Origin of the sequence: Curtobacterium sp. Arg-1 (genome assembly GCF_025643395.1) — a bacterium.
GTDB classification, from domain to species: Bacteria; Actinomycetota; Actinomycetes; order Actinomycetales; family Microbacteriaceae; genus Curtobacterium; species Curtobacterium poinsettiae.
On the sequence record NZ_CP095731.1, the window covers coordinates 2,451,790 to 2,509,460 of the forward strand.

The 57,671-nt window shown below is 71.3% G+C and carries 51 protein-coding genes and 2 pseudogenes (2 of these 53 only partly in view); 21 read left to right on the forward strand and 32 right to left on the reverse strand.

Annotated features, from left to right (window positions below):
• Both rfbA and MXD64_RS11570 read right to left on the reverse strand, forming a co-directional pair.
• Positions 1-26: the start of a glucose-1-phosphate thymidylyltransferase RfbA gene (gene rfbA, locus MXD64_RS11565; protein ID WP_017888783.1), read on the reverse strand. 838 nt of this gene lie to the left of the window's left edge; the window shows 26 of its 864 coding nt (coding positions 1-26); its start codon is at positions 24-26; the stop codon falls past the left edge of the window.
• Between the two features lie 10 nt (positions 27-36).
• Positions 37-645, reverse strand: a complete 609-nt coding sequence (locus MXD64_RS11570; RefSeq protein ID WP_017888782.1) for a dTDP-4-dehydrorhamnose 3,5-epimerase family protein — start codon at positions 643-645, stop codon at positions 37-39.
• An 85-nt stretch (positions 646-730) separates the two neighbouring features.
• Between MXD64_RS11570 and MXD64_RS17760 the strand changes: the two are divergent.
• From MXD64_RS17760 to MXD64_RS11595, 6 genes and pseudogenes are all read left to right on the forward strand, one after another.
• A pseudogene (locus tag MXD64_RS17760) lies at positions 731-1,153 on the forward strand (glycosyltransferase family 2 protein); the annotation flags it as partial.
• Between the two features lie 88 nt (positions 1,154-1,241).
• Positions 1,242-1,673 (forward strand): hypothetical protein, encoded by a 432-nt coding sequence (locus MXD64_RS17765; RefSeq protein WP_317629867.1) that lies wholly within the window; start codon positions 1,242-1,244, stop codon positions 1,671-1,673.
• Positions 1,663-4,581: a hypothetical protein gene (locus MXD64_RS11580; protein ID WP_263136475.1), complete on the forward strand. Its 2,919-nt coding sequence runs from the start codon at positions 1,663-1,665 to the stop codon at positions 4,579-4,581. The genes MXD64_RS17765 and MXD64_RS11580 overlap by 11 nt, the downstream gene beginning before the upstream one ends.
• 90 nt (positions 4,582-4,671) lie before the next feature.
• Positions 4,672-5,658, forward strand: coding sequence for a dTDP-glucose 4,6-dehydratase (gene rfbB / locus MXD64_RS11585; protein WP_140449309.1), 987 nt, complete (start codon positions 4,672-4,674; stop codon positions 5,656-5,658).
• Between the two features lie 11 nt (positions 5,659-5,669).
• The gene (gene rfbD / locus MXD64_RS11590) at positions 5,670-6,521 is read left to right on the forward strand and encodes a dTDP-4-dehydrorhamnose reductase (RefSeq protein ID WP_017888778.1); all 852 of its coding nucleotides are present in this window, start codon (positions 5,670-5,672) and stop codon (positions 6,519-6,521) included.
• Between the two features lie 204 nt (positions 6,522-6,725).
• Complete coding sequence (locus MXD64_RS11595) at positions 6,726-7,868, forward strand: glycosyltransferase family 4 protein (RefSeq protein WP_056071081.1); 1,143 nt, start codon at positions 6,726-6,728, stop codon at positions 7,866-7,868.
• Positions 7,869-7,881: 13 nt separating this feature from the next.
• On the opposite strand, the gene MXD64_RS11600 is transcribed toward MXD64_RS11595, so the two are convergent.
• From MXD64_RS11600 to MXD64_RS11625, 6 genes are all read right to left on the reverse strand, one after another.
• Positions 7,882-8,649, reverse strand: coding sequence for a family 16 glycosylhydrolase (locus tag MXD64_RS11600; protein WP_017888776.1), 768 nt, complete (start codon positions 8,647-8,649; stop codon positions 7,882-7,884).
• A gap of 239 nt (positions 8,650-8,888) precedes the next feature.
• The gene (locus MXD64_RS11605; RefSeq protein WP_042538813.1) at positions 8,889-9,161 is read right to left on the reverse strand and encodes a hypothetical protein; all 273 of its coding nucleotides are present in this window, start codon (positions 9,159-9,161) and stop codon (positions 8,889-8,891) included.
• A 61-nt stretch (positions 9,162-9,222) separates the two neighbouring features.
• Complete coding sequence (gene purE, locus MXD64_RS11610; RefSeq protein WP_139179877.1) at positions 9,223-9,690, reverse strand: 5-(carboxyamino)imidazole ribonucleotide mutase; 468 nt, start codon at positions 9,688-9,690, stop codon at positions 9,223-9,225.
• Between the two features lie 54 nt (positions 9,691-9,744).
• Entirely contained in the window at positions 9,745-10,845 is a 1,101-nt protein-coding gene (locus tag MXD64_RS11615; protein ID WP_071252196.1) for a hypothetical protein, read from the reverse strand.
• A 64-nt stretch (positions 10,846-10,909) separates the two neighbouring features.
• The gene (locus tag MXD64_RS11620; RefSeq protein WP_071252198.1) at positions 10,910-12,565 is read right to left on the reverse strand and encodes a glycoside hydrolase family 6 protein; all 1,656 of its coding nucleotides are present in this window, start codon (positions 12,563-12,565) and stop codon (positions 10,910-10,912) included.
• A gap of 206 nt (positions 12,566-12,771) precedes the next feature.
• Positions 12,772-13,908, reverse strand: coding sequence for a 5-(carboxyamino)imidazole ribonucleotide synthase (locus MXD64_RS11625; RefSeq protein ID WP_017888772.1), 1,137 nt, complete (start codon positions 13,906-13,908; stop codon positions 12,772-12,774).
• A 113-nt stretch (positions 13,909-14,021) separates the two neighbouring features.
• On the opposite strand from MXD64_RS11625, the gene MXD64_RS11630 reads away from it, so the two are divergent.
• Together MXD64_RS11630 and MXD64_RS11635 are read left to right on the forward strand one after the other, a co-directional pair.
• A complete protein-coding gene (locus MXD64_RS11630; RefSeq protein WP_017888771.1) occupies positions 14,022-14,510 on the forward strand; it encodes a GtrA family protein in 489 nt (162 codons plus the stop codon).
• 15 nt (positions 14,511-14,525) lie between these two features.
• Positions 14,526-16,082, forward strand: a complete 1,557-nt coding sequence (locus MXD64_RS11635; protein ID WP_263136478.1) for a glycosyltransferase family 39 protein — start codon at positions 14,526-14,528, stop codon at positions 16,080-16,082.
• 278 nt (positions 16,083-16,360) lie between these two features.
• On the opposite strand, the gene MXD64_RS11640 is transcribed toward MXD64_RS11635, so the two are convergent.
• The gene (locus MXD64_RS11640) at positions 16,361-17,392 is read right to left on the reverse strand and encodes a lysylphosphatidylglycerol synthase domain-containing protein (protein WP_017888770.1); all 1,032 of its coding nucleotides are present in this window, start codon (positions 17,390-17,392) and stop codon (positions 16,361-16,363) included.
• Between the two features lie 101 nt (positions 17,393-17,493).
• A complete protein-coding gene (locus MXD64_RS11645; RefSeq protein WP_139179874.1) occupies positions 17,494-19,365 on the reverse strand; it encodes a hypothetical protein in 1,872 nt (623 codons plus the stop codon).
• Between the two features lie 106 nt (positions 19,366-19,471).
• Here MXD64_RS11645 and MXD64_RS11650 point away from each other — a divergent pair, with 106 nt between their 5' ends.
• On the forward strand, positions 19,472-20,755 hold the full coding sequence (locus MXD64_RS11650) for an acyltransferase family protein (RefSeq protein WP_017888768.1): 1,284 nt from the start codon (positions 19,472-19,474) through the stop codon (positions 20,753-20,755).
• A gap of 125 nt (positions 20,756-20,880) precedes the next feature.
• Complete coding sequence (locus MXD64_RS11655) at positions 20,881-21,879, forward strand: GH25 family lysozyme (RefSeq protein WP_263136479.1); 999 nt, start codon at positions 20,881-20,883, stop codon at positions 21,877-21,879.
• Positions 21,880-21,986: 107 nt separating this feature from the next.
• Here MXD64_RS11655 and MXD64_RS11660 read toward each other — a convergent pair whose 3' ends face one another.
• Positions 21,987-23,210 carry a polysaccharide pyruvyl transferase family protein gene (locus tag MXD64_RS11660; protein WP_159556674.1) on the reverse strand — a complete coding sequence of 408 codons (1,224 nt, stop codon included), beginning with the start codon at positions 23,208-23,210 and terminating at the stop codon, positions 21,987-21,989.
• 48 nt (positions 23,211-23,258) lie between these two features.
• Here MXD64_RS11660 and MXD64_RS11665 point away from each other — a divergent pair, with 48 nt between their 5' ends.
• Positions 23,259-24,461 (forward strand): glycosyltransferase, encoded by a 1,203-nt coding sequence (locus MXD64_RS11665; protein ID WP_262117756.1) that lies wholly within the window; start codon positions 23,259-23,261, stop codon positions 24,459-24,461.
• Between the two features lie 71 nt (positions 24,462-24,532).
• On the opposite strand, the gene MXD64_RS11670 is transcribed toward MXD64_RS11665, so the two are convergent.
• The 3 genes from MXD64_RS11670 to MXD64_RS11680 all read right to left on the reverse strand — a co-directional run bounded on the left by MXD64_RS11670 (position 24,533) and on the right by MXD64_RS11680 (position 27,264).
• The gene (locus tag MXD64_RS11670; protein WP_263136480.1) at positions 24,533-25,840 is read right to left on the reverse strand and encodes a UDP-glucose dehydrogenase family protein; all 1,308 of its coding nucleotides are present in this window, start codon (positions 25,838-25,840) and stop codon (positions 24,533-24,535) included.
• Between the two features lie 70 nt (positions 25,841-25,910).
• Positions 25,911-26,459, reverse strand: a complete 549-nt coding sequence (locus MXD64_RS11675; protein ID WP_017888763.1) for a PH domain-containing protein — start codon at positions 26,457-26,459, stop codon at positions 25,911-25,913.
• 4 nt (positions 26,460-26,463) lie between these two features.
• Positions 26,464-27,264 (reverse strand): biotin--[acetyl-CoA-carboxylase] ligase, encoded by an 801-nt coding sequence (locus MXD64_RS11680; protein ID WP_056070837.1) that lies wholly within the window; start codon positions 27,262-27,264, stop codon positions 26,464-26,466.
• Positions 27,265-27,338: 74 nt separating this feature from the next.
• On the opposite strand from MXD64_RS11680, the pseudogene MXD64_RS11685 reads away from it, so the two are divergent.
• Positions 27,339-28,933: pseudogene (locus MXD64_RS11685) on the forward strand (acyl-CoA carboxylase subunit beta).
• The gene (locus MXD64_RS11690) at positions 28,933-29,187 is read left to right on the forward strand and encodes an acyl-CoA carboxylase subunit epsilon (RefSeq protein WP_263136481.1); all 255 of its coding nucleotides are present in this window, start codon (positions 28,933-28,935) and stop codon (positions 29,185-29,187) included. The pseudogene MXD64_RS11685 and the gene MXD64_RS11690 overlap by 1 nt, the downstream one beginning before the upstream one ends.
• Before the next feature lie 599 nt (positions 29,188-29,786).
• On the opposite strand, the gene MXD64_RS11695 is transcribed toward MXD64_RS11690, so the two are convergent.
• From MXD64_RS11695 to MXD64_RS11710, 4 genes are all read right to left on the reverse strand, one after another.
• Complete coding sequence (locus tag MXD64_RS11695; protein WP_031260562.1) at positions 29,787-30,836, reverse strand: hypothetical protein; 1,050 nt, start codon at positions 30,834-30,836, stop codon at positions 29,787-29,789.
• A complete protein-coding gene (locus MXD64_RS11700; protein WP_017888758.1) occupies positions 30,833-32,086 on the reverse strand; it encodes a sensor histidine kinase in 1,254 nt (417 codons plus the stop codon). Before MXD64_RS11700 ends, MXD64_RS11695 begins: the two co-directional genes overlap by 4 nt.
• 5 nt (positions 32,087-32,091) lie before the next feature.
• On the reverse strand, positions 32,092-32,811 hold the full coding sequence (locus tag MXD64_RS11705; protein ID WP_017888757.1) for a response regulator transcription factor: 720 nt from the start codon (positions 32,809-32,811) through the stop codon (positions 32,092-32,094).
• 176 nt (positions 32,812-32,987) lie between these two features.
• Positions 32,988-34,247 (reverse strand): class I SAM-dependent RNA methyltransferase, encoded by a 1,260-nt coding sequence (locus MXD64_RS11710; RefSeq protein ID WP_263136482.1) that lies wholly within the window; start codon positions 34,245-34,247, stop codon positions 32,988-32,990.
• Positions 34,248-34,261: 14 nt separating this feature from the next.
• On the opposite strand from MXD64_RS11710, the gene MXD64_RS11715 reads away from it, so the two are divergent.
• Both MXD64_RS11715 and MXD64_RS11720 read left to right on the forward strand, forming a co-directional pair.
• Entirely contained in the window at positions 34,262-35,056 is a 795-nt protein-coding gene (locus MXD64_RS11715) for a Maf family protein (protein WP_263136483.1), read from the forward strand.
• 79 nt (positions 35,057-35,135) lie between these two features.
• Complete coding sequence (locus MXD64_RS11720) at positions 35,136-36,923, forward strand: acetyl/propionyl/methylcrotonyl-CoA carboxylase subunit alpha (protein WP_259552798.1); 1,788 nt, start codon at positions 35,136-35,138, stop codon at positions 36,921-36,923.
• Between the two features lie 79 nt (positions 36,924-37,002).
• Here the strand turns inward: MXD64_RS11720 and MXD64_RS11725 are convergent, their stop codons facing one another.
• The 13 genes from MXD64_RS11725 to MXD64_RS11785 all read right to left on the reverse strand — a co-directional run bounded on the left by MXD64_RS11725 (position 37,003) and on the right by MXD64_RS11785 (position 51,406).
• Positions 37,003-37,956 carry a hypothetical protein gene (locus MXD64_RS11725; RefSeq protein WP_140449300.1) on the reverse strand — a complete coding sequence of 318 codons (954 nt, stop codon included), beginning with the start codon at positions 37,954-37,956 and terminating at the stop codon, positions 37,003-37,005.
• A gap of 192 nt (positions 37,957-38,148) precedes the next feature.
• Positions 38,149-39,825 (reverse strand): phospho-sugar mutase, encoded by a 1,677-nt coding sequence (locus MXD64_RS11730; protein ID WP_262117763.1) that lies wholly within the window; start codon positions 39,823-39,825, stop codon positions 38,149-38,151.
• On the reverse strand, positions 39,822-40,664 hold the full coding sequence (locus MXD64_RS11735) for a purine-nucleoside phosphorylase (RefSeq protein ID WP_056070821.1): 843 nt from the start codon (positions 40,662-40,664) through the stop codon (positions 39,822-39,824). Before MXD64_RS11735 ends, MXD64_RS11730 begins: the two co-directional genes overlap by 4 nt.
• 29 nt (positions 40,665-40,693) lie before the next feature.
• Positions 40,694-40,972 carry a PTS sugar transporter subunit IIB gene (locus MXD64_RS11740; RefSeq protein WP_017888750.1) on the reverse strand — a complete coding sequence of 93 codons (279 nt, stop codon included), beginning with the start codon at positions 40,970-40,972 and terminating at the stop codon, positions 40,694-40,696.
• Positions 40,969-41,415 (reverse strand): PTS sugar transporter subunit IIA, encoded by a 447-nt coding sequence (locus tag MXD64_RS11745; RefSeq protein WP_140448904.1) that lies wholly within the window; start codon positions 41,413-41,415, stop codon positions 40,969-40,971. The genes MXD64_RS11740 and MXD64_RS11745 overlap by 4 nt, the downstream gene beginning before the upstream one ends.
• Positions 41,416-41,418: 3 nt before the next feature.
• Positions 41,419-42,531, reverse strand: a complete 1,113-nt coding sequence (locus tag MXD64_RS11750; RefSeq protein WP_263136485.1) for an adenosine deaminase — start codon at positions 42,529-42,531, stop codon at positions 41,419-41,421.
• A 120-nt stretch (positions 42,532-42,651) separates the two neighbouring features.
• Complete coding sequence (locus MXD64_RS11755) at positions 42,652-43,950, reverse strand: thymidine phosphorylase (RefSeq protein ID WP_042538834.1); 1,299 nt, start codon at positions 43,948-43,950, stop codon at positions 42,652-42,654.
• Position 43,951: 1 nt separating this feature from the next.
• Complete coding sequence (locus tag MXD64_RS11760; RefSeq protein WP_017888746.1) at positions 43,952-44,434, reverse strand: cytidine deaminase; 483 nt, start codon at positions 44,432-44,434, stop codon at positions 43,952-43,954.
• Positions 44,435-44,543: 109 nt separating this feature from the next.
• Positions 44,544-45,833: an ABC transporter permease gene (locus MXD64_RS11765; protein ID WP_017888745.1), complete on the reverse strand. Its 1,290-nt coding sequence runs from the start codon at positions 45,831-45,833 to the stop codon at positions 44,544-44,546.
• On the reverse strand, positions 45,830-47,197 hold the full coding sequence (locus MXD64_RS11770) for an ABC transporter permease (protein WP_083389422.1): 1,368 nt from the start codon (positions 47,195-47,197) through the stop codon (positions 45,830-45,832). The genes MXD64_RS11765 and MXD64_RS11770 overlap by 4 nt, the downstream gene beginning before the upstream one ends.
• A gap of 114 nt (positions 47,198-47,311) precedes the next feature.
• The gene (locus tag MXD64_RS11775) at positions 47,312-48,832 is read right to left on the reverse strand and encodes an ABC transporter ATP-binding protein (protein WP_017888743.1); all 1,521 of its coding nucleotides are present in this window, start codon (positions 48,830-48,832) and stop codon (positions 47,312-47,314) included.
• Positions 48,833-49,027: 195 nt separating this feature from the next.
• The gene (locus MXD64_RS11780; RefSeq protein ID WP_017888742.1) at positions 49,028-50,092 is read right to left on the reverse strand and encodes a BMP family lipoprotein; all 1,065 of its coding nucleotides are present in this window, start codon (positions 50,090-50,092) and stop codon (positions 49,028-49,030) included.
• A gap of 198 nt (positions 50,093-50,290) precedes the next feature.
• Positions 50,291-51,406 (reverse strand): mannose-1-phosphate guanylyltransferase, encoded by a 1,116-nt coding sequence (locus tag MXD64_RS11785; protein WP_017888741.1) that lies wholly within the window; start codon positions 51,404-51,406, stop codon positions 50,291-50,293.
• A 187-nt stretch (positions 51,407-51,593) separates the two neighbouring features.
• Between MXD64_RS11785 and MXD64_RS11790 the strand changes: the two genes are divergently transcribed.
• From MXD64_RS11790 to MXD64_RS11815, 6 genes are all read left to right on the forward strand, one after another.
• Positions 51,594-52,829 carry a glycosyltransferase family 4 protein gene (locus MXD64_RS11790; protein ID WP_263136486.1) on the forward strand — a complete coding sequence of 412 codons (1,236 nt, stop codon included), beginning with the start codon at positions 51,594-51,596 and terminating at the stop codon, positions 52,827-52,829.
• Positions 52,830-52,907: 78 nt separating this feature from the next.
• Complete coding sequence (gene sdhC, locus MXD64_RS11795; RefSeq protein WP_263136487.1) at positions 52,908-53,357, forward strand: succinate dehydrogenase, cytochrome b556 subunit; 450 nt, start codon at positions 52,908-52,910, stop codon at positions 53,355-53,357.
• Positions 53,358-53,368: 11 nt separating this feature from the next.
• Positions 53,369-53,815, forward strand: a complete 447-nt coding sequence (gene sdhD / locus MXD64_RS11800; protein WP_056070803.1) for a succinate dehydrogenase, hydrophobic membrane anchor protein — start codon at positions 53,369-53,371, stop codon at positions 53,813-53,815.
• A gap of 49 nt (positions 53,816-53,864) precedes the next feature.
• Complete coding sequence (sdhA, locus tag MXD64_RS11805) at positions 53,865-55,664, forward strand: succinate dehydrogenase flavoprotein subunit (protein WP_263136488.1); 1,800 nt, start codon at positions 53,865-53,867, stop codon at positions 55,662-55,664.
• Complete coding sequence (locus tag MXD64_RS11810; protein WP_263136489.1) at positions 55,661-56,434, forward strand: succinate dehydrogenase iron-sulfur subunit; 774 nt, start codon at positions 55,661-55,663, stop codon at positions 56,432-56,434. Before sdhA ends, MXD64_RS11810 begins: the two co-directional genes overlap by 4 nt.
• Before the next feature lie 50 nt (positions 56,435-56,484).
• Complete coding sequence (locus tag MXD64_RS11815) at positions 56,485-57,126, forward strand: TNT domain-containing protein (RefSeq protein ID WP_031260557.1); 642 nt, start codon at positions 56,485-56,487, stop codon at positions 57,124-57,126.
• Between the two features lie 64 nt (positions 57,127-57,190).
• Here the strand turns inward: MXD64_RS11815 and MXD64_RS11820 are convergent, their stop codons facing one another.
• Positions 57,191-57,671: the 3' portion of a DUF805 domain-containing protein gene (locus tag MXD64_RS11820; protein WP_056070800.1), read on the reverse strand. It continues 212 nt past the right edge of the window; the window shows 481 of its 693 coding nt (coding positions 213-693); the start codon falls outside the window, past its right edge — the gene reads right to left on this strand; its stop codon occupies positions 57,191-57,193.

Genomic DNA, 57,671 nt, shown 5'->3' on the forward strand with positions numbered 1-57,671 from the left:
CCGCCGGCGAGGATGATGCCCTTCATCGCTTTCCCCTTACTTCTTCGTCCGGAGCGATTCGGTGTACGCGACGCACTCCTCGTACGTCGGCAGCAGCCCCTGGGCCGCGGCTTCTTCGAGGGTGGGGGCGCTGGTGTCCTTCTCGGACAGCACCAGCTCGCCGAGACCCTCGGGCAGGTCGAGCCCGACCGTCGGGTCGAGGATGGTGATCCCCTTCTCGCGCTCGGGGTCGTAGTGCGCGCTGACCAGGTAGTTCACCGTCGACTGGTCCTCGAGCGCGACGATCGCGTGGCCGAGCCCCTCGGACAGGTAGACGGCCTTGCGGTCGACGTCGTCGATGCGGACCGAGTCCCACTGGCCGAACGTCGGGGACCCGACGCGGATGTCGACGATGTAGTCGATGAACGCCCCGCGCACGGCGGTGACGTACTTCGCCTGGCTCGGTGCGACGAGGGCGTAGTGGATGCCGCGGGCGACACCGGCCGCGGAGATCGACATGTTCACCTGGCGGAGGTCGAGCGGGTGACCGACGGTCTCCTCGAGGACGTCGGCGCGGTACGCCTCGAGGAATGCTCCTCGTGCGTCGCCGTGCTGGACGGGCGTGAACTCCCACGCGCCAGGGATCTTCAGTTCGCGGATCTGCACCGTGGAAGCCTAGCAAGCCGTGAGTTCGCATAGGCTGTCATGGTTCTGCGCATTGCCGACTCCCGAAACGAGACCAAGCGAGCCCGTGAAGCTATTCGTCCAGATCCCCTGCCTCAACGAGGAGAACACCCTCGCCAGCGTCATCGACTCCATCCCACGGGAGATCGACGGCATCGACGAGATCGAGATCCTGGTGATCAACGACGGCAGCACCGACCGCACCGTCGAGGTCGCCAAGGAGCACGGCGTCAAGCACTTCGTGCACCACACCACGAACATGGGCCTCGCCCGCTCGTTCCGTGACGGCGTCGACTACGCGCTGCTCCACGGTGCCGACATCGTCGTGAACACCGACGGGGACAACCAGTACCCGCAGGCACAGATCGCCGAACTCGTGCAGCCGATCCTGCGGAAGGAAGCCGAGATCGTCATCGGCGACCGGCAGACGCGCACCATCGAGCACTTCTCCGGCTTCAAGAAGGCCATGCAGCGCTTCGGCTCGTGGGTCGCGAGCCGTGCGGCCGGGCTCGACCTGCCCGACGCGGCGAGCGGGTTCCGCGCGTACTCGAAGCTACTCGCTCATCCGCCTGAACATCGTGACGCGCTTCAGCTACTGCATGGAGACCATCGTGCAGGCCGGGTACAAGCGCCTGGCGATCGCGTCGGTGCCGATCACGACGAACCCGAAGACCCGCGAGTCGCGGCTCTTCAACAACATCTTCCAGCACATGTTCGAGTCCGGCTCGGCGATCGCCCGCGTCTACCTGATGTACCGGCCGATGGCGCTGTTCCTCTGGGTCGCGGCGGTGCTCGGAGCACTCGGACTCTGGCCGCTCATCCGGTACCTGGTGCTCCTGGCGATGCACACCGGCGGCAACCACCTGCAGTCGATCATCCTCGGTGTCGTCCTGCTCATCACCGCGCTCCTGTCGATCGTCATCGGCGTCGTGGCCGACCTCACCCGCCTGAACCGCACGCTGGCCGAGGAGCAGCTCGACCTGCAGAAACTGCAGCGGTATGGCGACTGACCCGGCGTCGGCGATGCTGAAGGGCCGAACGCGGTTCGCGCTCTGGCTCCGTCGCCCTTCGTCCTGGGTCGAGATCGTCGCCTGGGCCGCGCTCGTGGCGTTCATCGCCTGCACCATCGGGCCCGCGCTGATCGGTCAGGGCACGTTCCTGAACACCGGCATGCTCAGCCGGTACACCCCGTGGGGTGAGTCGCTCGAGACCCTGCGGAACTCGACGAACATCCTGAGCAGTGACACCCTCGACAGCGTCACACCCCAGACGACGCTCCTGGTCAAGCTCGCGCACGAAGGCGTGTTCGGGTCATGGAACCCGTACGTCGCCGGGGGCGTCGAACTCGGCGGCGTGCCGAACTCCGGGGCGTGGTCCCCGCTGTCGCTCCCCTGGTGGATCCTGCCGTTCTCGGCCGCGGCCGGCGCGGTGAAACTCCTCGAGATCGTCGCGATCACGGCCGGCATGTCCCTGCTGCTGCGTCGGTGGGGCGTCCCGCGGGCCGCGTGGCCGATCGCCTCGCTCGTCTTCGCGTCGTCCGGCTTCATGGTCGCGTGGTCGAACTGGCCGCAGACCCGGGTGGCCGCCTTCCTGCCGCTGCTGTTCTGGGCCATCGACCGGGCCGCCGTCGAGCTCCGTGCACGCGACCTGTTCAGCGTCGGCCTCGTCGTCACCGCGATGCTGCTCGGGGGCTTCCCGGCGATCGTCGGCTACGGGCTCTTCGTCGGTGGCCTCTTCTTCCTGGCCCGCACGATCGTGGCCCACCGCGCACTCCGCCAGGTGCTCGTCAGTGCGGGGATCGCCCTCGGCGGGATCGTCCTCGGTGTCCTGCTCGCCGCCTGGCAACTCGTGCCGTTCGCGATCAGCGCCGCGAACGTCGTCGACTTCGGCGGTCGCGGTCAGCGCGGCGGTGCCGGCATCGGGTCCGCGCCCCTGGTGAGTTCCTGGATCCCGGACATCACGTCGCTGGCGAGCACCGGCCGCGCGTGGGGCCTCCGCAACCCGGTCGAGGAGTACTCGTACATCGGCATCGCCGCGGTGGTGCTCATCGCCGCCGCCGTCCTGATCCGCCCGGGTCGACGCGACGCAGCGTCCGCCGGCGGAGCAGCGCCCGCCACCGCACCGGCGCGCGACGCCGACGCCGCGCTGGTCTGGCGTCGGCAGCGCGGTGTCGTGCCGATCGTCGCGTCGCTGCTGGCGTTCAGCGTCGTGCTGGTGTTCCTCGGCGGCCCGCTCCTGGCCGCGGTCCGGGAACTCCCGGTGTTCGACTCGAGTCCGATCGGTCGAGCGCGTGTCCTCGTGGGCTTCTTCGCCGCGGTGCTCGCCGGCATCGGGTTCGGACGCGTCGTCGAGCCCGAGACGCTGCGCGACGAACTCGCACGGTTCCGCCGTGCCACGCCGCTCCGGCGCGCGGGCCGGATCGCGACGGTCGTCCTCGTCGTGCTGTTCACCGCGTCGGTCGGGCTGCAGACGGCGCTGGCGCTCGACACGGTGCCGGCCGACGTGCTGCACCGGACCAAGCTCCTCGTCCTCGTCACCGGGGTCGTCGGTGCCGGGACGGCCGTCCTCGTCCTCGTCCCGTGGCTCCTGCGGATCCGTGCGCTCCGCGTCGCCGCCGCGATGGGCATCGTCGCCGCGGTCTGCGTGCCCGCCGTCGCCGCGACGGTCCGCTGGTGGCCCATCGCGCCGAACTCGACGTTCTACCCGTCGTCGCCGGCGATCGACTACCTGCAGGAGCACGTGTCCGCCCAGGACCGCTTCGCCACCGCCGGCACCGCGACGTTGCCCGGGTCGGCCTCGTACTACGGCATCCGCTCGACCACCGGGCACGCGTTCCAGACGCGGGAGTGGAAGCAGCTCATGCGGACCGTCGACCCGACGACGTACCCGACGGCCACGTACCTGACGTTCGCGCCCGACGAGATGACCCACTTGGTCGACTCCGCCGTCCTCGACCGCGTCGCCACGAAGTACGTCGTCGCCGACCCCTCCGCCCCGATCGCCGGGACCCCCGAGGCCGGCGCCCGCCGTACGGGGTGGACGGACCTGACGACGAGGCGACCGTCCGTCGACGGGCCGAGCAACTCCGGTCCCGTGAACGGCGTGACCCTCACCGGCCCGCCGCAGCTCACGACGTCGGCTCGGGGCATGACCCTCACCGTCGCGATCGTCGCGGACGGCACCGGGAAGACCCTCGCCGAGACCGAGAGCTGGGTGCCCGCCCTCGGCGGCCCCCGCAACGTCGCCGTCGCGGGGTCGAGCATCCCGTCGCGTGTGCAGTGGCACGCCCAGATCACCGTCACCGGGCAGTCGCAGCCGGTCGCGATCGGCACGGGCACCGGCGGGAAGGCCGTCCTGGACACCGTCCGGCCCGTCGCCGGCCAGGGCGTGTCGGTCGTGCACACCGGCGACGCAACGATCTACCAGCGCAGCTCGGCGCTCGACCGGGTGCGGTGGGCGTCCGACCAGCGGGTGCTCGCATCGACGGACAACCGGCTCGCGGCACTCGCCGGGCACGCGCTCTCCGACGACACCGTCGTCCTCAGCACGTCCACCGACCACCGGGCCGACCGGACGGGTGACGCCGTGGTCCGGCTACGGCCGAGTGCCCCGAGCGAGACCGTCGCCGACGTCGATGCGACCGGTGGCGGCTGGCTCGTGGTCGCGGACTCGCTCCGGCGTCCGGGCTGGCACGCCACGGTGGACGGCGAGCCGACCGACCTCGTCGCCGCGGACAACGCCGGTGGCGCGGTCTGGGTCCCGCGGGGCTCGCACACCGTCCGGCTGTCCTACTCGGTGCCCGGGCTCACCGCCGGGTGGCTCGTCACGGGCGGGACCGTCGGGATCGCCGTGCTCACGACCGTGACCGTGCTCGTCGTCGGCCGTCGTCGACGTCGACGTGCCCGCACGGCCGACTGAGCCTCGGCCCCGTACAATCGGCTTTCGATCCGACGACCCCGCCGGTGCCGCCATCCGCGTCGCCGTCGACAACGCAAAGGAAGAGACCTCGTGAAGATCCTCGTCACCGGAGGAGCCGGCTTCATCGGCTCGAACTTCGTCCGCCGCACGCTGGAGGACGCGTACCCCGGCCTCGAGGGCGCCGAGGTCGTCGTCTACGACGCGCTGACCTACTCCGGCAACGAAGCGAACCTCGCCCCGGTCGCCGACTCCCCCCGCTACACCTTCGTCCACGGTGACATCCGCGACGCCGCGAAGCTCGACGAGGTCGTCCCGACCGTCGACGCGATCGTGCACTTCGCCGCCGAGTCCCACGTCGACCGCTCGGTCCGCGACTCCGGCATCTTCGTCGAGACCAACGTCGTCGGCACCCAGCGTCTGCTCGACGCGGCACTCCGCCACGGCACCGAGCGCTTCGTGCACGTCTCCACCGACGAGGTCTACGGCTCCATCAGCGAGGGTTCGTGGGACGAGGAACGCCCGCTCGAGCCGAACTCGCCGTACTCGGCGTCGAAGGCCGGCAGCGACCTGCTCGCCCGCAGCTACCACCGCACGCACGGGCTGAACCTCTCGATCACGCGCTGCTCGAACAACTACGGCCCGTACCACTTCCCCGAGAAGGTCATCCCGCTGTTCGTCACCAACCTGATCGACGACGTGCACGTCCCGCTGTACGGCGAGGGCAACAACATCCGCGACTGGCTGCACGTCGACGACCACACCCGCGGCATCGCGATGGTCCTGACCCGCGGCCGCGCCGGCGAGATCTACAACATCGGCGGCGGCACCGAGCTGACCAACAAGGAGCTCACGCAGCTGCTCCTCGACGCGACCGGCAAGGACTGGTCGTACGTCGACCGCGTCGCCGACCGACTCGGGCACGACCTGCGCTACTCGGTCGACATCTCGAAGATCCAGGCCGAGCTCGGCTACGAGCCGCAGGTCCCGTTCGAGCAGGGCCTGGCAGACGTCGTGCAGTGGTACCGCGAGAACCGCGCCTGGTGGGAGCCGCTCAAGCAGCGTGCGGCCCTGAGCTGAACCGGCACACCGTGACCAGGTACCTCATCACCGGAGCGGCCGGCATGCTCGGCCAGGACCTCCAGGCCGCGCTCGCGGGCCGCGACGTCACCGCGCTGTCGCGGGCCGACCTCGACATCACCGACCCGGCCGCGGTGGACGCCGCCGTGGCCGGGCACGACGTCGTGGTCAACTCGGCCGCGTACACCAAGGTCGACGACGCGGAAGACCACGAGGACGACGCCCACGCGGTGAACGCGACCGGGCCGAAGCTCCTCGCCGAGGCCGCCGTCCGCCACGGCGCGAAGCTCGTCACCGTGTCGACCGACTACGTGTTCGACGGCAACGGCACGGCGCCCTACGCCGAGGACGCCCCGACCGACCCGATCAACGCCTACGGCCGCACGAAGGCCGCCGGCGAGGCCTTGGTGCGCGCGATCGCCCCGGACACCTCGTACGTCGTCCGCACCGCGTGGATCTACGGCGCACACGGGCCGAACTTCGCCGCGACGATGCTCCGGCTCGCCGGCTCGCACGACACCGTCAGCGTCGTCACCGACCAGGTCGGCCAGCCGACGTGGACCGGCGACCTCGCCGCCCGGATCGTCGAACTCGTCGACGGGGACGCCCCGGCCGGCATCTACCACGGCACGAACGCGGGCCAGGGGTCCTGGTTCGACTTCACGCAGGCCATCTACCGCGAGCTCGGGCTCGACCCGGAGCGCGTCCTGCCCACGGACAGTGCGGCGTTCGTCCGTCCGGCACCGCGTCCGGCGTACAGCGTGCTCGGCCACGACGGCTGGTCGCGCGCCGGCCTCGCGCCGATGCGCGACTGGCGCGAGGCGCTGCACGCCGCCGTCGCGGCGGGTGCGCTGACCGCGTAGGCGCGGCTCTCGGCCAGGAGGCGCGGGTCGGTCCCGGGACGTCGGGAACCCGACCCGCGCCTCCAGACCGCCCACCGACCGCGCCCAGGGGGCGCCGGGACCACCCTGGTAGTGTCGGGCAGCCGAGCGCGGGGCCGGCTCTCGGCCCCTGACCAGGGGTCCACGGACCACCGGTCCACGAACCACGACGAGGAGCACAGCACCATGACCACCCTCCACGTCATCGTCGACCAGATCGTCGCTCCCGTGCCGGGCGGCATCGGGCGCTACGCCGAGGAACTGGCGCGGCACCTCGTCGAGCACGCGCCGAGCGGGTGCGAGGTCGCGGGCGTGGTCTCCGCCGTCGGGTCCGACGAGATGGCGCACCTGCGGAAGCTCCTGCCGGGGCTGTCCGACCTGCAGCGGCTCCCGCTGCCGCGGCGCGAGCTGTCGCTCGCCTGGCAGGGCGGGTTCGTCGGCGGCATCGCGAAGGGCATGGTGCACGCGCCGAGCGTGCTCGCACCACTGGTCAAGCACGACCGTTTCCAGGACCCGGGTCGGCAGACCGTGGTCACCGTGCACGACGTCGTGCCGTGGACCAACCCCGAGACCCTGACGCCGCGCGGCGTCCACTTCCACAAGGCGATGGTGAAGCGGGCGTGGAAGCACGCCGACGCCGTCGTGGTGCCGACCCACGCCGTCGCGGGGGCCCTGAACGAGATCCACCGCTTCGACGACCGGCTCCGCGTCATCGGCGGCGCCCCGAGCGGACGCCTCCGGCTGCCCGTCGACGCCGACCTGCGCGCGGAACGTCTCGGCCTGCCCGACCGCTACGTGCTCGCGGTCGGCACGCTCGAGCCCCGCAAGGCCCTGGCCTCCCTGATCGAGGCGATGGCCCACCCGGACGCTCCGGCCGACATCCCCCTCGTCATCTCGGGCCCGGACGGCTGGGGAGACGTCGACGTGTACGGCACCGCGGAGCGTGCGGGCCTGTCACGCGACCGGGTGAAGGTCCTCGGCCGCATCGACGACGCAGACCTCGCGGTGGTCTACGACCGCGCGACGGTGTTCGTGTTCCCGAGCCTCGCCGAGGGGTTCGGCCTGCCCGTGATCGAGGCGATGAGCTTCGGTACCCCGGTGATCCACTCCGACGACCCCGCCGTGGCCGAGGTCGCCTCGGACGCCGGGGTCACCGTCGCCCGGTCGCCGCGGGAGTCCTACCCGGCACGACTCGCCCAGGCGGTCTACCAGGTCGTGCACGACCCGAACCTGGCCAGCCGACTGGCGGTGGCGGGTCCGGACCGCGCACGCATGTACGACTGGTCGGACTCCGCGGCGGAGACCTGGCAGCTGCACGCCGACCTCTGACGGTCGGACCGCGTCAGCCCTTGTACGTGTAGGTGCTGACCCAGTCGATGTAGAGGTGCCCCGCGTCGCCCCAGTCGCCGACCTGGAACATGTACCGGTGCGCCGTCTTCGGCACATGGCTGGTGACCGTCTTGATCACCTTGCCGTCGAGGCGGTAGCGGACGGACTTCCCGGGGATCCACTCGATCGAGTACGTGTGCCACGACCGCCAGGAGACACCGGTGCCCACGCTCACCGCGTTCGCCTCCTGTCCCGCGATCATCGAGTGGTGGTGCAGCATCGGCTGCTGGTCGAAGTTGGCTTCGGGGTAGTCGATCTCCCCGTCGGCCCAGCGGTCGGACGACGGCCAGAGCATGAAGGCCGCGCCGTTGCCGGCACCACCGGTCGCCTTGGCACGGACGATGAACTTCCCGCCCTTGTGGCCCCAGGCGCCCGTCGGCGTGCCGAAGGTGCCGGCGGCGCCGTGCTTGCCGTCGAGCTTGACGTCCATGTACCCGTGGTGCGAGCTGATCTGCGACCCCGAGTAGTACATGCCGCCGGTGCCGTCCGGGTACGGCTGCCACGACCTCGCGTACTGCTTCGCGAAGGCCCCCTTGGCGCTGGCCGGGGTGCTGAACTGCTCGCGGAAGGTCTGCTTGAACTTCCCGACGTCGCCGAGCGGTGCCGAGCTGGCGGTCGCTGCGGTCCCCTGGCCGAGCGGGCCGGCGACGAGTGCTGCTCCGAGGAGCACGACGGCGAGTGCGGCTCTCCTGGTGGCGCGTTCCTGCATGGGCTCGGTCACTCCCTGACGTGACGGTTCGCACCCGTTCGGTGTGGGTGCCGGGCGACCGGATCTCGGCTGCCCGGCGTTCACGGTAGTTGCTGTCCACGATGTGCGTCCGGGGGTTGACACAGCTGCGTACCCCCAGTAAGCGGGCCTTGCACGATGACCGAACCGTCGGCTGGAAGTCCTGGTCAGAGCGCGTGGCGCGACCGGGAGCCCCGTCGACTCGAGCAGGGGTCGTCGTCTGCGCCGTCCGATCAGGGCCGGGCGCGACGACGACGCGTGACGAGCGCGACCACGACGGCTGCCAGCACCGCGACGACGACGACCACGGCCGCGACCTCGGCGACGTGCACCGAGGTGAGCATCGAGTCGTACTGCGACTTCGTCGAGACGAAGCCCCGTTCAGCAGGGCCGAACCAGCCGGACACCGGGTTCAACGGACCGGCGGCGTGCAGGGCGAACCCGCAGACCACCGCGGCGACCACGGCGATCACGGCGAGGACGAGGACGGGGACGGCGCGGCGCATCCCGCTACCGTAGCGCGGCCCAGGACCCGATCGCGGCCCAGCCCAGCCCTGCCCCGCCGCGTCAGAGTGCGTCGCGGAGGCGCGCGGCCTTCTCCTCGACCAGGCGCTCGAGCCCGTGGGCGTACTCCGTCAGCCGAGCGGCGACGGCCGGCTCCGAGGAACCGATGATGCGCGCCGCCAACAGACCGGCGTTGGCGGCTCCGTTGATCGCCATCGTCGCCACCGGGATGCCCGCCGGCATCTGCACGATCGAGAGCAGCGAGTCGAGGCCGTCCAGGCGCGCGAGCTGCACCGGGACGCCGATCACCGGCAGCGTGGTCATCGAGGCCACCATGCCGGGCAGGTGTGCTGCGCCGCCGGCCCCGGCGATGACGACCCGGATGCCGCGCTCGGCGGCGGCGCGGGCGAAGCGGGTCATCTTGTCCGGGGTGCGGTGCGCCGACACGACGTCCGCCTCGAACGGGATGCCGAGTTCGGAGAGGATCTCCGCCGCGGCCCGCATGGTCGGCCAGTCGGAGTCCGACCCCATGATGATCGAGACGAGCGGCTGTGCGGGTGCGGCGGTGTCGGTCACGCGACGAGCCTAGCCGAGCAGGACCCGCCGCCAGGTGTCGCCGTCGTGGCCGATCGTGCGGTCCTCGGCGACCCAGCGCGCAGCGCGCTCGTCCGGTCGGCCACGTTCGACAGCGGTCCGCACGGCGTCCCGCCACGCTCCGACGTCATCCGTGACGGCCACGGCGCCGTGCGCCCGTGCCACCGCGTACGACGGCCGGTCCGAGACCACGGCGGGCAGTCCGAGCGCGGTGTACTCCAGGAACTTCAGGTCGCTCTTCGCGCGGTTGAACTCCTCGTCGCGCAGGGGTGCGACACCCGCTCGCCAGCGCTCCCGGTGCGCCACGAGCCAGCGGGAGAAGGCCGGGTAGTGCCCGTCGGGGACGTCGACCCGGCGGAACCAGTCCGCGCCGCCCTCGTCCGTCACGCCGATGACCTCGAGCCGGATCGGGGTGCCGTCCGCAGTGGCGAGGTCGGCGAAGACGTCACGGAGCAGTTCGAGGTCGGCGGCGTGGGTGAGCGTGCCCATGTACAGCACCCGGTGCTCCCCCTCGGGGCGCTCGTCGTCATCGTCGTCCGTCGGGCCGGCGGTCCAGATCTCCGGGTCGAGGGCGTTCGGCACGACGACGACGTCCCGCGCGACCGGACGGACGACGTCGGCGAGTTCGGGCGTGCTCACGACGACGGTGTCGGCACCCCGCACCAGGGCGTCGATCGAGGCGAGCCGGTCGGGGTCGTACTCGGCACGGGCCAGTCGTTCGCGCCCGGAATCGGTGAAGAAGTCGTCGTCGACCTCGGCCACGACGCGGATCCCCCGGGCCGCGGCGGCCGCCAGGAAGGGCTGCACGTCGTCACGCGGCAGGATGTCACGCTGCACCAGGAGTGCGGCGTACGGCGTCGTGTCGGAGCCGTCGACGAACGCGGCCGGGTCCACCTGACGGGCCTCGGCGGTGCCGCTCGACGCCAGGTGCTCGGTGCGCCGGACCACACGGACGTGTGCCGAGGCCGGGTGCGCGCCCCCACCGCCGGCAACGACGTACCCGAGCACGGGCAGGGGCACCGGCTGCGGTGGGGCCCCGACGACCACACGGCGCAGGCGTCGGGCGGCCCGGCGGACGAGATCACGCGGCATGCGTCCATCCTCTCGCACCCGGAACCTCGCACCGGACGCCGAACGCCGCACGCCGCACGCCGCCTCAGCGCACCCGCACCGTCCGGCACGTTGACGCCGTGCGGTCCGCTCCGGTCCCGGTGTTGTGCGCGACCGCGCAGACCGTGTGCTTGCCGGCCGCCACCCGGACCGTGCCCGCGAAGCCGTGCGAACGGCCGGAGCCCCAGGTCGCGTCCACGTCGGCGCGCTTCCGGCCGGCGTCCAGTGACGTCACCCGTCTGCCGTCGACCGTGATCGCCACCCGGGTCGCCGCGGTCACCGCGTCGCCGTCGAACGCCCAGCCGCGCACGGCGATGCCGCGGGCCACGGCCGTGACGGACTCGAGCCCGGCGTAGGGGTCGTGCCGGTAGGCGCGGACGGTCGAGCAGCCGAGCGCGGTGTCCGATCCGGCGCCGATGTTCACCGCGGTGACGCAGACACGGCGAGCGCCGGCCGCGGTGGGCAGCACGACGTCGAAGCCGTGGGTCGCGCCGACACCGGCGCGGGCGTCGACGTCGGGACGGTCGAGCCCGGCGGTGGCGACGCCGGCCGCGGCCCCGTCCACGGTGGCACGGACCCGCACGGGCTGCGTGGGGTCGTCCTCGTCGTAGGCCCACCCGGACACGCGGACGCCGCCGCCGGTGCCGGCGACGGCCTCGAGCGCCCCACGGGGTGTCATGTCGGCAGCGGGTGCCCCCAGGCGTGCGTTCGCGACGAGGGCCTGCGCGTAGGCCGAGAACCACTTGCCGGCGGCCGGGGCACCGTTGCAGGTGCCGTCGCTCGCGCCGGGGGTCTTCACCCACAGCAGGGCGTCGAGCGCCGTGCCGTCGGACACCACCCGGGGCGAGGTACCGAGTCCGGCGCCGGGTCCGTTGCACCACGTGCCGCGCCAGCCCTGCCCGTTGCGCGAGGTGTCGATCACGTAGTGGGACCCCCCGGTCGCGGCGGACACCTTCTGCGCGTACGCCTGCTCCTGGGCGGTCGGGTAGTAGTTCGCGACGTTCGTGAAGAAGCCGCGGGCCTGCTGCACCCCCGCGCTGTTCAGTCGCGACGCCATCAGTGCGGGCTGCACCCAGTTCGAGTTGCCGGCGTCCAGGTACGCGGGGACCCCGGCAGCGGTCAGGCCGGCGACGGTGCGGGAGAGGATCCGGTAGCGCTGCTCGTCGAGCGCCGTGCTGCACTTGGCGTTGCTGAGCATCGCGAGCGAGTCCGGTTCGACGACGACGGCTGCACGGTGCCCGGTGAGCGCCGCGGTGACCTGGTCGACCCAGTCGTCGTAGGAACGCTCGTCGAACCCGCCGGCCGAGTACCCGCCGCAGTCACGGTCGGGGATCGCGTAGAGCACGAACACGGGGGTGGTGCCGGACTGCTCGGCCCCGGTCAGGGCGGTGCTGATGGTCTTGGTCAGCTGTGTCCCCTGCGTCCAGTCGCCGAGCCAGGTGGCGACGGGGTAGCGGGCGATGGTCCCGGCCGCCGCGGCACCGGCCGGGTCGGTGGCTGCGAGGGCGGTCTGGGCCTTCGCCGCCTCGCTCGTGGGCGACCGGTACGGCCCGGCGCCGTAGAGCGACGCGGACGTCGCCGAGCGGATGGCGGAAGCCGAGGTCGCTGCCGACGCGGTCGCGGTCGGCAGCAGGCCGGCGACGGCAGCGACGAGGGCGACTGCGGCGGCGCAGACGGCGGTACGGCGCGGACGGCGGCGCATGGAGACTCCCCTGGACGTGTGTTCCCTGACTGCTCCAGGAGAACACGCGTTCCCGTCCCCCACCAGCCTCCCGAGCGGGTGCCACCCGAGGGGGTGTCCGCAGACCGGCCGACAAGTGCGTCCCGCGCCGACACGACACGGGAGGCCCGTGGCGGCGTCACCACGGGCCTCCCGTGTCGTCATCCGGTCACGTCGAGGACGCGACCTCAGTCGTCGAAGTGGGCAGCGGCCGCGCGAGCGCGGTAGACGACGTCGTCGACGTCGTCGCCGAGCACCGTGACGTGCCCGATCTTCCGCCCGGCCCGGGGTGCCTTGCCGTAGAAGTGGTACTTGGCCTCGGGGAAGGCCTGGAGTGCGGCTGGGTACCGGGCGGCGAGGTCGCCGTCGGCGGGTCCGCCGAGCACGTTGACCATGACGGACGCCGGGGCGAACGAGCCGGTGGCACCGAGCGGCAGGTCGAGGACGGCACGCAGGTGCTGCTCGAACTGGCTCGTGGTGGCGCCGTCGATGGTCCAGTGCCCGGTGTTGTGCGGACGCATCGCGAGCTCGTTGATGAGGATGCGCTCGTCGTCGGTCTGGAACAGCTCGACGGCGAGCACACCGGTGACCCCGAGTTCCTCGGCGATGCGGACGGCGATCGACTCGGTCAGGTCGGCGATCCGGCCGGCGCTGTCCGGGGCCGGAGCGATGACCTCGGCGCAGACGCCGTCGCGCTGCACGGTCTCGACGAGCGGCCAGGCGACGACCTGCCCGGAGGGGCGGCGTGCCACGGACTGCGCGAGTTCGCGGGTGAAGGGGACGAGCTCCTCGACCAGGAGGGCCTGGTCGCCGCCGGCCTCGGCCACGGCGATGAACCAGTCGTCGACCTCGGCGGCGTCGGAGACGACCCGGACACCCTTGCCGTCGTACCCGCCCCGCGGGGTCTTGACGACGGCTCGGCCACCGTGGTCGGCCAGGAACCCGCGGAGCTCGTCGGGGTCGTGCACGGCCGCCCAGTCGGGCACCGGCAGGCCGAGGTCGCTCAGCCGGCGACGCATCGTGATCTTGTCCTGCGCGACGGCCAGCGCGTCGGGGCCGGGGTGGACCGCCACGCCCGCGTCGACCAGCGTGCGCAGAACGTCCTGGGGCACGTGTTCGTGGTCGAAGGTGACGACGTCGACCTGTCGGGCGAACTCGAGCACCGTGGCGGCGTCGTGGTAGTCGCCCTCGGCGGTGGCGGCGATGCTCGCCGACATGCCCGGCCCCTCGGCGAGCACCCGGATGTCGATCCCGAGTTCGACCGCGGCCGGCACCATCATCCGTGCCAGCTGTCCCCCACCGATGACCCCGACGCGCAACGCCATGCTGTGTGATCCTTCCGGCGCTCCCACCGCGCGGTGGGAACGCGTTGTCTACAATCGCTGTTCGGGTCGTGCTCTGGACGACCGGTCACAACTCTACGGATCCTGGAGGGCTCGTGCGGCGCCTCATCGCCCAGCTGGCACGCTTCGGCGTCGTCGGTGCCGTCGGCTTCGTCGTGGACACCACGGTGTTCAACGTGCTGCGCATCACCGTCCTGAACCCCGAGGACGTCCACTCGGGCCCGTTCTGGGCGAAGGTCATCTCCACCGTCGTGGCGATCTTCGTCAACTGGATGGGCAACCGGTACTGGACGTTCCGTGAGCAGCGTCGCGCCGTGGCCACCCGCGAGGGTGTCGAGTTCGTCGTCGTCTCGCTCGGCGGCATGGTCATCGCCCTCGCCTGCCTCGGGGTCTCGCACTACGCCATGGGGCTCACCTCGGTGCTCGCCGACAACGTCGCGAACATCGTCGGGCTCGTGCTCGGCACGGTCTTCCGGTTCTGGCTCTACAAGGTCTGGGTCTACCACCCCGAGCGCACCGCCACGCAGCCGGCCACCGCCGACGAGTCGGTGTCCGACGGGCCGCGGGTCCCCCACGACGCCTGACCTAGGATCGGTGGGGTGACGGCCGAGACGACCACCACCCCTGCTCCACCCCGCACCGCGCGCTGGGAACGTGTCGCGATCGCGGTGATCACGGCGACCTTCGGGCTGTGGCTCGTGGCGTGGGCGTTGATCGTCCCGGTGTTCGAAGCGCCCGACGAGACCGCGCACATCGACGCCTCGGTGCACCTCGCCCTCGGCGACGCGTGGGCGGCCCCCGGCGAGCTGTTCGTCACCAACGCCGTGCAGGCCGCCAAGGTCGAGCAGGCGACGAAGCCGTCCGACGAGTGGTCGACGGTGGGCGAGTTGCTGCAGAACGCCCCCGGCCCCTCGGGGACGGTCAACCAGATGACCCAGCACCCGCCGACCGCCTACCTGGCCGGAGCCGCCGTGCTCCGTGCCGTCGACTTCGGGGAACTCCGCTGGGACCACGCGTTCATCGCCCTCCGCCTGGCCGACGTGCTGGCCGTGACCGCGCTGCCGCTGCTCGCCTGGGCGTCGGTGCGCCGGGTGACCCGCAGCCCCCGCGCCGCGCTGATCGGCGCCCTCGCCGTGTTCGCGACGCCCGAGCTCGCGTCCATCGGCTCGTCGTTCTCCAACGACGCCCCCGTCCTGCTCGTCGCCGGGATCGTCGTCTGGCTCGCCACGCGTCTGCTCACCGGGGACACCCGCTGGCGCACCACGATCGCACTGGCTGCGGTCCTCGGGGCCCTGGTCTGGATCAAGGGCACGGGGTTGCCGGCGGTGCCGTTCGTCGCGGTGGTGGTGCTGTTCGCCGGCGCCGGGGTGCTGTCCCTGCGGCAACGGATCGTGCGCTCGGTCGTCGCGATGGCGGTCTCCGGCGGCATCGGCGCGTGGTGGTGGCTGCACAACCTGGTGTCGTACGGGCGGATCCAGCCGAACGGCTACACGGCCATGCGGCCCCCGAAGGACTTCCCGCCGGGTGAGAGCCCCACGCTCGGGCACTTCCTCGACGTCAGCTGGGGCACCCTCGCCCGCACGTTCTGGGGCAGCTTCGGCGGCCGGGCACAGGTCACGATCGGTGATCTGCTCACCGCCGTCCTCACCCTGGTCGCCCTCGTGGTGCTCGTCGGCTGGGCGTTCCGCCGCGGCCCGGACCTGCGGACGGCGCTCTGCCTCGCGGTGTTCCCGGCGCTCCTGATCGGCATCCAGAACCGCACGAGCGCGCACTCGTACCTGACCACCACCGAGGTCGCCGCCACCCAGGGCCGGTACTACTTCCCCGCGATCGTCTGCCTGATCGTGCTGAGCGCGCTCGCGTGGCGGCGGCTGGTACCGGCCGGCCGGGCACGCGCCTGGGTCGCCGTGGCACTGGCCGTCGTGCTGCCCGCCGTGGGCGTGTACGGCTTCGCGGTGGCGTCCGCCTGGTTCTGGAACGCGGCGGTGTTCCCGGTGACGGGGCGTGGGCTGCTGCGCTACTCCGAGATCGGCCCGGTGCCACCCGCGGTGCTCGTGGTCGTCGTGGCGCTGGTCGCGGTGGGCCTCGTCGCCTCGGTCGTGCAGGTCGCGCGCGCCGACCGTCGCGCCCTGTCGACGACGGTTCCCGTCCGCTGACACGCCCGGCCGCGGAGCGCCGGGCGGGCACGACGTGCCGCAGGCGCGGCCCCGAGGGGTCGCGAACCGTCGTCTGGAGCGTCTCCAGGCGACACTTCGTGACCACTCGGCGGACGGCGCACGGCGCGGGTTGGACGCCCCTGCGAGACGGACGGGAGGCCCGGTGCCAGCTGGCACGGGCCTCCCGTCCGTCGCCAGGCGCGCCACGGCCGCCCGGTGTGCAGAAGACGTCGGGTCCCGACACGGGACCCGACGTCTTCTGCACACTCGCTGCCGCGTCAGGCGGCGGGGACGCCACCCTCGACCGCGGAGGGGTCGTCCGTCGGCCGGTCGCGCCGGAACCACGTGGGGGCCGCGGCGCAGAGCAGGAAGAGTCCGTCGACCGCGAGGCTCCAGACACGGGTGACGACGACGACCACGAGGGCGATCGGCACCGGCATCACGAGGGCCAGCAGGAGGGCCTGGACGCCCTCGCGGACACCGAGCCCGCCGGGCGCGAAGACGGCCAGCATGCTGATCGCCGAGGCCATGCTGGCGGCACCGATCACGAAGGCCGCGTCGGTGATCTTCAGCGAGGGGTACACCCCGAGGGTGATGAAGTAGTACGCCGTGCCGGACAGCACCGCTCCGGCGACGTAGAGACCGGCCCCGCCGAGGACGGTGCCGAGGTTCGGGCGGACGTCGGCTTCGAGCGGCTTGCGGCGCAGGATCTTCAGCGCGATCCCGATCAGGAACACGAAGACCCGCGGGATCAGGCAGACGACACAGCCGACGAACGCCGCGATCATCAGGACGATGAGCCACGGGTCGAGGTTGTGGGTGCGCGGGTCGATGAGCAGCAGCACGAGCGCCAGGGCCAGGGTCGCGGCGATCTGTAGGGCTCCCTCGAGCAGGCCGCTCACACCGAGACGGGCCTTCGAGACGCCGTGCTTCGAGGCGAAGTAGACCTTGCCGATGATCCAGGTGGCAGCACCCGGGATGTAGCGGCCCATCCAGGACTTCGCGTACACGTAGGTCAGGGTGACGCCACTGCCCTTCAGCCCGGTCGCACCGAGTCGTCGCAGCAGGTAGAACCAGATGCCGACGCCCCAGTAGCGGAACCCGAGGCTGATCACCGTCGCGAGGGCCACCCACGACCACTGCCAGTCGAGTCCGGCGAGCTGCCCCCAGTCGACGCCGCGCACGTACAGCACGAGGAACACCGCGAGCAGGACGTAGAAGACGATCGGGATCGCCTTGCCGAGGAACCGTCGTCGCTTCGACGGACGCTTCCCCTCGGGCGCGGGGGTGTCGCTGGTGCTGACGGACAAACGGGTCTCCTGCTCAGGTCTCGGGCTCAGGTCATGGTAGACGGTGGGGCGGGCCGCTCCCTGCGGTGCCGCTGCGGCCCTCGCTCGCCCCGTCGCTCGCGCTACCGGGCGAGCTTGATGACCTGGACGCGGCAGGGGACCTCGGGGTCGGTCGACCGGTCGGTGCTGCACGAGATCGTCGCGTTGTACGTGCCGACGACCTTGCCGGCCGCCGAGTAGTCGCGCGCCGGGGCGGTGGCCGCGTCGAACTGCACGAAGTACTGCACGCCCTGGTCGAGGAACAGCTTGCGCATCGCGTCCGACTGGTAGGTGTACCCCTGACCTGAACGACCGTACACACGCGTGTCGGTCAGGAAGGCGAGCGACGCCAGCGACCGGTAGTTCGACCCGATGACGGTGGCGTCCTCGGGGAGCGCGCCGCTCGCCCGGATCTGGTCGGCGAGCCGGACGATCTCCGGCACCCGGGTCGGGCCGAGGACGCGCAGCGGCTCGGTCCGGTTGACCGACGGGTAGAACGGCGCCGGCGATCCGAGCCAGTTCTGCGTGTACGACGCCAGGGGCACCACGGCGATCGCCAGGCACGCGACGATCGTCCGCACCACACCACGACGGCGCACCAGTCGCCAGACCGCCGGCAGCATGAGCGCACCGATCATCGCGGTCAGGTAGAAGAGCGGCCAGTAGTAGCGCGCGTTGCCGCCGCCGCTCGACGACGACGTGATCATGCCGTAGCCGACGAAGTAGACCAGGGTCGTCGCGGCGACGATGCAGGTGAAGGCGTAGCGGCGGAAGCGCACGACACCGATGACGAGTGCGGCGGCGAAGAGCAGCGCGATCGGCGCCGCGAACGGGGCGAACGTGCTGATCTTCTGCAGGTAGTACGGCAGGGCGAGCATGCGCTCGTGCAGGTAGTAGCCGGCGCGGGCGGCGATGCCGGACTCCTTCGTGACCTTCGGCGCGGTGTCGTCGCTGGACGACGAGGTGGCCGGCGGCACCACGGCGGGGTCCGGGTTGTCCATCGGGCCCTGCTTGTAGACCGACGGGGTGAAGTCCTCGTTCGGCGAGAAGGCGTGGTCGTTGGGCGGGACCGGCAGGAACGGCCAGTCCGTGGCTCGACCGCCGTCGTCGAACTTCGAGCCGATGTTGACCGACAGCGACGACCCGAGCGTCACGGTGTCGTACTTGGCGGTCAGGGCACCGACCCAGGGGGCGATGACGACGACGAACACGACGATCGTCGCGACGGGCGCCGTCCACCAGTGCCGCACGGGCTCGTGGCGACGGCGGGCGGACCAGACGCGCAGCAGCAGCCAGAGGATCACGGCCCCGATGGCCACCGGCAGCAGGAACAGCTTGGTGAAGTAGCCGAGGGCTGCGACGGCACCGAGCACGGCTCCGGAGACGACCCGCGCCCGCGTCGATCCGTGCAGCGCCTGGTCGGCCCACCGGAGTGCCCAGAGGAACCCGACGACCCACGCGACGACGAGCAGGTCCGGGGTCTGCACCGGCACGGCGCTCATCAGCGCGGGGATCGCCGTGACCATGAAGACCAGGGCCGGGACGATGCGGTGGTTCTGCGACCAGACGAGCCACCCGCCGATGCCGAGCACCACGGCCGCGGCGAAGCAGTTGACGATCGCGAAGGCCGTCTGCAGGCCGAGGCCGAGCGCGACGAACGGCGCCATCATCCACGAGACCAGCGGCGACCAGTACGCGTTGATCGCATCGGGCAGCCAGCCGTTCGCGTACTCGCGCGCGATGCCCATGTAGGAGATGCCGTCGACGTTGGTGACGCCGAGACGGTTGTGGTAGGCCACCGCAGCGCAGAGGACGACGCCGACCACCGTGAGGACCGCGAGGAGCAGGGGTGCGACCAGGTGCCGGTACCGTCGGGAAGCCGTCCCCGAACGGCCTCGAACGGGCTCGTGGGCGGACTGCGGTGCTGCGGGCGTCGTCACGGTCACGTGCTTCATCATGACATCCGATCGCTTGTCGGACCGCACCGGGCCGGATCGCGAGGGACGCTCGGCGTGTGGGAGACTGCCGGGGACCCCGCTCCGACCACCACGAGGACGTTCGTTGGCCACCGAAACCCGCGCAGCCGAAACCGCAGCCGAACCGAGGGCCGCCGCTCCCCGAGCCGGGGGCCGTCTCGAGTTCCCGTACCTGGACGGTCTCCGCGGACTCGCCGCCCTCGCCGTGGTGTTCTACCACGCGTACCTCTTCACGGGGATGCGGGGCACCGGTCCGACCGAGCTGCCGTGGCTCCGTCCGTTCATCGGGTGGGGCTACCTCGGCGTCCCGCTGTTCATCGTGCTGTCCGGCTACGTGCTGATGCTCCCCGTCGTGACCCGGTTCGACCGCTACCGGTTGCCGGGCGGCTTCTGGAAGTTCATCTGGCGCCGCGCACGACGGATCATCCCGCCGTACTGGGCGTCGCTCGTCGTCTTCGCGCTCATCATCCTGTTCGTCCCCGTGATGGGGCAGCCGGGTGGCACGCAGTGGGACACGAAGTTGCCGATGGGTTGGGGAACCTTCCTCACGCACTTCTTCCTGGTGCACGACTTCTTCCCGCAGTACATCGGCAAGATCAACGGCCCGATGTGGACGGTCGCCGTCGAGTGGCAGATCTACTTCCTCATGCCGCTGCTGATCCTGCCGCTCTGGAAGGTCTTCGGCGGCTGGGCGACGGCGTCCTCGCTGGTCCTGATCGGCATGTGGATGGGCTCCGAGAGCCGCTACTCGTGGATGCACCCGTGGTTCGTCGGCCTCTTCGCGGTCGGCATGCTGGCCGCCGAACTCACCGTGAAGGCCCGTGACGAGCACCTGACCGGCAAGCTGAACGCCTCGAAGCTCGGCGGCCCGCGGTGGCAGGGCGGCGTGTTCGTCGCCGCGATGTTCGTCGGGATGCTCCTCGTCTTCTTCCGCAACCGCGACTACTGGCAGCACCAGACCTGGCCGTCCGAGGTCGTCCTCGGCATCTTCGCCGGCATCCTGCTGACCTGGATGGGACGCCGAGCCGTGTCCGGGCAGCACACCTGGCTGGCACGGTTCTTCGCCTGGAAGCCGTTCGTGCTCGCCGGCCTCGTGTCGTACTCGGTCTACCTCTTCCACAGCCCGCTGCTCGGACTCGGCAACCTGCTGCTCCTGCCGATGGGCCTGTACCCGAAGTGGCAGTTCCTGCTGATGGTCTTCGTGGTGATCCCGGTCACCCTGGCCATCTGCGTCGGGATGTGGTGGCTCGTCGAGCGCAACTTCCTCAACCGCCGGCAGAAGCACGCCACGCGCGAGGTCGCCTCGCGCGGGCGCCTGCCGGAGGTCGAGACCGACGACACCGACACAGCGCCGCGCCGGCGACGGTAGCCCACCGCGGCGGGTGCCGCCCGTGTGCGCCTGACGGACATGTGTCGCCGAGGCCGGGTAGCATCACTCGGACCTCGGCGTGGGAGATCAGGCCCACGGCATCTCGACAGGGAAGACGAGACCACATGCGCGCACCGATCAGCAGACTCCTCGGACTCGGCACCGCCGCCGCCGTCGCCGGGGCCATCACCTTCGCCAGCGGCCCGGCCGTCGGCGTCACCACGACCGACCCCGCGACCGCGGCACCGGCCCCCACGGCGGGTACGTCGGCAGCGGCGCCGGCGGCAGAGGCACCCAGCGAGCAGCTGTCCATCGCGGAGATGGACCGCACCGGCAACCACACCATGGGTGCCGGCATCGCCGCGCACGCCGGCGAGTCCCACGTCACGACCGCCTCGCCCGACGCCCTGTCCGGCGGCGTGAGCGCGCAGGCCCTCAGCTCCTCCGCCGCTGCCGCCTCCGCCGTCGGTCCGCCCCCGGGCCGGGTGCAGGGCTTCGACATCAGCGCGTGGCAGCCGAGCGTGAACTTCCGGCAGGCGTACGGCAACGGCGCCCGGTTCGTGTACGTCAAGGCGACCGAGGGCACCTCGTACGTCAGCTCGACGTACAAGCAGCAGTACGCGACCGCGAAGCAGCGCAACCTGTACCGCGGTGGCTACGTCTACGCCCAGCCGAGCCAGGCGAGCGGCGCCGCGACGGCGAACTACTTCTTCGCGCACGGCGGCCAGTGGAGCAAGGACGGCAAGACCCTGCCGCCGCTGCTCGACATCGAGTACGGCAGCGCCGCCCAGGGCACCTGCTACGGCAAGTCGTGGTCGTCGATGCGCAGCTGGATCAAGGACTTCAACCGGACGGTCGTCGCCAAGACGGGTCGGTACCCCGCGATCTACACCACGACCGACTGGTGGAAGCGCTGCACGAACAACAGCAACCAGTTCTCGAAGAACCCGTTGTTCGTCGCGATCTACCCGGTGAAGGACTTCACCACGCCCGGCACCCTCGGCCGCAGCTGGTCGAAGTGGACCTTCTGGCAGTGGGCGTCCAGCGGCACGCTCCCCGGCGACCAGGACGTCTACCGCAACGACATCACCTACCTGAAGCGCTTCGCCTCCCGGACGAGCTGACGCCCGTCAGGCACGCGGCTGCACCGTGCGCACGACGGACAGGAGGCCCGTGGCGGTGTCGCCACGGGCCTCCTGTCCGTCACGGCCGCGCGTTCGCGCCCGTCGTGTCAGCGGACGTCGCGCGTCGCCTCGGCGAAGTCGGCGTCGAGTGCGGTCGCCATGCGGGCCACGCCCTCGGCGAGCTGCGCACGGACCGTGTCGCGGTCCGCGTCGAGCGCCTCGAGCTGCGCCGTGACGTCGTCGACGAACGTGGGCTCGAGCGCGGCCTCGATCGGCTTCGAGTACGCCTGCTGCCCCATCTGCTCGAAGAACAGCCGACCCTTGTCGACGTAGTAGAGCACCGCGGCCGGCACCCCGGCGATGGTCGCCACGATCGCCGAGTGCAGGCGGCTCGCCAGGAACAGGCGGCTGCGGGACATCAGCCCGGCGTACTCGGACGGCGAGAACTCGTCGGCCTCGACCACGTGGGTGCGGTCGGCGTGCCGCATCAGCGCGATGACCTCGCGGGCGAACGCGGCGTCACCCTCGGACGCCTCCATGTGCATCGGGTAGAACACCACGTCGGCGTCCCAGCGGTCGATGACGCGGTCGGCCAGGTCGGCGACGGCCTGGCGGTAGGTCACGAGTTTGTCGCTGTCGACACCGGTCTGACGGAAACGCTTCGGCAGGAACCGGAACGGGATCCAGCCGCTGCGCTTGTAGTGGAACCAGCGGCGGACGCCGAAGCCGATCGAGCCGTCGAGCTGCTCGGCGGTCAGGCCGGTGGTGCGCTCGAGCCGCTCGAGCACCTCGGCGTCGGGCGGGGTGACCGTCCCGACGACGGCGGGGTCGAAGGACGACACGATCGGCGTCGTCACGCCCCAGGACAGGAGCTTCTCGCGGGACTCGTCGTCACGGACGGCGAACGCGCTGCACAGGTCGACGGTGGCGCGGATCAGGCGCTTGCTGACCCCGGCGGTGGTCGGGCCGATGCCCTGGAACGCCCCGACGAGGTTCTTGTTGACCGCACGGACGAGCAGCATCTTGCCGAACCAGTACACGAGGCCGAGCTTGTTCGTGTAGTCCTTCAGGATCTCGCCGCCACCCCAGAGCACCACGTCGGCGCCGCGGGCGGCACGCAGCAGGGCGAACAGGTCGCCGATGCCCGTGCTGTACGGGGAGACCGGCAGGAACCGGATCCCGAACCACGCGGCGTCCCGCTCGGGGTACTGGGACAGGGACACGATCTCGGCGTCGGGCCACCGGCGGCGGACGAGCTCGACGTTGCCGGCGAGGATCGCCCGGTCCCCGCGGTTGTGGGGCGAATCGCTATTGTGGATCAGTACGCGCACGGGGTGAGAGCCTACCGGACCGTCCCCCGCCACCCCCGGAAAGGCACGATGTCCCGCACCACTCGCTCCGCCCGCTCCCCCCAGGGACGCCCCCGCCTGCTCGTCCTGGGCTCGACGTTCCCGGCCCGACCGGACGACGGGGTGCCGGCGTTCGTGCTCGACCTCGCCCACCAAGAGGCGACCGAGTTCGACACCCTCGTCCTCACGCCCCGCGTGCCCGGCGGTGCCACGAAGGAGCGCATCGGCGAGGTCGCGGTCCGTCGCTACCCGTACTTCCCGCGTCGCTTCGAGGACCTGGCCGACGGCGCGATCCTCGACAACCTCAAGGAACGCCGCTCCCGCATCGTGCAGGTGCCCGCCCTGGTGCTCGCGCAGTACCTGGCCGTGCGGCGCGTGGTGCGTTCTGCGAGGCCCGACGCCATCCACGCGCACTGGGCCATCCCCCAGGCCCTCGTCGCGACCCTGGCCGCTCCGGGCGTGCCCGTCGTCGTGACCACCCACGGCGGGGACATCTACGCGCTCCGTGCGGCTCCCCTCGTCCGCCTCAAGCGGTGGATCTTCGGGCGGTCAGCGCACGTCACCACCGTCAACTCCGAGATGCGTGATCGGCTGACCGAGTGGGGCGTGCCCGAGTCACGCTCGACCGTGATCCCGATGGGTGTCGACCTGGGCCCGGCCCGCGACACCCGCGCGCGCGTCGCGCCACAGGAGCACCACGTGGTCGCCGTCGGGCGGTTGGTCGAGAAGAAGGGCTTCGGCAACCTGATCGAGGCGCTCCGCGGCCTGGGCGACGACGTGCCGTGGCGGCTCACCGTCGTCGGTGACGGCCCGTACCGGACCCAGCTCGAGCAGCAGGCTGCAGGGCTGCCGGTGTCGTTCCTCGGCCAGCGTGGCCGCACCGAGGTCCTCGAGACCCTGGCCTCGGCGACCGTCGTCGCCGTTCCGTCGATCCCGGCGGCGAACGGCGACCAGGAGGGCCTGCCGGTGACCCTGCTCGAGGCCGCGGCGGTCGGCGCCGCGATCGTGGCGAGCGACCTGCCCGGCATCCGGGACGTCGTGCAGGACGACGTGTCCGGCGTGCTCGTGCCCCCGGGCGACGTCCCGGCACTCCGCGCGGCACTGCAGCGCGTGCTCACCGACGACACGGCGCGGACGCGCTACCAGGAGCAGGCCGTCGTCTCGGCGGCGGAGTTCTCCACCGAACGGATCGGCGAGCGGTACCGCGCGGTGCTGCGCGCAGCCATCGGCTGACCACGCGATGAACGCACAGGAGGCCCGGTGCCGGTCCCACGGACCGGCACCGGGCCTCCTGTCGGTCGCGGCTAGCGCCCCATGCCGCGGTACGTGAAGCCGGCGGCGGTCCACGCCTCGCGGTCGAGGCAGTTGCGGCCGTCGATGACGACGGGCGACGCAACGAGCGCGGCAGCGGCCGTCGCGTCGAGCTCGCGGAACTCGGTCCACTCGGTCAGCACGAGCACGAGCTCCGCTCCACCCAGCGCCTCGGCAGCGCTCTCGACGTAGTCGAGCTCGGGGTGCACGCGGCGCGCGGTGACGACGGCCTCGGGGTCGTACGCCGAGACGACGGCGCCGAGTTCGTGCAGGCGAGCAGCGATGTCGAGTGCCGGCGAGTCGCGGACGTCGTCAGAGTTCGGCTTGAAGGCCAGGCCGAGCACGGCGACGCGCTTGCCGCTGACGACCCCACCGAGCAGCTCCTGCGCCAGCTCGACGACGTGCGCGCGACGGCGCAGGTTCGTGGCGTCGACGTCGGCCAGGAACGCCAGGGACTCCCCGACGCCCAGCTCGTTCGCCCGCGCCTGGAACGCGCGGATGTCCTTCGGCAGGCATCCGCCACCGAAGCCGAGACCGGCGTTCAGGAACTTGCGGCCGATGCGGGCGTCGTGGCCGATCGCGTCGGCGAGCGCCGTGACGTCGGCACCGGCGACCTCGGCGATCTCGGCGATCGAGTTGATGAAGGAGATCTTCGTGGCGAGGAACGCGTTGGCGCTGATCTTCACGAGCTCGGCGGTGGGCAGGTTGACGACGAGTCGGGGCGTGCCGGTGGACAGTGCCTCGGCGTAGACCTCGTCGAGGGCGGCGACGGCCTGCTCGCCGGCCGCACCGTCGGGCACGCCGTACACGAAGCGGTCCGGCGCGATGGTGTCCTGCACCGCGAAGCCCTCACGCAGGAACTCGGGGTTCCAGACGAGCGTGGCACCGGGGACGGCCTCGCTGACCTCGGCGGCCAGGCGCGCCGCGGTGCCGACGGGCACGGTCGACTTGCCGACGACGAACTCGCCGGCGGCCAAGTGCGGGGTGAGCGCGGCGACGGCGGCGTTCACGTAGGTCAGGTCCGCGGCGCCGGTGGGGCCCTGCGGGGTGCCGACGGCGAGGAAGTGCACGCGGGCACCGGCGACCTCGGCCATGTCGGTGGTGAAGCGGATCCGACCGGACTCGAGGGCCTCGGTCAGGATCTCGGGCAGGCCGGGCTCGAAGAAGGGGGCCTCGCCGGCAGCGAGCCGCTCGATCTTGGTGGGGTCGACGTCCACAGCGACGACCTCGTGTCCGAGTTTGGCCATGGAGGCGGCGTGCACGGCACCGAGGTAGCCGCAGCCGATGACAGAGATACGCACGTCGAAGACGGTACCGGTTTCTCGCCGAAGTCTCACCACTGCTCCCCAGGGGGTGTCGCGGCGTCCGCGGTCAGGCCCGCACGTCGCCCCACGGCGGACGGTCCGGACCGCCGACGATCTCGTCCCAGTCCGGCTCACGGTGCCGACGCCTGGCCTCGTACGCCTCCACCAGGTCGTGCAGCACGGCGACGACGAGGTCGGCGTGCGGCACGTCGGCGAGGACCACCGCCGGGTCGTCCCCGGGGAACACCAGCACGTCACCGGAGCGGAACAGGCCCTGCAGGCCCCGACGCCGCACCGTGACGTCGTAGCCGCGGGAGTGCAGGAGCTCCCGCCGCGTCCGGGTGCCGAGGCCGCCCACCACGACCAGACGACGGGTGGTGACCACGTACCGCTCCGACATCCACCGGAACAGCGGGACCGCGCCGCCGAACACGACGAGCACCAGGACGACGAGCGCGACGACGGCGTTCAGCCACGCCAGCTGGGCCTGGAACACGCCGAAGCCGAACCCGCCGGCCGCGGTGACGAGCACGACGAACACCGCCGGGCGCACCAGCCGACGGGCGTGCGGTCGCAGGCGTGCGACGACACGTTCGGGCGGGGGCTCGGCGGTCATGCCGTCATGCATACCGCAGGTGGGTGACGTCCCCCACCGCGACGCCCCTGGTGCGCCCCGCCTGGTCCCGGATCGTGATGCGACCGGCGTCGTCGATGCCGGTCGCGTCGGCTTCCTCGACGCTGCCGTCCGGCAGCTCGAGACGGATGCGGCGACCGATCGTGCCGCACGCGGCGCGGACGTGGGTCCGGACCGTCTCGGCGGCGTGACCACCCGCGACCAGGCCGGCCACCGCCTCCAGGACGGAGCGCAGGAACGCGGACAGGACCGCGTCGGCCAGGGCGGGTGCGTCGTCGGCCGCGCCCGCAAGCAGGAGCGAGGTGGACGTGGGGGTGGGCAGCCGGTCGGCCGGGATCGTCAGGTTGACGCCGGCGCCGACCACGACGCTGCCGTCGGCGGCGACCTGGCAGAGGATCCCGCACACCTTGTGCCCGCCGACCTGCACGTCGTTCGGCCACTTCACTACGACGTCCGCGCCGGCGGGGAGCACCGACGCGATCGCGTCGCGCATCGCCGCACCGGCGACCAGGGGCAGCCAGCCGCGGTCGTGGTCGTCGAGGTCGGCGCGGACGAGCACGCTGGCGGCGAGCGTCTCACCGGCCGGAGCGGTCCAGGTGCGGTCGAGCCGGCCCCGCCCCGCGGTCTGGTGCAGGGTCGCGACGACGCTGCCGTGCTGCTGCTCGGGCGCTGCGGCGAGCAGGTCCGCGTTGGTGGACCCGGTCTCGGCGGGGGCGGTGATGGTCGCGCCCGTCGACCGGACCGCCTCGCTGGTGGCGGGGAACGACGGCGACGGGGATGTGGACATGCACGCAAATGTACGGGCAGGAACCGTGGGGGTCCTCCAACCGGCAGCGTCCCACCCGCCGGTAGGGTGAGCGGGTGACTTCAGGAGACACCCCCGATCTGTCGACGACGGCCGGACGGCTGGCCGACCTCCGCGACCGGTACCACGAGGCCGTGACCGCCGCGGGCGAATCCGCCATCGCCAAGCAGCACGCGAAGGGCAAGGGCACCGCTCGCGAACGCATCGAGCAGCTGCTCGATCCGAACTCCTTCGTGGAGTTCGACGAGTTCGTGCGGCACCGCACCACGTCGTTCGGCATGGACGCCAAGCGCCCCTACGGTGACGCGGTCGTCACCGGCGTCGGCACGATCCACGGCCGGAACGTCGCCGTGTACGCGCAGGACTTCACGGTCTTCGGCGGGTCGCTCGGCGAGGTCGCCGGCGAGAAGATCATCAAGGTCATGCAGCACGCGCTCAAGACGGGCGTGCCGATCATCGGCATCCTCGACTCCGGCGGCGCCCGCATCCAGGAAGGCGTCGTCGCGCTCGGCAAGTACGGCGAGATCTTCCGCCTCAACACCCAGGCCTCCGGCGTCATCCCGCAGCTCTCCATCGTGATGGGCCCGGCGGCCGGCGGTGCGGTGTACTCCCCGCCCTCACCGACTTCGTGATCATGGTCGACAAGACCAGCCACATGTTCGTCACCGGTCCGGACGTCATCAAGACCGTCACCGGCGAGGACGTCGGCTTCGAGGAGCTCGGCGGCGCCCAGACGCACAACGCGGTCTCCGGTGTGGCCCACTACATGGCCGAGGACGAGACCGACGCGCTCGACTACGCCCGCTCGCTGATCGGGTTCCTGCCGGACAACAACCTGTCCGACCCGCCCGCGTACGACGTCGCCCCGGAGCTCGAGACCACGGACGCCGACCACGAGCTCGACGTCGTGATCCCGGACTCCACGAACCAGCCGTACGACGTCACCACGATCATCGAGCACATCGTCGACGACGGTGAGTTCCTCGAGGTCCAGCCGCTCTTCGCGCCGAACATCCTGATCGGCTTCGGCCGGGTCGAGGGCCGAACGGTCGGCATCATCGCGAACCAGCCGCAGGCGATGGCCGGCACGCTGAACATCGACGCCGGCGAGAAGGCCGCCCGCTTCGTGCGGTTCTGCGACGCCTTCGGCATCCCGATCCTGACCCTGGTCGACGTGCCCGGCTACCTGCCCGGCACCGACCAGGAGTGGACCGGCGTCATCCGCCGCGGCGCGAAGTTGCTCTACGCCTACGCCGAGGCCACCGTCCCGCTCGTCACCGTCATCACCCGCAAGGCCTACGGCGGCGCGTACATCGTGATGGGCTCGAAGCAGCTCGGCGCCGACATCAACCTCGCGTGGCCGACCGCCGAGATCGCCGTGATGGGCGGTCAGGGCGCCGTCAACATCCTGTACCGCGCCGAGATCAAGCGGGCCGAGGAGTCCGGCGAGGACGTCGCCGCGGTCCGGACGAAGCTCGCCAACGAGTACACGTACAACGTGGCGTCGCCGTACCTGGCGGCCGAGCGTGGTGAGCTCGACGGCATCATCCAGCCGCACGCCACCCGCGTGTCGGTCATCAAGGCCCTCCGGTCGCTGCGGGGCAAGCGTGCAACGCTGCCGCCGAAGAAGCACGGGAACATCCCGCTCTGATGGGACGCCACGCAGCACCCGTGCCCTCGGACGAGCCCGCTTCGGTGGCGGACGTCCGGGTGGTCTCCGGCGGACCCACCCCCGAGGAGCTCGCCGCCGTCGTGGCCGTCCTGCAGCGGCAGGCCGACGAGGCCGCGGCGGCCGGACGCGCTGCCGTCGTCGTCGAACCGCGCACCGGCTGGGACGTGGCGGCTCGGGGGCTCCGCCGCCCGCTCGAGGACGGACCGGGCGCCTGGGGTCGATCGCTCCGCTGATGTACCCCTCGGTGCGCGGCCGATCATGACGGTCACGGGGCGCACTTCCCGGTCGGTATCCCCTCGCTCGGGGGACACGATCTGCGGATGCGGACCGGAAATGCCGAAATTGTCCCCCATAATGACGACTGACATGCAGCTGGTGCGTGGGCATAGTAGTTGGTGTTCGGTGTCCTTCAACGAAAGACATCGCTGGTCGGTGGCCGACTAGGGTACGAAGCCACCGCCCGCTGCGGGGCAGGGCGACATTCGGGTTGTCGCTCAGCCTCGGGTCGCGAACGGGCCGGTCGGTATCCGACCGGCCCGTTCCCCGTTCCCGGGGGCGTCCAGCGCGTGCTGGCGGGCGTCGGTGCGGCTCGCGGGGCCGATGCAGAACGACAGCGCCGACGTCGCGCGACGACGACATGGTCGCTTCCTCGCACGCGCCAGCCCGGCGCGCCCCCCTGACGGCCGGGAGGCTCGTGCCGGGGCCGCCGCGCGCCTCCCGGCTGTCCCCCATCGCGCCCACCGCAGTGCGCGTCCGCACCACGTTCGCGACGGTCCACGCGTCGATCACGTGGTGCATCGTCGCGACACGCGCGCGGCCGCGTGGCCGCGCGCTACGCCGGCTCGTGCCGCGGGATCTCGAGCCAGAGCGCGACGGAGTCGTCCTCGTCACCGTCGTCGTCGTCCAGCCTCGCTCCGAGCGCGGCCGACTCGCTCGCCGCCACGTCGAGGCGGAGCCCGACGACGGTCACCGCGGAGTCGGAGCCCTCGCCGACGGTCCGGACGATGACGTTGTCGGCGTCGCGGGCCTGCCGCAGCGCCTCGGCGACGCGGGCGTGGATGCGACGGATGTCCGGGGCGTCCAGGTCGTCGAGCCCGCCGTCGTCGTGCAGCTGGACGGTCGCTCCGCGGCGACGCAGGCGCATCACCTCGTCGCGGACGTCGTCCGACAGCAGCGACCGGCCGCGGATCTCGTCACGGATGGCCTGCTCGAGGTGCAGGCACTCGGCACGGTCGGCCTCGTCCAGGTCCCCGCAGGAGTCGATGATGCGCTGGAGCATCGGCAGGGCCATCCGGGTGGTCTGGCTCAGCCGGAACTGCCGCTCGAACACGTGGGCGTCCTGCGCAGCCTGCCAGTCGGCGGTCTCCTGCTCGGCGAGGACGAGCTCACGGGTGTTGCGGATGGCGCGGCTCATCGCGGCCGCGAAGACGGTGGCGATCGCGACCCAGGCGACACTGCCGACCACGCCCAGACCGCCGAGCGAGCCGAGGCCGGCCCAGGCGACGGTGTACACGGTCAGGAACAGCACGCCGGCCCACGCGAACGGACCCCGGCCGCGCACGACGAGCACGACCATGAGCGTGCCGATCGCCGCGATCCACCAGGTGGCGGAGCCGGGTCCGCGACCCTCGACGACGACCGGGGCGGCGATCACCGGCATCACGATCGCGGTGGCGAGGGAGAAGCAGGCCGTCCAGACCGGCAGGATCTTGCCGGGGACGAACAGTGCGAGGCCGGTGGCCGCGGCGTAGAGCGCCATGCAGGCGATGATCGGGGCGACCTGGTCGACCCGCGGGAGCGTGGCCGCGGCGAGGACCAGGTGGTAGACGGAGAACAGCGACGCGAGTCCGAGGGCGATGCTCGCCGGCAGGGAGACCTTCATGCGGTCGTCCTCGCAGCCGGCGACCACGTGAGCACGATGCGGGTGCCCTCGCCCGGCGCGGTGTGCACCTCGGCGTGCCCGTCGACGGTCGCGATCCGCTCGACGATGGAGCGGCGGACCCCCAGGCGTTCAGCGGGGATGGCCGCGACGTCGAACCCGCGGCCGTCGTCGCCGACCTCGACGCGCACGCCCTGCCCCTGCTGCTCGATGCTGACCCAGCGGGAGACGTCGCAGTCGCCGGCGTGCTGCACGCTGTTCACCGCGGCCTGCAGCGCCGCCGAGGCCAGCGCGTCCGCGACCGACGCGGGCAGGCGGACCGACCCGGTCGTCGTCGGGACGAGGCGGACGGGCGCGGGGAGGGCGCCGATCCCCTCGCGGATGCGCGCCCGGAGTTCCCCGAGCGCGACCGGTTCGACGTCGCCCGGGCCGTCGGTGGCCGCGGCCTCGAGGTGGTCGATCGCGTTCCGGGCCATCCTCGCCGCGAGGGTCTTGGCCTCGAGCGTGTCGGCACGTGCAGCGGAGAGCAGCGTCGTCAGGACGCTGTCGTGCACGATCGCGTCCACCTGGACCCGTTCGACCTCCGTCGCGTGCTCCCGGATGGCGAGCGAGTACCGCCGCACGGCCGTGGACTGCGCCGTGTCGACCGCCGTGGCCGCGCGGCGCAGCACCACCGCGATGACGAGCACCGCGCCGCTGAGGAGCGCCGTGTAGACCCCGTCGAGCAGCACCGCGAGGACGCCGACGTCGCCGCCGAGCGGGCTGAGCCGGACGACGACGTACACCGCCGGCACGAGCGCGGTGTAGACCGTCGCACGCCACGTGGCGAAGCCCATCGCCGCCGCCGTGCAGCCGACCGTGCAGAACCACCACGGCCACGGCTGCTGCGACGACGGGATGGGCTCCTGCACGGTCGCCGTCCACGTCACGAGCGCGACGAGGAACAGCAGCGCGCAGATGATCTGCGCCATCTGGGCGACCCGCTGCACGAAGGCCGCTACGCCGATGAGCACGAACGACGCCGCGAGCGCGAGCATCAGCGTCGGCCCCCAGAACGGGTCGAGGTACGGCAGCTGCTGCACGACCGCCGGCGCGTCGACGATGCCGAGCCCGATCGCGGCCATCGCCAGGAGGATCGCGAACGCCCGCTCCACCGATGCCTGCGTGATCGAGGCGCGGACGCTGCGCGCCGGATCGGCACCGAACGGTGCCGGTTCGACGGCCGTCCGCCCCGGCTCAGCCGCGGTGACCATCCGTGTCAGCGACCGTCGCCGTCGGGGTCGATGCCCGAGTCGAGCCCCGGGAGGATCCCGTCCTCGACGGCCCGACGCAGCAGGTCGACCTTCGTCGGGGCCGGACGGCCGACCTCGACGTACTTCACCCGGATCCGGTCGAGGTACTCACGCGCCGTCGAGTAGCCGATGCCGAGCTGCTGGGCGGCGAGCTTGAGCGGGAGCCCCGAGGCGTAGAGGTGCAGGATCTCGCGCTCGCGGCGGCCGAGCTGCGCCTTCGCGAAGTCACGGTCGGCGTCGATGGCGCTCGCCCACTCGAGGTTGTTGAGCACGTCGCCCCGAGCGACGGTGGCGACCGCGGCCATCACCGTCTTGGTGGCGGAGGACTTCGGGATGACGCCGGCAGCCCCTGCTGCGAGCGCCTCACGCACGTTGGCGACCCGGTCCGCGATGGAGTGCACGAGCACCGCCGATCCCGTCCCCTGCACGCCCTTGACGTTCTCGGTGACGGTCGAGCCGTCACCGAGGGACAGGTCGAGGACGACGACGTCGACCTCTCGCCCGTCGAGGTTCTGGACGTACTCGGGGACGCTGGCGGCGGTGAGCACCACCTCGAACCCCTCGTTCTGGCACGCCGCCTGGATCCCGAGTCGGACGGACTCGTGGTCGTCGACGATCGCGACCCGGACCGGCCTGGTGGCCGCCCCTGACGTCTCGGTGCTGGTGGTTGTCGTTCCTGCTGCCACTGTGGCCTCTCGTTCCGATGCGCGACGCCGGCCCCTGAAACCGGAGTGCCATCAACGACCCAGGATACCCAGCCCGGACTCAGGTGCGGGGCTTCTCGGCCGCGCCACGCTGGTCGGTCCGCCTATTGGTGGACACCCCGACACGCAAGGAACGGCGGTCGAACGAGCCCCGGCCCTCAGCGCGTGGGGACCAGGCGCGCGACGGCTTCCAGGTGGTGGGTGTGCGGGAACAGGTCGAAGGCCCGCAGGGCCTCGAGCCGGTACCCCAGGTCGGCGAACGTCGCGACGTCGCGTGCCAGTGCCACCGGGTCGCACGCCACGTAGACGACCTGCTCCGGCTGGAGCGCGGCGATCTGCACGACCACGTCCCGCCCGGCGCCGGAGCGCGGCGGGTCGAGCACGACCGTGCCGGCGCGGAAGCGGTCCTTCTCGGCGCGCGAGGCGTTGGCCACGGTGTTCGTCAGCCAGCGGTCGACCCGGCCGGTCTCGGCACGTGCGCCGAGCCACTCGGACAGGTTCTCCTGCGCGTGCTCGGTGGCACGGGCGGCGCTCTCGACGCTCGTGATGCGCGCCTTCGGGCCGACCAGGTCGCCGAGTGCGGCGGCGAGCAGACCGACACCGCCGTACAGGTCGAGGTGGGTGCCCTCGGGGTCGAGGCGGTCGCGGTCGACCAGGTCCTGCACGGCCTCGGTCAGCACGGAAGCGGCGGCACGGTGCACCTGCCAGAACCCGTTGTCGTCGACCTGGAAGGTGCGCTCCCCCACGACCTCGGTCACCACGGTGGGCTTCTGGTCGTCGATGACGAGCCGTGCCCCCTCGGAACCGCTCGGCGCGAGGACGTCGATGACCGACGAGCCCGGCAGCGCACCACGGCCGAGCGGGGCGCTCTGCTGCACGACGGCGGTCGCGAGCGGCAGGCTGGCGACGGGGATCACGGAGTGGGAGCGGGCAGCGAAGGGGCCGGCGGTGCCCTGCTCGTCGACGTGCAGTCGGACACGGGTGCGCCAGCCGAGGCCGTTCGCCGCGTCGTCGCCGGGCGCGGCCTCGACGACGACGTCGTGGCCGAGCACCTCGGAGAGGTCCATCCGCGCGAAGCGTGCGAACGAGTCGACGAGGACGTCGTGCTTCAGCGTGCGCTGGTGTGCGAGGGCGATGTGGCCGAACTCGGCACCGCCCGGGCGCGTCTCGGGGTCGCGATCGAGGGCTGCCTCGGGCCACACGTGGTCGACGCGGTGCTCGCTCGGCGTCAGGACACGGACCGTGTCGGCGCGCCAGAACGACTTCTTGCGGTCCTCGGTCACCCGGGCGACGACGCGCTCCCCGGGGATCGCGTCCGAGACGAAGACCACCCGTCCTTCGTGCCGTGCCACCGAGATGCCGCCGTGGGCGATCCCGGTGACGTCGAGTTCGAGCAGCGTGCCGACGGATTCACCCATGGTGAGATGGTCCCATGCGTCTGTACCTCGCGAGTACATCCCCCGCCCGCCGAGCACTCCTCGCCCAGTCCGGGATCGAACCCGTCCTCGTGTCCCCCGGGGTCGACGAGGACGCCGTCGGCGCCGACGCCGCGGCATCGCTCGGCCGCGACCTGACCGGTCCGGAACTCGTCTCGCTCCTCGCCGTCGCGAAGGCGTCGGCCGTCGCGGACGCCACGGTGGCCGGGTCGCCGGTCGACGGGGTCGTGTTCGGCGGCGACTCCGCCTTCGAGGTCGACGGGCAGCTGTACGGCAAGCCGCACGACCCGGAGGTCGCGCGCGAGCGCTGGCGGCAGATGCTGGCCGCCGGCGGCGGCACGCTGTGGAGCGGGCACTGCGTGATCGACCGGCGACGGGACGACCGGCGCCCGGACCTGGAGCCGACCACGGGACGGCCTGGAGGCACGGGACCGGCCCGCACCGTGCCTCCCGTCCGGTCCCTGGTCACGTCCGCCGCCGGCGTCCCCGAGCTCGGCGACGTCGCCCCCGGCGGGTCGGCGCTGGCCGCCGACGGCGACCGCGTGGTCGCCGTCGACAGCGCGGTGCTGACCTTCGCCGACGACGTGTCCCCCGACGAGATCGACGCGTACGTCGCGACCGGCGAGCCGCTCGAGGTCGCCGGCGCGTTCACCATCGACGGCCGGGCCGCCGCGTACATCACGCGGATCGAGGGGGCACCGTCCGCGGTGATCGGGATGTCCCTGCCGATGCTGCGCTCGATGCTCCTGCGTGGCTTCGGCATCGACTGGCACGATCTGTGGGCACTGTAGACATCCGCACCTGATCCGGGTGCTTCTTTGTGGGCGTCAGTCAAAACGCACGCACGCCGCACGAATACGCTGCTGTGTCATGCCCCGTATCAGCAAGGTCCTCATCGCGAACCGCGGCGAGATCGCCGTCCGCATCATCCGCGCGGCCCGCGACGCGGGCAAGGCATCGGTCGCGGTCTACGCCGACCAGGACCGCGATGCCCAGCACGCCCGCCTCGCCGACGAGGCCTACGCGCTGAACGGCACCACGAGCGCCGACACGTACCTGGTCATCGACAAGATCATCTCGGTCGCCCGCCGCTCCGGTGCGGACGCCGTGCACCCGGGCTACGGGTTCCTTGCCGAGAACGCCGACTTCGCCCGCGCCGTCATCGACGCCGGGCTCGTCTGGATCGGACCGTCGCCGGACTCGATCGAGCGCCTCGGTGACAAGGTCTCCGCGCGCCACGTCGCCGAGAAGGTCGGCGCGCCGCTCGCTCCCGGCACCATCGAGCCCGTCAAGGACGCCTCCGAGGTCATCGCGTTCGCCGACGAGGTCGGCCTGCCGGTCGCCATCAAGGCGGCGTTCGGTGGCGGTGGCCGCGGGCTGAAGGTCGCACGGACCCGCGACGAGGTCGCCTCGCAGTTCGAGTCCGCCACGCGCGAGGCGATCGCCGCGTTCGGTCGCGGCGAGTGCTTCGTCGAGAAGTACCTGGACAAGCCGCGCCACGTCGAGACCCAGTGCCTGGCGGACGAGCACGGCAACGTCGTCGTGGTCTCCACCCGCGACTGCTCGCTGCAGCGTCGCCACCAGAAGCTCGTCGAGGAAGCCCCGGCGCCGTACCTGACGCCCGAGCAGCAGACCGCGCTGTACGAGTCGTCGAAGGCGATCCTGCGCGAGGTCGGCTACGTCGGTGCCGGCACCTGCGAGTTCCTCATCGGCGCCGACGGCACCGTGTCGTTCCTCGAGGTGAACACCCGCCTGCAGGTCGAGCACTGCGTGTCCGAAGAGGTCACCGGCATCGACCTGGTGCGCGAGCAGTTCCGCATCGCCGAGGGCGGCGTGCTCGACTACTCGGACCCGGAACCGCGTGGACACTCGTTCGAGTTCCGCATCAACGGCGAGGACCCGGGCCGCAACTTCTTCCCCGCGCCCGGCCCCGTGCACGCGTTCAACGCACCGTCCGGCCCCGGCGTCCGCGTCGACTCGGGTGTCGTCGCGGGTGACGTCGTGTCCGGCTCGTTCGACTCGATGCTCGCGAAGCTGATCGTCACCGGCGCCACCCGTACCGAGGCGCTCGAGCGTTCCCGACGCGCACTGGCCGAGTTCGAGGTCACCGGCCTGCCGACCGTGCTCCCGTTCCACCGTGCCGTGGTGTCCGACCCGGCGTTCGCGACCGACGACTCCTCGCCGTTCTCGGTGTACACGCAGTGGATCGAGACCGACTTCGTCAACGAGATCCCGGCGTGGAGCGGCTCCCCCGAGGAACTGCCGGCCCCGGCTGCGCGCGACAGCGTCGTCGTCGAGGTGCAGGGCAAGCGCATCGAGGTCACCATGCCGTCGATCGTCGGTGGCGGTGCTGCCGGTGCCGGTGTCGCCGGTCGTCGTCCCGCCGGGCCAACCGCTCCCCCGAAGCGCCGCTCATCGGCCGTCCGTGGCGGTCTGGCGAAGTCCGGGTCGTCCGTGGCGTCGCCCATGCAGGCCACCGTGGTGAAGCTCGCGGTCGCCGAGGGTGACACCGTGGTGAAGGGCGACCTGCTCGTCGTGCTCGAGGCCATGAAGATGGAGCAGCCCGTGCAGGCCCACAAGGACGGTGTCGTCACCGGGCTGAACGCCCCGGTCGGCCAGACGGTCTCGTCCGGTCACGTGCTGCTCGAGCTCGCGTAGCGCGCGGGTTCCCTCCCGTCCGCTCGAGCCGCGCCCCGCTGCGGTCATCGCGCCCCGACTCTTCGGGGCGCGATGACCATCAGAGGGCGCGGCTCGCAGCATGACGCCAGGCGGCACCCCAGTCCGGACCGAGCGGCACCCCAGCGTCGTGCAGGATCCGTGGGAGCTGCCCCGCGGGCATCGCGTCCGACCACATCACTCGTGCGAAGCCGTTGACCCCACGGCGGCGGCGGAGACGGTCCTCACGGCGCTTCTCGTCGACCAGGGCGTCTGCCGCTGTCCGCCCTCGCCGCGGGTCGTCGAACTTCACCCGACCGTCGAACTCGACGATCACCCCGGCTTCCGCGAACCACAGGTCCACCCGGTCGCGGAGCATGCCGTCGTGCCGGAACTCCTGCTGCAGCACCGGGTCCGGAGCGCCGAGCACGTGCGCACCCCATCGTGTGATGCTCTCCCCCGGTGACTCGGCGAGCGGGTCCGCGTGCTCGACCAGATCCCGCGCGCGTCGATGCCCCCGAGCACGGCGATTCCCCAGTGCTTCGAGGATCGTCGCCCGCTCGACGCCTCGCCGCAGGACCGCGTCGAGCACGACGATGGCACACCACGGGTGTTCGCGGAGGGCGACGTCGACCGCCGTCTCGGTCAACGTCGTGACGGGCACGCCGTCGACCTGGACGGAGGACGGTCGCCGGCCGGCGCTGCCGACGCGTTGGATGCTCCGCTTGACCTGGCCCCGGTCCCGGGACGGATCGGTCACCGTGACACGCTCGCCGAACACCCCGATCCACGGAAGTCCGAGCATGGCGACCGCCGACCGGTGTGACACCACGACGGAGCCCCTCCCGCCGCCGAGCACACTCCGCACGAGCATGCGGTGTCGTTCGCGTCCCGTCATGGACGCCCACTCACCCGACCCGACGTACGTGCCACGGTGCACCCGGACGAGGGCGCCGGCATCCGCTGCGCGGCGGATCGCCGACGCACGACCTGGGTCCTGCCCGAGGCCGACGGTCGAGATGCGGTCGTGGTCCATGCTCCGATGATCGCGACGCACGGGCCACCGTGGGCGGGGTCCGCGCGATCTGTGGACAGGCCGCGGGGCAACGCGCCCCGCTGCGGGCGTTGCGCCCCGAAGAGTCGGGGCGCAATGCCCGCAGCGGGGCGCAACACGAACGAGCAGGGCGCGAGCAGGGCGCGACGCGAACGAGCGGAAGCCCACCCCGCCCTAGGACACCAGGGGGCGCACGGCGTCGGCGATGGCGTCGACCAGGCGCTGGGCCTCGGCGGGGGTGTCCGCGACGGTGTCGATGTAGACCTTCACCTTGGGCTCGGTCCCGCTCGGGCGGACGATCACCCGTGCGTCGCCGGCCAGGTCGTAGCGCAGGATGTCCGACGGCGGGAAGCCCTGCACCCCGTCCGAGTAGTCCGTCACCGTGTGCACGTCGAGGCCACCGAGGGACGCAGGCGGCGTGGACCGGAGCGACGCCATGACCTCGCCGATGCGCGACAGGTCGTCGACCCGGGTCGCGACCTGCCCCGAGGCGAACGCCCCGAACTCGGCGGCGAAGGCGTCGAGCTGCCCGGCGATCGACGATCCGGCCGCGGCGAGGTCCGACGCCAACGACAGCAGCTCCAGCGCCGCCGAGATGCCGTCCTTGTCGCGCACGACCGACGGGTCGACCAGGTAGCCCAGGGCCTCCTCGTAGCCGAACAGCAGCCCGGGCACCCGCGACACCCACTTGAAGCCGGTCAGGGTGTCGCGGTACTCCAGCCCGTGGCGCGCAGCCACCCGGGCCAACGCTGGCGACGAGACGATCGACGCAGCGAGGGTGCCGGTCGCGCCGGACTCGGACGCCCGTGCAGCGGCCCGCCACCCCAGCAACCAGCCGACCTCGTTGCCCGACAGCCGACGGTACGACCGCGCACCGACGTCCGAGGCGGTCGGGATCGCGAGCGCGAGCCGGTCGGCGTCGGGGTCGTTCGCGATCACCAGGTCGGCACCGACGGCGACACCACGGGCGATCGCCAGGTCCATCGCGCCCGGTTCCTCGGGGTTCGGGAAGGACACCGTGGGGAACGCACCGTCGGGATCGATCTGCTCCGGGACGACCGCCGGCTCGGCGAACCCTGCCGCGGCGAACACCGCACGCGCGGTCTCCCACCCGACGCCGTGCATGGCCGTGTAGACGACCTTCGGCTGCTCGTCGACCGGGAGCGCCGGAGCGGGCACGATCGCGGCTGTGGCGGCCACGTAGGCATCGACCAGGGCCGACGTCGCGACGGTGTAGTCCGTGCCGCGCGGCAGATCGGCGACCGAACCAGCGGCGACCGCGTCGATGGCGGCCGCGATCTCGCCGTCGACGGGCGGCACGATCTGCGAACCGTCGTCGTCCTGTCCGAGGTAGACCTTGTACCCGTTGTCCCGCGGCGGGTTGTGGCTCGCCGTCACCATGACGCCGGCACCGACGTCGAGGTGCCGGACGGCGAACGCGAGCACCGGCGTCGGCAGGGCCGAGGGCAGCAGGGTGACCTCGAGTCCGAGACCCCGCATGACCTCGGCGGAGTCGCGCGCGAAGACGTCCGAGTTCACCCGGCCGTCGTAGCCGATGACGACACTCGGCGAACGCCCGGTCTCGATCAGGAACCGTGCGAGCCCCGCCGCCGCCTGGGTCACGACGACACGGTTCATCCGCAGCGGGCCCCAGCCGAGCTCGGCGCGGAGTCCGGCGGTGCCGAACTGCAGTCGCCCGTCGAACCGCTCGGCGAGCGCCCGGACCGCGGGACCGTCACCGTCGGCGGCCTCGTCGATCGCCGCGGCCAGCTCGTCGCGGGTCTCCGGGTCGGGGTCCTGCGCCAGCCACGCCCGCGCGGTGCCGAGCACCCGGTCGAGGTCGAGCTTCACGACGCCGGCTGCCCGAGTGCGGTGACGACGCGTGCGAGCAGGTCCGCGATCACCGGCTCCGCCTGCTTGCCCGCCTCGAGCACCTCGGTGTGCGACAGCGGCGTCTTCTGGATGCCGGCGGCGAGGTTCGTGATGAGCGAGAACCCGAGGACCTCCATGCCGGCCTGGCGGGCAGCGATGGCCTCGAGCGCGGTCGACATGCCGACGATGTGCCCGCCGATGGCCTTCGCCATCTGGACCTCGGCCGGGGTCTCGTAGTGCGGGCCGCGGAACTGCGTGTACACGCCCTCGTCGAGCGACGGGTCGACCGTCCGGGCCATCTCACGCAGGCGCGCCGAGTACAGGTCGGTCAGGTCGATGAACGTCGCGCCCTCGAGTGGGCTGTCGGCGGTCAGGTTGATGTGGTCGCTGATGAGCACCGGGGTGCCGGGCGTCCAGTGTTCCTTGATGCCACCGGCACCGTTGGTCAGCACCATGATCGAGGCACCCGTCGCCGCGGCGGTGCGGACGCTGTGCACGACCCGGCGGACGCCGTGACCCTCGTAGTAGTGCGTGCGGGCGCCGATGACGAGCGCGTGGCGGCCGTCGGCGAGGCGGATCGACCGGATCGTGCCGGAGTGTCCGGGGACGGCCGAGGCGCTGAAGCCGGGGACCTGGTCGGCCGGGATCTCGGACACGGTCTCACCGATGATGTCGGCGGCCTTGCCCCAACCCGAACCGAGGGTCAGTGCGATGTCGTGCCGCTCGATGCCTGACTGTTCGGCGATGACGGCGGCGGCGTCCCGCGCGACCTCGAACGGGTCGGCAGCGGGGTCGTTCAGCGGGTTCTCGGTGCTCATGCCCCAACTCTAAAGGGCGCACTACGCGCTCAGTGCTCGCCGAGCGCCCGGTCGACCGCCGCCGTGATCTCGCCCTGGTCGAAGTGGTTCTTGATCACGATCACCTCGGCGTAGGTGTCCCCGATCGCCTCGACGAACTCCTGACTCGTCAGGATCACGTTGGCGTCGTCGGAGACGTCCCGCACCGATGCGACGTCCGCAGCGACGACGGACGCCGACAGCCCGAGGGTGTCGAGCGCCTTCTCGGCGTTCACCTTGAGGATGCCGCTCGACCCGATGCCGGCACCGCAGATGGTCACGATCTTCACGCGGAGACCCCCATGATCGCGCGGACCTCGTCCGCCGTGGTCGCCGCCGCGATCCGCCCGGTGACGGTGGCGTCGTTGAACAGGTTCGCGATCTCGCCGATCGACTCCAGGTGGGTGCCGACCTCGGCCACCGCGAGCCCGAGCACGACACGGACGGGGTCGTTGTGCGGGTGGCCGAACGCCACCGGCGATGCGAGCGTCACGACCGCGAGTCCGTCCCGCACCACGGCGCCACCGGGCCGGGCATGCGCGAACGCGAGCCCCGGCGAGATGACGATGTACGGCCCGTGTTCCTCGACCATGCCGATCATGGCGTCGGTGTACTCGTCGGTGGTGGCGCCCGACGCGACGAGCGCACCGCCGACCAGGCGCATCGCGTCACGCCATGCGGGCGCGTCCGCACCGAGGAGGACGGCGGTGTCCGGCAGCGGCGGCAGTCCCATGCGTCAGGCCTCCTGGTACCCGGCCGTGATGGTGGCGATGATCTCCTCGCGGTCCTCGAGCGGCAGGAACGAGCCGAGCGCGGCGTTGATCTGGAACGCCGCCAGGTCGTCGAGGTCGTAGCCGAACGTGCCGGCGAGCAGTGCGAGCTCCTTCGACAGCGAAGTGCCGCTCATCAGGCGGTTGTCGGTGTTCACCGTGACGCGGAAGCCGAGCTGGTAGAGCACGTCGAACGGGTGGTCGGCGAGGTCGTCGCCCCACGCGGCGATCGCCCCGGTCTGCAGGTTGGACGACGGCGAGACCTCGAGCGGGATCTCACGGTCACGGACCCACGAGGCGACCTCGCCCAGGGAGGCCAGCGTCGAGCCGTCCCCGGCGTCGGACAGGGCGACGTCCTCGAAGATGCGGACGCCGTGTCCGAGGCGGAGCGCCCGGCCGTCGACGAGCGCGGAGCGGATCGAGGCGAGTCCGTCGGCTTCGCCCGCGTGGACGGTGACCGGGAACAGCTCGGAGGCCAGGTGGTCGAAGGCTGCGCGGTGGTTCGAGGCGGGGAACCCGGCTTCGGCGCCGGCGATGTCGAAGCCGACGACCCCGGCGTCGCGGTGCCGGACGGCGAGTTCAGCGATCTCGAGCGACCGGTCGGCGTGCCGCATCGCGGTGACGAGCTGGCCGACACGGATGCGCCCACCGGCGGCGTCGACGGCTTCCTCGATGCCGACCTGCACCGCCTCGACCGTCTGGTCGAGCGTCAGCCCGCCCTGCAGGTGCTGCTCCGGCGCCCAGCGGACCTCGCCGTAGACGACGCCGTCGGTGACCAGGTCCTCGACGAACTCGCGGGCGACGCGGGTGAGCTGCGGTGCGGTCTGCATGACGGACGTGGTCACGTCGAACGTCTTCAGGTACTCGACGAGCGAGCCGGAGTTCGACTGGTCGGCGAACCACTGCCCGAGCTCTCCCGGGTCGGTGGTGGGGAGCGTGACACCCGCCGAGGCTGCGAGCTCGATGATGGTAGCGGGACGCAGGCCGCCGTCGAGGTGGTCGTGCAGCGAGACCTTCGGCAGGTCGTTGATGACCGCCCCGGCGTCGGGCAGGCGGTAGGTCGGGGCGTCGGCGCTCATTCCCCCAGGCTATCGGTGGTCACCGCCGCCGCGCAGGCACCTGTGCACAACCCACAACGGAAGACACTGGAGGCTCCCCACAGCTGTGCAGGGAGCCTCCGGTCGGCCGGGTGGCCGGGTTCAGGACCCGATGCGCTCGCGCACGATCGGACCACGTGCTGCGGCGGGAGAGTCCGCCGAGCCGATCGCCCACGCCCCCTCGAGCGACTCCAGCGCGCGCGGGATCCGCGACGCGTCATCGGAGTGCAGCGTCCACAGCGGCTGCCCCTCGGTCACGGTGTCCCCCGGCTTGACGTGCAGCTCGATGCCCGCACCGGCCTGCACCGGGTCCTGCGCACGGGCACGACCGGCTCCGAGCCGCCAGGCCGAGACGCCGAACGGCAGCGCGTCCTGCTGCGTGAGGACCCCGGACGTCGGCGCGGTCACGACGTGCTGTTCCCGGGCGACGGGCAGCGCCGCGGACGGGTCCCCGCCCTGCGCCTCGATCATCCGACGCCACGTGTCCATGGCCCGGCCGTCGGCGAGTGCCGCAGCGGGGTCGGCGTCGGGCAGTCCGGCGAGCGTCAGCATCTCGCTCGCGAGTGCCACGGTCAGCTCGACGACGTCGGCCGGTCCGCCACCGGCGAGCACCTCGACCGACTCCCGCACCTCGAGCGCGTTGCCGATCGTCAGTCCGAGCGGGACCTCCATGTCGGTCAGCAGCGCCGAGGTCGCCACCCCGGCGTCGTTGCCGAGGTCGACCATGGTCTGCGCGAGCTCCTTCGACGCCTCGTACGTCGGCATGAACGCGCCGGACCCGAACTTGACGTCGAGCACGAGCGCACCGGTGCCCTCGGCGATCTTCTTCGACATGATGCTCGACGCGATGAGCGGGATGCACTCGACGGTGCCGGTGATGTCGCGGAGCGCGTAGAGCTTCTTGTCCGCGGGGGCCAGCCCGGACCCGGCGGCGCAGATGACCGCGCCGACGTCCTGCAGCACCTGCATCATGCGGTCGTTCGAGATCGACGCCTGCCACCCGGGGATCGACTCGAGCTTGTCGAGCGTGCCGCCCGTGTGCCCGAGTCCGCGGCCCGACAGCTGCGGCACGGCGACGCCGAACGACGCCACCAGGGGTGCCAGCGGCAGGGTGATCTTGTCGCCGACCCCGCCGGTGGAGTGCTTGTCGACCGTCGTCTTGCCGAGCGACGAGAACGACATCCGCTCCCCCGACGCGATCATCGCGAGCGTGAGGTCCTTGATCTCGCGCCGCTCCATGCCGTTCAGGAAGATCGCCATCGCCATCGCGGCCATCTGCGGGTCCTCGACGTAGCCGCGGGTGTACGCGTCGACGAGCCAGTCCACCTCGGCGGTGCTCAGCGCGCCGCCGGAGCGCTTCGTACGGATGAGGTCGACGGTGTCGAACGGCTCGACTGCCATGTCAGTGCTCCTGCTGGTAGGTGGCGAGGGTGCGCGGCCCGAAGGCGTCCGGCAGGACCTCGTCGATGGTGCGGATGCCGGAGAGCGTCTCGAGGAGCATGCCCTCGGTGGAGTGCTCGAACAGCAGCTGGCGGCAGCGCCCGCACGGCATCAGGGTCGCCCCGTCGCCGTCGACGCACGTGAACGCGACGAGCTTGCCGCCGCCGGTCATGTGCAGCTGCGACACGAGCGAGCACTCGGCGCAGAGCGTCACCCCGTAGCTCGCGTTCTCGATGTTGCAGCCGGAGACGATCCGGCCGTCGTCGGTGAGCGCCGCGGCGCCCACCGGGAACGACGAGTACGGCGCGTAGGCGCGCCGCATCGCGGCCGTGGCGGCGTCCCGCAGGGCGCCCCAGTCCACGTCGTCGGCCGGGAGGCCCGTGGCCGCGTCCGTCAGGTCGGTGGCGGTGACCCCCTGGTCACCCGCAGCGTGCGTGTCGGTCATGTGTCGTGCCTCCAGGCCGGTGGGTGGTTCGCAAAACACCGGTGTTCGTCGATCGAACACCCGCGAACCGCGGTGCGGAGCACGAACACCGGTGTCTTGCGGAAGGGAACTAACTCTTGATGTAGGGCTTGCCGGACGCGGCGGGCCCGCGCGACTGCCCGACCAGGCCTGCCACGGCGAAGATCGTCACCACGTACGGCAGCATCAGCAGGAACTCGCTCGGCACGGGTGAGTCGATCGCTCCGAGCGTGTTCTGCAGGTTCGACGCGAAGCCGAACAGCAGCGCCGCGAGCGTCGCCTTGATCGGGTCCCACCGGCCGAAGATGACGGCGGCCAGGGCGATGTAGCCGGCGCCCGCGGTCATGTCCTTCGTGAACGGCCCGACCGCGTCGAGCGTGAAGTACGCCCCGCCGAGACCGGCGATCGCACCGGCGAGGGAGACGTTCCAGAACCGGGTGCTCGTGACGTTGATGCCCACCGTGTCGGCGGCCTGCGGGTGCTCGCCGACGGCGCGGAGCCGCAGCCCCCAGCGGGTCTTGAACAGCCCGAAGGTGACCACCGCGACGGCGATGTAGGCGAGGTAGACCACGACGGTCTGCTCGAAGAACACCGGTCCGATGACCGGGATCTGGTGCAGCAGCGGGATCTCGACCTTCGGGAACCGGATGCCGATGTTGAGCGTCTCCTCGTTCGGGGAGAGCACCTGCGAGTACAGGAAGCCGGTCAGGCCGGAGATGAACGCGTTGATGACGACACCGACGATGACCTGGTCGACCAGGTACTTGATGCTGAACGCCGCGAGGACGAACGACACGAGCATGCCGGCGACGAGCGCGGCGACGAGGCCGACCCAGGGCGACCCGGTGATCGACGCGACCATCGCGGAGCTGAACGCACCGGCGAGGAACTGGCCCTCGATCGCGATGTTCACGACGCCGACCCGTTCGGAGATGACGCCGCCGAGGGCACCGAACACGAGCGGCACGCTCAGGCTCAGCGCGCCGAGCAGCAGGCCGGGGATCGGCAGGGACGAACCGGCGGCGGCCCAGGTCAGGAACCCGACGACGAACACCACCGCGAAGACCGACGTGACCCACAGCGCGACCCGGCGCAGCGCACGCGTCTCGATGAACGCGTAGACCGTCAGGATCGCGAGCAGGACGATGACGACGATGCCCGTCCCGAGCGCGGGCAACGGGACGTTCGGCAGCGCGAAGAAGTCACCGGCGTTCGCCAGGCGGAACGTGGTGGTGCCGGAACGCGGCAGCAGGCCGAACAGCACGATCGCGATGAGCGTGAACACGCCGTACCCGATCGGGAGCTTCCAGCTCCTGGTGGTCTCGAGCGGGCGGTCCGCGAGCGGCGACGCGGGGGCCGCGGTGGGGCTGAGGGTGCTCATGCGGCGACCGCCTTCTTGCTGGTCTTGTTCGTCTTCGTGCGCTTGCGGGCGCCCGGCTGCGGGATCCGGAAGATCGCGCGGACGAGCGGCGGCGCCGCGATGAAGAGGACGATGAGGGCCTGGATGACCCCGACGATGTCGATCGGGATGCCGTTGGCGGCCTGCATGGCGTAGCCACCGTTCTTCAGCACGCCGAACAGGATGGCCGCCCAGAACACGCCCCACGGCTTGGAACGGCCGAGCAGGGCCACCGTGATGGCGTCGAAGCCGATGCCGGCGTCGATGCCCGAGGTGAAGCCCGACGTGACGGCGCCCTGCACCTGGTAGGCGCCGGCGATGCCCACCAGGGCACCGGAGATCAGCATCACCCAGATGGTCAGCGACGGGACGCTCATGCCGGCCACGCGGGCGGCACGGGGGTTCTCACCGATGGTGCGGAACCGGAAGCCGAGGGACGACTTGTTGACGAGCCACCAGACCACGACGACCGCGAGGATCGCGACGATGAACCCCAGGTCCACGCCGTACCGGACTCCGAAGAGCTGCGGCAGCAGGGCGCTGTCCTTCGTGGGGGGCGAGATCGGGTTGCTGCTGCCCGGGGCCTGCAGCAGGCCCGGGGTGCGGAGCAGGTAGCTGACCAGGTAGAGCGCGACGTAGTTGAGCATGATCGTGACGACCACCTCGTTCGCACCCGTCCGGGCCTTCAGCACCCCGACGATGCCACCCCACACGGCGCCGCCGACGATGCCGGCGAGGATCGTGAGCGGGATGTGGACCGCGGCGGGGCCGTCGAACGAGAACCCGACCCACCCGGCGGCCGCGGCCCCCATCAGGATCTGGCCCTGGCCGCCGATGTTGAACAGTCCGGCGCGGAACGACAGCGCGATCCCCAGGCCCGCGGCGATGAGCGGCACCGAGTAGTCGACGGAGCGCGTGAGCGGCCCGATCGCCTGCTGGAACGAGTCCGCGCCGAAGTTGAACACCGAGCCCTGGAACAGCGAGGCGTACGCGCCGCCGACCGCGGTGCCGACCGCCTGGAGCATGTCCGTCGGGCGGGCGAAGAAGTACCCGGCGGTGGCACGGACGTTCTCGTCCGTCACCGCGATGAGGATGCCGCAGGCGACCAGCGCGAGGACGACGGCGAGCACCGTGACGAGCACGGAGCCGTTCAGGATCCCCTGCAGGGCGGCGTGCCAGCGGTCGCCGCCGGCGCCGTTGCGGCGCTCGGTGTCCGCTGCCGAGTCCGTCATCAGGTGCGGGGTCGACTCGACCTCCTGCAGACGGTCGTCGGTGAGCGGGGCGTCGGCGGTGTCGTTCGCCGCCGGGGCCGGCTGCTGCGTGTTGTCTGGCGGTGGGGTGGTCACGCTGCCAGCTCCGTTCCGGTCGTGGGTGTGGCGTGGATCTCGCCGGCCGAACCGGTCATGCGGCCAGCTCCGTTCCGGTCGTGGGTGTGGCGTGGATCTCGCCGGCCGAACCGGTCATGCGGCCAGCTCCGTTCCTTCAGGGATCTCCCCGGCCATCATGAGGCCGAGGACGTCGCGGGGGGTGGTCGCGGGGACGATGCCGACGATGCCACCGCGGTACATCACGGCGATGCGGTCGGCCAGTGCGACGACCTCGTCGAGCTCGGTGGAGACGACGATGACCGGCACACCGGTGTCGCGGGTGGCGACGATGCGCTTGTGGACGAACTCGATCGAGCCGACGTCGATGCCGCGGGTGGGCTGCGCGGCGACGAACAGCCGCAGTTCGCGGCTCAGCTCGCGCGCCAGGACGATCTTCTGCTGGTTGCCGCCGGACAGCCGACCGGCAGCGGTGGTGCGACCAGGCGTCCGGATGTCGAACTCGGCGATCTTCTCGTCGGCGAACGCGTCACGCTCCGCCGACCGGATGGTGCCGGCGCGGACGAACTCGGCGTGGTCGGCGCGGTCGAGCATCAGGTTCTCGGCGATGGTGAACTCGCCGACCAGGCCGTCCTCCTTGCGGTCCTCGGGGACGAAGCCGACGCCCGCGTCGAGCACCTGCTTGACGCTCCGGCCGGTGAGTTCCTTGCCGTCCAGGGTGATGCGGCCACCGTGCGCGGGCTCGAGGCCCATGATCGCCTCGGTGAGCTCGGTCTGCCCGTTGCCCTGCACCCCGGCGATCGCCAGGACCTCGCCGCGACGCACCGTGAAGGAGACGTCGTCGACGAGCACGATGCCGGACGGGTCGGTGACGGTGAGGTGCTCGACGACCAGGGCGTCGTCGCCACCGGTCGAGGGTTCCTTGTCGACCACGAGCGAGACGGCGCGGCCGACCATCAGCGCGGCCAGCTCGTTGTTCGTGGCGGTCGGCGAAGCTTCGCCGACGACCTTGCCGAGGCGGATGACCGTGATGCGGTCGGCGACCTCGCGCACCTCACGGAGCTTGTGGGTGATGAAGACGATGGCGGTGCCGGCTTCGCGGAGCTGGCGCATGATGCCCATCAGCTCGTCGGTCTCCTGCGGGGTGAGGACGGCCGTCGGCTCGTCGAACACCAGCACGGAGGCATCGCGGGACAGCGCCTTGATGATCTCGACGCGCTGCTGCACACCGACGGGCAGGTCCTCGACCTTGGCGTCCGGGTCCACGTCGAACCCGAAACGGTCCGAGATCTCCTGCACGCGCTTGCGGGCACCGGCCAGGTCGAGACGGCCACCGAAGGTCGTCTGCTCCTGCCCGAGCATCACGTTCTCGGCGACCGTGAACACGGGCACGAGCATGAAGTGCTGGTGCACCATGCCGATGCCGGCGCGCATGGCGTCACCGGGGCCGTCGAAGTCCTGCACCACGTCGTCGAGCAGGATCTCGCCCTCGTCGGCGTCGTACAGGCCGTACAGGACGTTCATCAGGGTGGACTTGCCGGCGCCGTTCTCACCCAGGAGGCAGTGGACCTCACCCGGCTCGACGGTGAGCGAGATGTGGTCGTTGGCGACCAGGGCGCCGAACCGCTTGGTGATGCCGCGGAGTTCGAGCTTCATGTTCGGGAGTCTATTTCTGTCTCGCGCGCGCCACGCGGGCGCACGCTGTCGCGTGCACCCTGCGGAAGCACGGTCTGGCGCGCACCCTTGGGTGCACGGTCTGGGGGTGCACCCTGGGGATGCACGGTCTGGGGTGCGCCACCTGGGCGCACGAGAACGCGGGCGAGGGATGCTCCCCCGCCCGCGTTCACCGGGTCAGGACTGGGTCTTGACCTTGATCGAGCCGTCGATGATGCCGGCCTTCACGTCGTCGAGCTCGCCCTGCAGGCCCTTGTCGACCTTGGACTCGAAGTCGTGGAACGGAGCGATGCCGACGCCGTCGTTCTTCAGGGTGCCGACGTACGGCTCCTTCGAGAACTTGTCGTCAGCCGCCTGCTCGACGACGTCCTTCACGGCCGGGCGCATGCCCTTCTCGACCGAGGTGAAGGCGATGTCCTTGTAGCGGGGGTCGGCCTCGTAGAGGTCGCTGTCCGCGCCGATCAGGACGGAACCGTTGTCGGCGTCCTTGATGGCCTCGGCAGCGGACTGGTAGATCGGGCCACCGACGGGCAGGATCACGTCGGCGTCCTGGTCGAGGAGCGTCTGCGCGACCGACTTGGCCTGCGTGCCGGCCTCGAAGCCACCGGTGAAGGAACCCTTGCCGGTGTCGACGTTCCAGCCGACGACCTTGACGTCCTTGTCCTTCTGCTCGTTGTAGTACTTCACGCCGTCCGCGAAGCCGTCCATGAAGATGGTGACGGTCGGGATCTGCATGCCGCCGAAGGTGCCGACGACGCCGGTCTTCGAGTACGACGCCGCCGCGTAGCCGGCGAGGAACGCGGCCTGCGAGGTGTCGAACGTGATCGGCTTGACGTTCTTGGCGTCGATCGAGTTGTCGTCGATGATCGCGAAGTCGGTGTCGGGGTTCGCAGCGGCCTGCTTCTTCGTCGCGTCGGCCAGGTTGAAGCCGACGGTCACGACGAGGTTGCAGTTCTGGCCGATGAGCTGCTCGATGTTCGAGTCGTAGACGGTGGCGTCCTTGGACTCGGCTTCCTTGTAGGTGGCGCCGAGGTCCTTGGCGGCGTCCTTCATGCCCTCGTAGCCGAGCTGGTTGAACGACTTGTCGTCGAACCCACCGGCGTCGGAGACCATGCAGGGGCGGAAGTCGGTCTTCTTCGCCGTTTCGGTGGTGGACGGCGCCGAGGCACAGCCGGCCAGGACGGCGACGGTGCCGGCGAGCGCGAGGCCGCTGAGGACGACCTGTCGGGTACGAGATGTCACGGGTTGGTTCCTCCGGGGAGCGTGCCCGGACCACGTGCGTTCCGGGCGATCGTGGCGACAGTACACGACCGTCGGGTCGGTACAGGACCCGTTGCGGGGGTCCCGTGGATCGGTTACGGGATCGCGACCCCGCCGAAACGCGCCCGTAACGCGGGGTCGCCCGCTCACCCCCAGTTCGAGGGGTTTGTCGGTGGAGCGCTACAGGACGTCGCCCCGGCCGCTGATCTTCAGGGCATCCACGACACCCTTCACCCGCTGGGCGTTCGCGCTCGTGGTGACGAGCAGGGCGTCCGGGGTGTCCACGACGACGATGTCCTCGACGCCGATGAGCGAGATGAGTCGCTGGCTGTGCGAGATCACGATGCCGCTCGACGAGTCCGCCAGGATGCGCGCACCGTCCCCGAGCACCGCGAGGTTGTTCGGTCGCCCACCGGACTGCAGCTTGGCGAGCGAGGCGAAGTCGCCCACGTCGTCCCAGTCGAAGTCGCCGGGCACGACGGCCATGCGACCAGCAGCAGCAGCGGGCTCGGCGACTGTGTAGTCGATCGCGATCTTCTCGAGCGTGGGCCAGACCGCGTCGACGACCGCGCCGCGCGCCGAGGTGTCCCAGGCGTCCGCCAGCTCGTTGATGCCGGCCAGCAGGGTCGGGTTGTTCCGGCCGATCTCCTCGAGCAGCACGTCGGCGCGGGCGATGAACATGCCAGCGTTCCACAGGTACGTGCCCTGCTCGACGTACGAGCGGGCGGTGTCCAGGTCGGGCTTCTCGACGAACGACCGGACGGCGTGCGCGGTCGGTGCGCCCTCGATGTCCAGGGTGTCGCCGTGCGCGTGGATGTAGCCGAAGCCGATCGCGGGCTCCGTCGGCGTGATGCCGATGGTCGTGACGTAGCCGGCGCGTGCGACGGCGACGGCTTCGCGGACCGAGCGGCGGAAACCGCGTGCGTCGCCGATGACGTGGTCGGCCGCGAAGGACCCGATGACGACGTCGGGCTCGCGGCGCACCAGGATCGCCGCGGCCAGGCCGATGGCCGCCGTCGAGTCCTTCGGCTCGCTCTCGAGCACCACGTTGTGGTCCTCGACGCCGGGCAGCTGCGACTCGACCGCGACGCGGTGCGCACGGCCGGTGACGACCATGATCCGCTGGTCGCCGGCGAGCGGCGCCAGGCGGTCCCAGGTCTGCCGCAGCAGCGAGGTGCCGGAACCCGTCAGGTCGTGCAGGAACTTGGGTGCGTCCGCGCGCGACAACGGCCACAGGCGCGATCCGATGCCCCCTGCGGGGATGATCGCGTAGAAGTCTTCGAGAGCGTCAGCCACGCGCTCACCGTACCGGTCCCACCGGGCGGATCCTGGGTGGTCTCCGCACGATTCCCGCATGCGGCCTCCCGCAGGGCTCCGTCCGGCGTCCGCACCGGAGGGCGTCGCGTTGTTCACCCGGCGCGCGCGTCCCGTTCACGTCGTCGGCCCCGTCGGGTCACGTCACGCCCGGAGCATGGGCAGCACCATGAGCGCACGCAGCGTGGAGCGCGGCACGTCCCCCCGGACCGTCGCCGTCGTGACCGAGAGCTTCCTGCCCACCCTCAACGGCGTGACCACGAGTGTCCTGGCGGTCCTCGACCACCTGGAACGACGTGGTCACCGCGCGGTCGTGATCGCCCCGGACACCCCCGGACTCGCGCAGTTCCGCTCGCGCAGCGCGGTCGAGCGCTACCGCTCCTTCGACGTCCACCGTGTCCCTGCGGTCGCCTACCGGCAGTTCCCGGTGGCGCTCCCCCACCCGGTGCTCGACACGATCCTCGCCGCCTCCGGCGCCGACGTGCTCCACGCCGCGAGTCCGTTCCTGCTGGGTGGGCGCGCGATCACGGCGGCCGGGAGGCTCGGCATCCCCTCCGTCGCCGTCTTCCAGACCGACGTTGCCGGGTTCGCCCGCCGCAACGGCCTGACCGCGACCGTCCCGTTGGTGCGGAAGATCCTCGGACGCATCCACGCGGGCGCCTCGCTGACGCTCGCCCCGTCGAGCGCGACGGCCGCGATGCTCGCCGAGGACGGCGTACCGCGCGTCGCCCGCTGGGGTCGCGGCGTCGACACCGAACTGTTCCACCCCGCACGCCGGACGTCGGGGCACGTGCGCGCGCTCCGCCGCCGGCTCGCCCCGAACGGCGAGACGATCGTCGGGTACGTCGGTCGCCTCGCCCCGGAGAAGGAGGTCGAGCGACTCGCCGAACTCGGTGGTGTCCCGGGCATCCGGGTCGTCGTCGCCGGCGGCGGTCCGTCGCGGGCGATGCTCGAGCGGCGGCTCCGGCACCTCGAGGTCACCTTCACCGGCCCCTTGCGCGGCGACGCCCTCGCCGACGCGTACGCAGCACTCGACCTGTTCGTGCACACCGGTCCGGCCGAGACCTTCGGGCAGACCCTGCAGGAGGCCCACGCCTCCGGCCTACCGGTGATCGCACCGGCGTCCGGCGGCCCGCTCGACCTGGTCGCCCCGGGGCTCGACGGGGAGCTCTACGACGCCGACGCACCCCAGGCACTGCGGTACGCCGTCCTGCGGCTGCACCACGACCGCGCCCTGGCCGAGCGGATGGGTTCGGCCGGTCGGCTCCGCGTCGAGGGGACCACGTGGGAGGCCGTCGGCGACCAGCTCCTCGACCACCACGACACGGCCCGGACCATCGGCGCGCCGCCCGTCGGACGGGGCCTCCGGGCAGGTCGGGACGAGAAGGTCAGCGCTCGCGCATAGGATGGGTCGTGTTCCACACGAACACGAACGGCAAGGGCTCGCCGATCGGGCGAGCCCGTCCTATGGAAGGACGAGCTCATGGCTGAGCACACCGGCGGGGGTACGGCGACGGCGGTGCCCGACGTCTCGATCGAAGCGCCCAGGGCTTCTCGGACGCCACAGGGCACGCTCTACCGCGGATCCATCGGGATGTGGTCGTGGGTCCTCCACCGCATCACCGGCGTCGCGATCTACTTCTTCCTGCTCGTGCACATCCTCGACACGGCACTCGTGCGGCTCTCCCCCGAGGCCTACAACGCCGTCATCGGCACGTACAAGACCCCGATCATGAACCTCGGCGAGATCGCGCTGGTGATGGCCATCGTGTTCCACGCGTTCAACGGCCTGCGGATCATCCTGATCGACTTCTGGCCCAGGGGCCCGAAGTACCAGCGGGCCATGTTCTGGATCGTCATGGTCCTGTGGGCGGTGGCGATCGCGGGCTTCCTGCCCCGCCAGCTCATGAACCTCGTCGCGGACTTCAACTGAGGGGCACGGACATGACCACGCAGATCGTCGAACCTCCCCGCTCGGCAGCGGCCGCCCGGAGCACCACCAACTGGGAGAAGTGGGGCTGGATCTACATGCGCGCCTCGGGCGTCCTGCTCGTCGTGCTGATCTTCGGCCACCTCTTCGTCAACATGGTGGCGGGCGAGGGCGTCAAGCAGATCGACTTCGCCTTCGTAGCCGGCAAGTGGGCCAACCCGTTCTGGAAGGTCTGGGACTCGCTCATGCTGGTCCTCGCCCTCATCCACGGCTCGAACGGCATGCGCACCATCGTCAACGACTACGTGTCGAAGCCGGGCATCCGCAAGACGCTCCTCATCGCGATCCTGGCCGCCTGCGTCGTGCTGATCGTGCTCGGGCTCCTCGTCTGCTGGACCTTCGACCCGTGCCCCGCCGGCGCAGCTGCCGCCGACCTGCCGTCCTTCTGCCCGGCGCAGTAGCACCACCACCGTTGCTGCCCGCGTTCCCACCGTCTACGGAAAGACCCCTGTGACCGAGACCACCGTCCACCACCACCAGTTCGACATCGTCATCATCGGCGCCGGAGGCGCGGGCATGCGAGCCGCGATCGAAGCCGGCCCGAAGGCGAAGACGGCCGTCATCTCGAAGCTCTACCCCACCCGGTCGCACACCGGTGCGGCGCAGGGCGGGATGGCCGCAGCCCTCGCGAACGTCGAAGAGGACTCGTGGGAGTGGCACACCTTCGACACGATCAAGGGCGGCGACTACCTGGTCGACCAGGACGCCGCCGAGATCCTCGCGAAAGAGGCGATCGACGCCGTCATCGACCTCGAGAACATGGGCCTGCCGTTCAACCGCACGCCCGAGGGCAAGATCGACCAGCGGCGTTTCGGTGGGCACACCCGCGACCACGGCAAGTCCCCGGTCCGCCGGGCCTGCTACGCCGCCGACCGCACCGGGCACATGATCCTGCAGACGCTGTTCCAGAACTGCGTGAAGCTCGGCGTCGAGTTCTACAACGAGTTCTACGCACTCGACCTCATCATGGTCGACGTCGTCGGCGAGGACGGCGTCACCCGCCAGCAGCCGGCCGGCGTCGTCGCGTTCGAGCTCGCGACCGGTGAGCTCCACGTCTTCCACGCCAAGGCGATGATCTTCGCGACCGGCGGCTTCGGCAAGATGTACAAGACCACCTCGAACGCGCACACCCTGACCGGCGACGGCGTCGGCATCGTCTGGCGCAAGGGCCTGCCGCTCGAGGACATGGAGTTCTTCCAGTTCCACCCGACCGGCCTCGCAGGGCTCGGGATCCTGCTGACCGAGGGTGCCCGCGGTGAGGGCGCGATCCTCCGGAACGCCTCGGGTGAGCGCTTCATGGAGCGGTACGCCCCCACCATCAAGGACCTCGCTCCGCGTGACATCGTCGCGCGCTGCATGGTGCAGGAAGTGGCAGAAGGTCGCGGCGCCGGTCCGAACAAGGACTACGTGCTGCTCGACTGCACGCACCTGGGTGCCGAGGTCCTCGAGACGAAGCTGCCGGACATCACCGAGTTCGCCCGGACGTACCTCGGTGTCGACCCCGTCGTCGAGCCGGTCCCCGTCATGCCGACCGCGCACTACGCGATGGGCGGGATCCCGACGAACGTCAAGGCCGAGGTCCTGTACGACAACACCACCGTCGTCCCCGGGCTGTACGCCGCCGGCGAGTGCGCCTGCGTCTCCGTGCACGGCTCGAACCGTCTCGGCACGAACTCGCTGCTCGACATCAACGTCTTCGGCAAGCGCTCGGGCAACAACGCCGCCGAGTGGGTCCAGACCGCCGAGTTCCTCCCGCTGCCGGAAGACCCGGCTGCCGGCGTCCGCGGCATGCTCGACCAGCTCCGCGCCTCCACCGGCACCGAGCGCGTCTCTGCCCTCCGCAAGGAACTGCAAGAGGAGATGGACAAGAACGCGCAGGTGTTCCGCACGGACGAGTCGCTCGCCCGTGTCACCGAGACCCTGCACACACTGCGCAACCGTTTCATGCAGGTCTCCGTGCAGGACAAGGGCAAGCGGTTCAACACCGACCTGCTCGAGGCCGTCGAGCTCGGGTTCCTGCTCGACCTGGCCGAGGTCGTCGTCTACTCCGCACGCAACCGCAAGGAGAGCCGCGGCGGACACATGCGCGACGACTACCCGAAGCGCGACGACGAGAACTACATGCAGCACACCATGGCGTACCTGACGGGCGACCCGCACTCGTCGCTCGCCGACGACCACATCACGCTCGACTGGAAGCCTGTCGTCATCACGCGGTACCAGCCGATGGAGAGGAAGCTACTGAGATGACCGACACCCTGGTCTCCGAAGCACCCCGCACCGACACCGTGCAGGACGCCCCTCCCGGATCCTTCTCCGTCACGGTCATCGTCCGTCGCTACGATCCCGACGTCGACGACGAGCCGCGCTGGCAGGACTTCGACGTGATGATGCTGCCGACCGACCGCATCCTCGATGCCCTGCACAAGATCAAGTGGGAGCAGGACGGGTCGCTGACCTTCCGCCGTTCCTGCGCGCACGGTGTCTGCGGCTCCGACGCGATGCGCATCAACGGTCGGAACCGTCTGGCGTGCAAGACCCTGATCAAGGACCTCGACGTCTCGAAGCCGATCTACGTCGAGGCGATCAAGGGCCTGCCGCTCGAGAAGGACCTCGTCGTCGACATGGAGCCCTTCTTCCAGAGCTACCGCGAGGTGCAGCCGTTCCTGCAGTCCTCGTCGGCCCCGACGCCCGGCAAGGAGCGTGTGCAGTCCGTCGCCGACCGCGCCCGCTTCGACGACACCACGAAGTGCATCCTCTGCGCGGCGTGCACGTCGTCCTGCCCGGTGTTCTGGACCGACGGGCAGTACTTCGGCCCCGCCGCGATCGTGAACGCCCACCGCTTCATCTTCGACTCCCGCGACGACGCCGCGAACGTCCGTCTCGACATCCTCAACGACAAGGAAGGCGTCTGGCGCTGCCGGACCACCTTCAACTGCACCGACGCGTGCCCTCGCGGAATCCAGGTGACGAAGGCGATCTCCGAGGTCAAGCAGGCGATCATGCGGGGTCGGGCGTAGTCCCGGCTCCGTCCAAGCTCCGCACCACGCCGACCGATAGGCTCCCGACCATGACGTTCGCGGACACCCGCCCCATCCTCGACCAGCTCGGCTACACGACCCGGTACGTGCAGCTCCCCGGTGAGACCCTGCACGAGCCGCCGGTCGAGGGGGCGCTCCGCATCGTCCAGACCGACGCCTCCGACTACGCGCTCGAGGTCGTCGACTACGGCACGGCTCGTCGGCTCGCGCAGGCCACGGGCGAGGACGACGCGGTGGAGATGCTGCGCCGGTTCCTGAACCGTCCGTTCCCGCAGCCGCGCGACATCCCCCGCCACGAGCTCGACGGGCTCCGTGACCGTGCGGCGTCGACCTACCCGCAGCTCGCGCAGCAGGTCTCCCAGGCGGGCGAACAGGGCCTGACCATCCAGATCCCGGCCGGCGTCCCCGTCGACCGCATCGGTGGCCCGGACGGCTACCTGCTCCACCCGCTCGACACCCCGCTGCCCAGCCGCTCGCTGCCGCCGCACGTGACCTCGTCGCCCGAGACGCACCGCTACGTCGTCGACCGGCCGTTCCTGGTGAACGTCCGCTTCGTCCAGCCGTGGTTCGAGCAGCCGGGCGGTGCCCTGCGCTTCCAGATCGCCGACCCGTCCGCCACCGTGCGCGACCTGGTCGTCGACGGCGCGCTCGTCCGTCTCCGGGTGGTCTGACCGTCCAACGAGAACAGCCCACCCTGCGCTCGATGCGTGGGGTGGGCTGTTCTCGTTCGTGGAGCTACCGCAGGTCAGGGCGGTCGTACTGCGCGCCGGCCGGGTTCGACGGCAGGCAGCCGAACACGATCGCAGCCGCGCTGACGAACAGCGCGATCAGCCAGAACGGGCCTGCCAGGTTCGCGTCGTGCACGCGACGCCAGCCCAGCGCGATGCCCGGCACGATCGTGGCGAGCCACCACAGGAAGGAGAGGCCGAGCAGCACGAAGGCGAACGGCGACGGAGCGCTGCTCCCCGTGGGGTTGCCGTACTCGTCGACGCCGCTACTCGCCCCGACCGTCGCGAACAGGACGGCGTAGAACCCGCCGAACAACACGATGGTCACGATGGCGTTGGCGAGGACGAAGTACCAGAACTCACTCCGACTGGCGCGCCCGTCGAACCGGGCGTACTTCTTGAAGAACCGCGTGAACGCATCGAGGAACCCGATGCCGTACCACGGCGCCCAGAGCGGCGGGGTGCCGTCAGGCCCGAGCGGGATCGGC

What these genes read in the sequence shown, in the direction of transcription:
- MXD64_RS11710 (WP_263136482.1), bottom strand. Translation starts at nt 34,247, where the DNA reads ATGGGTGAATCCGTCGGCACGCTGCTCGAACTCGACGTCACCGGGATC.
- MXD64_RS11615 (WP_071252196.1), bottom strand. Translation starts at nt 10,845, where the DNA reads ATGCCGCGTGATCTCGTCCGCCGGGCCGCCCGACGCCTGCGCCGTGTG.
- MXD64_RS11605 (WP_042538813.1), bottom strand. Translation starts at nt 9,161, where the DNA reads ATGCGCCGCGCCGTCCCCGTCCTCGTCCTCGCCGTGATCGCCGTGGTC.
- MXD64_RS11760 (WP_017888746.1), bottom strand. Translation starts at nt 44,434, where the DNA reads ATGACCGACACGCACGCTGCGGGTGACCAGGGGGTCACCGCCACCGAC.
- MXD64_RS11655 (WP_263136479.1), top strand. Translation starts at nt 20,881, where the DNA reads ATGCGCGCACCGATCAGCAGACTCCTCGGACTCGGCACCGCCGCCGCC.
- sdhC (WP_263136487.1), top strand. Translation starts at nt 52,908, where the DNA reads ATGGCTGAGCACACCGGCGGGGGTACGGCGACGGCGGTGCCCGACGTC.
- MXD64_RS11745 (WP_140448904.1), bottom strand. Translation starts at nt 41,415, where the DNA reads ATGGGACTGCCGCCGCTGCCGGACACCGCCGTCCTCCTCGGTGCGGAC.
- MXD64_RS11620 (WP_071252198.1), bottom strand. Translation starts at nt 12,565, where the DNA reads ATGCGCCGCCGTCCGCGCCGTACCGCCGTCTGCGCCGCCGCAGTCGCC.
- MXD64_RS11725 (WP_140449300.1), bottom strand. Translation starts at nt 37,956, where the DNA reads ATGGACCACGACCGCATCTCGACCGTCGGCCTCGGGCAGGACCCAGGT.
- MXD64_RS11580 (WP_263136475.1), top strand. Translation starts at nt 1,663, where the DNA reads ATGGCGACTGACCCGGCGTCGGCGATGCTGAAGGGCCGAACGCGGTTC.
- MXD64_RS11700 (WP_017888758.1), bottom strand. Translation starts at nt 32,086, where the DNA reads ATGGTCACCGCGGCTGAGCCGGGGCGGACGGCCGTCGAACCGGCACCG.
- MXD64_RS11715 (WP_263136483.1), top strand. Translation starts at nt 34,262, where the DNA reads ATGCGTCTGTACCTCGCGAGTACATCCCCCGCCCGCCGAGCACTCCTC.
- purE (WP_139179877.1), bottom strand. Translation starts at nt 9,690, where the DNA reads ATGGGGTCGGACTCCGACTGGCCGACCATGCGGGCCGCGGCGGAGATC.
- MXD64_RS11735 (WP_056070821.1), bottom strand. Translation starts at nt 40,664, where the DNA reads ATGAGCACCGAGAACCCGCTGAACGACCCCGCTGCCGACCCGTTCGAG.
- MXD64_RS11625 (WP_017888772.1), bottom strand. Translation starts at nt 13,908, where the DNA reads ATGGCGTTGCGCGTCGGGGTCATCGGTGGGGGACAGCTGGCACGGATG.
- MXD64_RS11690 (WP_263136481.1), top strand. Translation starts at nt 28,933, where the DNA reads ATGGGACGCCACGCAGCACCCGTGCCCTCGGACGAGCCCGCTTCGGTG.
- MXD64_RS11750 (WP_263136485.1), bottom strand. Translation starts at nt 42,531, where the DNA reads ATGAGCGCCGACGCCCCGACCTACCGCCTGCCCGACGCCGGGGCGGTC.
- MXD64_RS11665 (WP_262117756.1), top strand. Translation starts at nt 23,259, where the DNA reads ATGTCCCGCACCACTCGCTCCGCCCGCTCCCCCCAGGGACGCCCCCGC.
- MXD64_RS11755 (WP_042538834.1), bottom strand. Translation starts at nt 43,950, where the DNA reads ATGGCAGTCGAGCCGTTCGACACCGTCGACCTCATCCGTACGAAGCGC.
- MXD64_RS11790 (WP_263136486.1), top strand. Translation starts at nt 51,594, where the DNA reads ATGAGCGCACGCAGCGTGGAGCGCGGCACGTCCCCCCGGACCGTCGCC.
- MXD64_RS11810 (WP_263136489.1), top strand. Translation starts at nt 55,661, where the DNA reads ATGACCGACACCCTGGTCTCCGAAGCACCCCGCACCGACACCGTGCAG.
- MXD64_RS11775 (WP_017888743.1), bottom strand. Translation starts at nt 48,832, where the DNA reads ATGAAGCTCGAACTCCGCGGCATCACCAAGCGGTTCGGCGCCCTGGTC.
- MXD64_RS11675 (WP_017888763.1), bottom strand. Translation starts at nt 26,459, where the DNA reads ATGACCGCCGAGCCCCCGCCCGAACGTGTCGTCGCACGCCTGCGACCG.
- MXD64_RS11645 (WP_139179874.1), bottom strand. Translation starts at nt 19,365, where the DNA reads ATGAAGCACGTGACCGTGACGACGCCCGCAGCACCGCAGTCCGCCCAC.
- MXD64_RS11765 (WP_017888745.1), bottom strand. Translation starts at nt 45,833, where the DNA reads ATGAGCACCCTCAGCCCCACCGCGGCCCCCGCGTCGCCGCTCGCGGAC.
- sdhD (WP_056070803.1), top strand. Translation starts at nt 53,369, where the DNA reads ATGACCACGCAGATCGTCGAACCTCCCCGCTCGGCAGCGGCCGCCCGG.
- MXD64_RS11720 (WP_259552798.1), top strand. Translation starts at nt 35,136, where the DNA reads ATGCCCCGTATCAGCAAGGTCCTCATCGCGAACCGCGGCGAGATCGCC.
- MXD64_RS11595 (WP_056071081.1), top strand. Translation starts at nt 6,726, where the DNA reads ATGACCACCCTCCACGTCATCGTCGACCAGATCGTCGCTCCCGTGCCG.
- MXD64_RS11695 (WP_031260562.1), bottom strand. Translation starts at nt 30,836, where the DNA reads ATGAAGGTCTCCCTGCCGGCGAGCATCGCCCTCGGACTCGCGTCGCTG.
- MXD64_RS11815 (WP_031260557.1), top strand. Translation starts at nt 56,485, where the DNA reads ATGACGTTCGCGGACACCCGCCCCATCCTCGACCAGCTCGGCTACACG.
- MXD64_RS11680 (WP_056070837.1), bottom strand. Translation starts at nt 27,264, where the DNA reads ATGTCCACATCCCCGTCGCCGTCGTTCCCCGCCACCAGCGAGGCGGTC.